Consider the following 55784-nt stretch of genomic DNA (forward strand, 5'->3'; position numbering starts at 1 on the left):
TAACCGGGCTGACCCAACGCGGACCAGGAGCTTCTCACCCGCGGGCCGGTCCGGCCCGCTCGGGCGATCCCGCTCCGGAACCGGGGGAGGAGCCCCGGCCGCCCGCTCGGCCTGACCGGGACTCCAGGGGCCGGCCGCGTCCGTCCGCCGCCGGCCCCCGGGCGGATGTCAGCCCCGCGCGCGCAGCGCGGCGGCGAACCACTCGAAGGCGGGGACGCTCGGCGGGAAGGGCGGCCTGCCGTTCAGTACGCCGATGAGCTGCCAGTACCGCTCCACCCGGCGGTCGGTGAACGTCTCCACGTCGTCGGCCAGCCGGGCGCGCTCCGCGGCGGGCAGTGCGGGACCGACGATCCGGTCCAGGACCACGCCGCCCTCCGGCGATCCCGGGTCCACGCCGTCGGCCACCGCCGTCCGGCCGGGTACGGCGTAGCCTGGCCGCAGCGGATCGGGACCGGCACGGTGGACGGTGATGCGACGGTGGGACGCGGGATGGGCGACTCCATGGCGGCGGAGTTGCTGGCCGCGGCGCGCGCCGGCGACGCCGAGGCGTTCGGCCGCCTGGTCGGGCCGTACCGGGACGAGCTGCGCGCGCACTGCTACCGGATGCTGGGCTCCCTCCACGACGCGGAGGACGCCGTGCAGGAGACCCTGGACCGGGCCTGGCGCGGCGTGGCGCGCTTCGAGGACCGGGGGACGATACGCCCCTGGCTCTACAAGATCGCCACAAATCGGTCGCTGACGCTCGCCGAGCGACGGGGGAGGCGGGAGCTGCCCCCCGACCTGGGCCGGGATGGCGCGCCGAGCGCGGAGGCGACCTGGCTCGAACCGTACCCGGACCGGCTGATGGGCTGGACGGAGGAGCTGGGACCGGAGGCCCGCGCGGTGGCCAGGGAGAGCGTGGAGCTCGCCTTCGTCGCCGCGCTCCAGCACCTCTCGCCGCACCAGCGGGCCGCACTGCTCCTGCGCGACGTCCTCGGCTACAGCGCCGCCGAGACCGCCGGCCTGCTGGAGACCAGCGTCGCGGCGGCCAACAGCGCGCTCCAGCGGGCCAGGGCGTCGGTCGTCCGCCTGGCCCCGCCGGTCTCCCAGCGCCGGACGCTGGACGCGCTCGGCGACAAGGACCTGCGCGAGCTGGCCCGGCGGTACACGGCCGCCTGGGAGGCCAGGGATGTGGACGCCATCGTCGCGATGCTGACGGAGGACGCGAGGTACGCGATGCCGCCGCTGACGGCCTGGTTCATGGGCCGCGACGGCATCCGCGACTTCCTCACCGAGGGGGCGCTGCGACAGCGCTGGCGCTTCGTGCCCGCGCCGGCGAACGGGCAGCTCGCGTTCGGCACGTACATGTGGGATGACGGCAGGGGCGCGTACGTCGCGGCGGGCCTCGACCTGCTCGCCTTGCGCGGCACGCTCGTCGCCGAGGTTGTCTCGTTCCTGGACACGGACTTCGCGGCGTTCGGCCTGCCCCCGGAACTGCGAGTTTGAAGAGATTCGCCGCGATCCGATGATTTCGCGGAGCCACGCAGGTTGTCCTCCTGACACGACACATCGATCCAGGAAGGACACCGACAGATGCGGACGGACGAGCGGGCGATCCGCGCCCTGATCGAGCGCTGGGCCGAGGCGGTCCACGACGGCGACATGAACGGCGTGCTCGCCGACCACGCCGAGGACATCGTGATGTTCGACGTGCCGCCGCCGCACGAGGGCGTGCGCGGCCTCGACGCCTACCGCGAGACGTGGCCGCCGTTCTTCCGATGGCAGGCCGAGGGCGCGTCGTTCGCGATCGAGTCGCTGGAGGTGACGGCGGGTGACGACGTCGCGTACGCGTACGCTCTGCTGCGGTGCGGCACCGCGAAGGAGCTCGCCGACGCCCCGGAGAACCGGCTGCGCGTGACGCTCGGCCTGCGCAAGGAGGGCGGCCGGTGGGTCGTCGCCCACGAGCACCACTCGTTCCCGCTCACCGCGACCGGCGACGCCTCCGAAGCGCGGGACGACGCGGCCGCCGAGCGGGAGGTGCGACTGCTCCACGAGCGGTGGTTCGCCGGCACCGCGGCGCGGGACCTCGACGGCTTGACGGCCGCCATCGCTCAGGACGTCGTTTCGTACGAGCACGACGCGCCGCTGCGGCACCTCGGTGTGGAGGCCGTGCGGGAGGTCTGCCGGCAGGGCCTCGACGCGGCCGGCGACGCCGCGGTGAGCTGGGACGTCCCCGATCTGGAGATCGTGGTCCGGGACGACCTCGCGGTCGCGTGGGGGCTCAACCGGGTCCGGGGCGCGGAGCCCGGCGGCCGGATCGCCGAGAGCTGGTCGCGCGGGACGCGGGTGTTCGCGCGGAGGGACGGCACCTGGCTGATGATCCACCAGCACCTCTCCTTCCCCTACGACCCGGCGACCGGCGAGGCACGGACCGACCTGCGGCTCTGACCCCCGTCTACGACTTCCGTTCCGCGGGCGTACGCCGAACGGTGAGGCACCGGATCCCTCCGCGGGACGACGTGCGGCCCGCGGCCCCGCCAATAGCGTCGTGACCATGAAGATCACGAGAACGGCGCTGCCGGTGGCGGTGGCGCTGCTGGCCGCCGCGACCTTCGCGGCGCCCGCCCACGCGGTGTCGCCGCCGAGTCTGAACGGCGTGTGGCGGACCGACGGGTACGGCACCGTCCTGTCGATCGAGGGCACGCGCCTGCGGATGTACGAGATCACGGAGATCAGCTGCCTGCCGTCCGGTGAGCCCTTCACCCGGATCGGCCGGGGCCGCGACGGCGCGGTGACGTACGGCGTCGGGAGCACGGTGATGATCAGCGTGCGGCCCGAAGGCCGCGATCGGGCGCGGGTCGACTACATGGGCGACGTGGCGGACAAGGGGCTGCGGCGGCTGTCCACGCTGCCCGCGCGGTGTTCGCGTCCCATGCCGAAGGACCCGGTGACCTCGTTCGACGTCTTCTGGCAGACCTACGAGGAGAACTACCTGGACTTCGCGGCCAAGGGAGTCGACTGGCGGGCCACGCGGGAGCGCTACCGGCCCAAGGTGAACTCCCGGACCGACGACGAGCGCCTGTTCCGGATCCTCACCCAGATGATCGGGCCGCTCGGGGACGCGCACACCGGCATCCAGCGGGACGAACGGCACCGCTTCATCGGCAGGCGGCCCGGCACGCGACTGCCGCTGGGCGGCGACCTCAAACCGAGGATCGACCGCGCCCTCGCCGCGTACCTGCGCGTCCCGGCCCGCACCTGGGGAGCCGGGGAGCTCGCCTACGCCGACCTGCCCGGCGGCCTGGGCTATCTGCGGGTGACCGGGTTCGGCGACTACGCGGGCGCCGACGCCACCCTCGACGAGGAGCGCGCCGAACTGGACCGGGCGCTCGACGCGGTCTTCACCTCGTCGCGGGTACGCGACCTGCGCGGGCTCGTCATCGACGTGCGCTACAACACCGGTGGGTACGACGACCTCGGGCTGCGAATCGCCTCCCGGCTGACCCGCGCGCCCTATGTCGCGTACACCAAACGGGCCCGCAACGACCCCCGGGACCCGGCCGGCCGCACCCCGTGGCAGACGGTCACCGTCCAGCCGGGCCGCGGTCCCGTCTACGAGGGGCCTGTCGCGGTGCTGACCGGCGACATGACGGTCAGCGCCGGTGAGACCTTCACCATGGCGCTCATGGGACGCACGCCGGAGCCACGCAGGTTCGGCGGCGCGACCCAGGGCGCCTTCTCCGACATCCTGGGCCGCACCCTGCCCAACGGCTGGCGGTTCGGCCTGTCGAACGAGGACTACCGCACCCGTTCCGGGCGGACCTTCGAGGGGACCGGCATCCCGCCGCACACCCGTACGCCGGTCTTCACCGACGCCGAGCTGAACGGCGGCCGCGACTCGGCGATGGACGCGGCCCGCGCCTGGCTGTCGGGGACGGGCCCGGTGACCGTCTCGCCGTGACGGGGGACCACCGGAAAGCGGAGGGGCCCGCCCGGCGTGACCGGACGGGCCCCTCTGGACCAGGTGTCGTCAGCCGGCCTGGCCGTCCGACGGGGGCGCGGCGGTGACCGGCGAGGTGGGCTGCGAGGTCGCCTCGCCGTCCTCGTAGCCCTTCGCCGACGCCGTCACGCGCACGGAGATGTGCGCGCCGCGGTCGTGTCCTGTGACGTGGTAGGTCCGGGCGGTGGCCCCGGCGATCGGGGCGCCGTCGCGGAGCCACTGGTAGGCCACCTGCTCCGCCTTCGGGCTCCAGGTGCCGGGCGACGCCTTGAGCGACCATCCGATCTTCGCGACGCCGGTCACGGTCGGGGCCTCGACGGACTCGAAGGCGCCGGGCGCGACAGGAGCCGTGGCCGCCGACCGCGCCGACGCGGCGGCGAAGTACGGGTCGTCCACGGTCACCTCGACCGTCACCGCCTTGCCGAGGTCGGCGACAACCGGCCGATACGTGTCACCGGTCGCACCGGGGACCGCGACGCCGTCCACGTACCACTGGTAGGTGAAGCCCGCCACCTGGCGCGACCACGAGCCGGCGGACGCGGTCAGCTCGGCCCCCACCTTGGCGACGCCGCCGACGGCGGGAGGCGCGGTGTTGGTCACCGCCGACCCGTGCGCGTCGTTCAGGTCCACCTCGGCCGCCCGGACGAACACCTGCCGGTGGGCGTACCAGAGCTGGTAGTACCTGTCCTGGCCCTTGAGGTCGGTGCGGTCGCCGGGGGCCGACCCGTCGAACGTCGTCGCCCGGTAGTAGTCCGTGACCACGTCGTCGTCGCTGACGGCGTACGTCTGCCCGACCGGGATCTTGTACTCCAGCGCCGAGAGCGCCTGGACGGGGATGCCGGTGCCGGCGTACGCGGCGGTCTCGGGATAGGCCCGGCCGTAGATCGAGGCGGGCTGGGTCGCGGCCGGCTTAACAGTGACCGTCTTGGCGAGCGTACGGACGACCACGGGCTTGTCGGCCGGGTTGCGCAGCCAGGCGAGCGAGCCCGCCCACCACACGCCCAGCCAGTCGCCGCGCACCTCGGCGACGACGAGCTTGTGGCCGGAGACGACGCGCGCGCTGATGTCGCTCGCGTGGGTCGTGCCGTTGGCGCCGTCCGGCTTCCACCCCGGGTCCTTGGCGAGCGGCGCGCTGTCGGACGGCGACTGGCGGAGCGGGACGAAGTTCGTGCCCGCGCCGGGGACGCAGTCCGGCGAGGGCGGCGACGCGGTCGCGCAGCCGGTCACGGTTTGCGGGTTGTCGCGGTAGCCGGTCCGCACCTCCACGACGTCTCCCGGCGCGACGTCCGCGGTGGCCTTCCGGGTGCCGCCGATCGGGGCGCCGAGCAGCTCGAAGTAGTGGTCCCAGTCCCAGTACGGCCCCGGGTCCCAGTGGACGCTCTTGGTGTTGCCGAACACGGTGCCCGGCACCTGGTCGTGGCCGATGATGTGCGCCCGGTCCAGCGGGATGCCGTACTTTCCGGAGAGGTGCTTCACCAGCGCTGCGGAGGTCTGGTACATCGCCTCGGTGAACCAGCCCGCCATCCCGGCGAAGCCCTCGTGCTCGATGCCGATCGCGTGCATGTTCACGTACCAGTTGCCGGCGTGCCAGCCGACGTCCTTGGCGTCGAGGTGCTGGGCGATGTGGCCGTCGGAGGACCGGATCGTGTAGTTCCACGCCAGGTACGTGGGGTCCTGGGCGAGCCGCACCGAGGGACCGAAGTACCCCTCGGTGTCGTGGATGACGATGTACTTGAGCTTCGGTCCTCCCGGCCCGGTCCGGTCGGCGAGGTCGTGGTTGCCGTAGTCGGTCGTGCCGTTCGGCGCCGTCGGGGAGCCCTTGGCGTACGGCGCCTCCAGCCACTCGCAGTCGAGTCCGGCCGGGCAGTCCACCGCGGGGGCGGCGGCCGCCTGCGCGCGGGGGAGCGCGACCGAGGGGTCGGCGGCGAGCGTCACCTTCTGGCCGTCGTCGGTGACGCGGCTCTCGCCCTTCTGGAGGGTCTGGTAGACCTGCCGGGCGAAGTCGCTCCGGGCGCCGAAGCGCGCCACCGCGTCCTGCCAGGAGGCGAGGTCGTCGCCCGCCCGCTGGGTGGACGCGTGGCCGGAGGCGGCGGACGCGCGGTAGGACGCCAGCAACGCCGCGCCACCGCAGATGTTGGCGTTCGGCTCGCCGGTCAGGGCGGCGGCCGTCAGGCCGGTCAGCTCGGCCGCCGCCGCGACCTGGCTCTTCGCCTCGGTCGCGCGGCCCTTGCCCGCGCCGTCCCATGCCTCGGGCGTCCGGGTGTTCAGGTCGAACACGCCGTAGCCGCCGTCACTGCTGGGCCCGCCCTGGTGGTGGTCCCAGCGCGACAGCATGTACGCCACCGCCTTCAGCAGGGACTCCGGCACGTCCGCGGCGCGGGCCGCCTCGGAAAACGCTTCCTCTCTGCTGGGCGCGGACAGCGTCTCCGCGCAGGACACCGGCGCCTCGGGCGCCCGCGCTGATGTGGCGCCCAGCGCGGCGGGCGCGACGGACAGCGACACCGTCGCCGCCGCCATGCCCATGATCGCGACACTCCGGAGTGAAGATCTCACGTGATGCGACCCCTTCTCGTACTGCCTGTGGGGGTTCAGGCCGGGGTAATCACACCGCTGTGATCGCCCCTAACGCCAGGGCTGTCCGCAAATCTCGGCAAGATTGTAATTTTTCGCCAGGCATTGCCGGTCGGATGAAAATCACCGTCTCGGCGGGGTGGAGCTTCCGAAGCCGCCGCTACGCCCGCTGGGAGCCGCGGCCCAGGGGCACACCCTCGACACAGGAAGGCCGTCGCCATAGTACACATCGCGTAGTACGCGGCATGTACTATTCCTGACGCGTGCCCGGCGTCCGGCCCACGTGATCGACACAGCCTCTACGGCGGGCCGCGCCTGCTCGTGGTCGCTCACGCGCAGGGGCACCACGGAACCACCCGCGAAGGGATGAATGATCAGTGACCGAACCCGATGCGCGGACGCTCCCCCAGGAACATCGCGCACTGCCGGCCACGGCGACGGCGCTGCGCATCGCCGCCGTGGCCGGGGCGGCGGCGATGCCCGCGTCGGTGGTGTTTCGTGACGGAATCTGGGCCTGGCTGGGATCCGGTGGCCAACCCGACACGACCACCCAACTCGCCACGCTCACCGTTACCGGGGCCGTCGCCACCGCCGTACTGGCCTTCGGCGTGTGCCTGCTCCTCACCCGGTCCGCCGGCCGAGGAGGGGCGACGCGTCCACGGCGATGGCGCTCATGGGCACGGCGGGCCGTGAACACCATCACGGTGGCCGCGTTCAGCCTCGTGGTGTTCAGCGGCGCGTACGTCGCACTGGTGGCCGCACGGCATGGCGAACCGGTCACCCTGCCCACCCCCACCGGCCCCCATCGCATCGGCCGGGCGACGTTCGACTGGACCGACAACGCCCGCGTCGACCCCCTGGCCCCACGCCCCGGCGGCGCGCGGCGACTGTCGGTGTGGCTGTGGTACCCGGCCGCCCCCGGCGCGAAAGGACGGCCCGCACCCTACGCCCCTGGCGCCTGGGGCGGGCTCCACTTTCCCGGTGTGCTCGGATTGGGAGAGAGCGACTTCGCCGCCCTCCGCACCCACGCCCTGCAGGACGTGCCGGTGGCCGAGGGCCGGTTCCCGGTGGTGGTCCTCGAGCCCGGTCTGGGCCTGGCCGCGCCGCAGTACAGCACGCTGGCGGAGAATTTGGCCAGCCACGGCTACCTGGTCGCCGGGGTCACCCCCACCTACAGTGCCAACCTGACCGTCCTCGACGGCCGCGCGGTACCCGCCACCACCGCGGGCAACCCGCCGGAACTCGAGGCCGCCGACCTGCACACCGGTCGTGCCGCCGAGGTCGGCGACCGCCTGGTCGGCGTATGGGCCGCCGACGCCCGCTTCGCCGCCGCCCAGGTCACCGAGCTTGGCCGGAGCGGACGGTTCGCCGGACACGTGGACGCGGCACACACCGCGTATCTGGGTCACTCGTTCGGCGGCGCGGCCTCGCTGGAGGCCTGCCGTACCGACCGGCACTGCATCGGCGCGGCCGACCTGGACGGCACTCAGTTCGGACCCGTCGTCCGTACCGGCCTCGCCGCACCGTTGATGATCCTCGGCAGCCAGAACTCCTGCGTCACCGGCACGTGTCGCCCCGCCACCCCCGGCGGGCAGGCAGATCGCGCCACCGCCCGCACCCTGCTGTCGGCCGGCACCGGGTCCGCCTCGTCCGCCCAGATCGACGGCGCCGGTCACTTCAACTTCAGCGACTACCCCGTCTACTTCCTGGCCGCGCCCCTCCGGGGCCTGCTCGCCCTCGGCCCCATCGACGGCCGCGAAGGGCTCGACGTCATCGACGCCCGCCTCGTCGCGTTCCTCGACCATGCCGCGGCGGCCGGCACCTGAACCTCATCCAGGGCCCACCGGAGTGGTCATTCGGGTGCGAGCTCTTCGTCCGGGGCTACTTGAGATCGGCGAGGAGGTCGTCGAGGGCCTTGTTGAGGGCTTCGGAGTTGGCCGGGGTGAACCATGTGGTGCGGATGCGTTCGTTGCTTCCGTTCGGGGTCTCATGGTCGGCCGCGAGTTGGTGCAGGGAGCGGGTCTCGTCGCTCAGGGCGCGACCGACGCCCTGGAAGAGGTCTCGGACGTAGCGGTCGGCGTCGTCGGAGGCGATGCCCTGGGCGGCGGCCCACGAGGTGAGCGTGGCCAGATACGTGTAGTGGGTGGTCAGCGTCCCCGTCAGCGCGGAGAAGACGTTGAAGGCGGCCTCGTCCGCGACGGGGAGCGCTCCACCCATCTGCTCGAAGAGCGAGTTCACCTCCGGGTGCGACGGGTACACCACCGTGACGGAGCGGCGTTCGCGTATGGCGGGCAGGGGGATGGCCCGTACCAGCGGGGCGTCGGTGGCCAGTGTCCGTCGCAGGTCGTCGTTGCCGACGCCCGCCATCACGTTGACCACGATCTTGTCGTCGTCCACCCTCAGGCGGGCGAGTGCTTCGTGCCGGTCTTGGCGGCGTACGGCGATGATCACCATCTCGGAGCGGTCCACCACCTCCTGGTTGCCGGCGCATACCTGTACGCCCTCGTAGCGCTCGGCCAGCTCGGCGGCCGTGCGGGCTCCCCGGGGGGAGAGGAAGACCTCTGGCGACGCGCCGCCCCCGTGACACAGGCCCATCACGATGGCCCGGCCGATCTCGCCCACTCCGATGATGCCGATGCGTTTCACAGTGTCTTCCTCCATGGTGCGCGGTGGTCGTGACCCATGTTGGGCCGGGTCTGCGGTGGTGAGTCTGTGTCAGTGGAGTCCATGCCGCGGGCGGGCGACCGTCGCGATGACGGTGAGCCCAACTACATCGCTGCGGCGGCCCGTCGCTCGAGAGGCGTCTTGGTCAGCGGAGTACTGCGCCTTCGGCGCAGGTGGTGAGGGAGGCGCGGAGGAAGTCGAGGATCTCCGTCCGCGCGGCCTCGGCCTGCGGCGCCACGCCGGGCAGGGTGAGGAACGCGTGCGGCGCTTCGGGGTATTCGGTGAGCCGCGCGGGCGTTCCGGCTGCCTTGAGTGCTTCGGCGTAGCGGCGGCCGTGATCGGCCACCGGGTCGTGGGTCGGCACCACCACCAGCGCGGAGGCGAGTCCGCTCAGGTCATCGGCATACAGCGGCGACAGCACGCGAGGATCGGTTCCGGGGGGAACGGCCAACCGGTGGAACAGCTGCAGCTGTGGCACGGAGGCGGTCGGGGTGGTGGCGTGCTGGGTGATCGAGGGGTAGTCGAACATCGACTCGGTCACATCGACGGCGGGGTTGACCAGCACCTGCGCCCGCAGGTCCAGGCCGGCCTTCTTGGCCCGGATCGCCGTCAGCGCGCTGATCAACGCGCCGCATGGAAGAGCTGCTGCAGGCCCTGCGAGCGTCGGGTCTGCCCGACGAGGAGATCCCGGCGCGCTACCACCGGATCGTGATCCTCATCGCCGCGTTGATCGCCTCCGAGGCCGGGGTCAGCATCATCACCCCCGAAGAGTACGAACAGGGCATGGAGCTGTTCCGTGTCGCGGTACTGGGCGCCGACCCCGAACGCTTCCCCGCCCTGGCCCACTTCGCCCGCGACGTCCGCCCTCTCGGGGCGGACCGCCACGCCGCATTCGAAGAGATCCTCGCCGTCCAGCTCGCCCACATCGAGGCCGGAATCCGCTGACCCGCCCTCTCGGCCGGCTGACGATGCGGGCCCGGCGCTTGCCGGTGGTGACCACCCGGATCATCGGCAGCCACAGGGGCATCCCCGAGGCGCCCGCGACGACGAAATAGATCACGATCCGCGCTGCGATCGGCCGCCACTGTGTAGTCGCCGCTTGCGTGCATCCGATACCGAGCGGCGGGCCTCCAGCGCCGCCCGCTGCACCCCGCACGCGGGCGGAATCGTGCTCGACCTCGCGGGCCGGCAGGACCTACGCCGAGCCGCTCAGAACTGGACCGACCGGATGAACGTCGTCACCGTCGCCCCATCGCAAGACCGGTCTCGGCGTCCACGCCCTGCTCATGCACCCGGACGCCTGCGACGCCGCGCGCATTCCGTCCCGACACCGGGACGTACCTGCGCGCCGCGCCCGCCCGTTGACTCGCATCGAGTCGCCACGCCGACAGGATTGTCTGTCCGCATACTTCCCTATCTTTATCTAATAGCCGCACGCTTAGGTAGTTTAGGGAGTGATAGGGTATAAATCGTCTTAGAGCGGGCCTCGGAGGGGGATGCGGTGGCGCAGCAGTACTACTCGATCGACCAGGTGGCGGAGCTGCTGGATCTCCACGTGAGGACCGTGCGCGGCTACGTGCGGGACGGTCGGTTGAAGGCGACCCGCATCGGCAAGCAGTACCGGATCACGCGTGAGGATCTGGAGGCGTTCACCGGCGGCTCGGCACCCGCCCCGTCCCCGGCAGCGCCGAGGGCCGAGATGTCCGGCATCGTGCAGATCGACGGGATCGACCGCGACGCCGCGTCCCGCCTGGCCAACACCCTCATCGCGGGCGTCAACATCCCGCGCGCGGACGCTCGCCTGCACGTCCAGACCGTCTACGACGAACAGCGGGCCGCGCTCAAGGTCGTCATCCTCGGCGACCTGGAGGATACCGCGGAGCTGCTCAAAGTCATCAAAGCCTTGATCGGACCATCGACATGAGTGACATCTACAAATCCGCCGAGGGAGAGCGCATCCTGCGGGAGCGCTACCTCGCTTACCTGGACCGATGGCCGGTGCCCGCCGACCGGCTGCGCGTGCCGACCCGCCACGGGGAGACGTTCGTCATGGCGAGCGGCCCCGAGGACGCGCCGCCGCTCGTCCTGCTGCACGGCTCCGGCGCGAACACAGCGATGTGGATGGCCGACGTGCCGGCCTGGGCGGAGCACTTCCGCGTCCTCGCCGTCGACATGATCGGTGAGCCGGGGCTGAGCGCGCCCTCGCGCCCGCCCCTGGAATCCGACGCCCACGCGCTGTGGCTGGACGAGGTGCTGGACGCGCTGGGCGTCCGGCGTGCGGCGTTCGCCGGGACCTCCCTCGGCGGCTGGCTGGCCCTCGACTATGCCATCCGCCGTCCGGAGCGGGTCGAGCGGCTGGCGCTGCAGTGCCCGGGCGGGATCGGCCGACAGAAGTACGGCCTCCTGCTGGCGTCGGTGCTGCTGCTGCCGTTCGGCCGGTGGGGCACGCGACTGACGATGAACCGGGCTCTGGGGTCCGCGTCAACCGGGGCGACGCGGGAGGATCGGGAGCGCGGTGAGTACGTGATGCTCGTCCACCGGAACTTCCGGCCGCGGATGGAGAAGCTGCCGATCTTCGGCGACGACGCCCTGCGCGGCCTGACGATGCCGATGCTGGTCGTTCTCGGCGGCCGGGACGCGCTGATCGACTCCCACGGCACCCGCCGCCATCTCCAGCAGGCCGCGCCGCACGCGAGAATCTCCTCCTTTCCCGAGGTCGGCCACCTGATCATGGAGCAGACGCGACCGATCCTGGAGTTCCTGCTCGAGCGGGAAGCAGCGGCGTCCAGTGGCTGACACCCTGCGGGACTTGGCCCTCGGTACTGGTGGGCTCGCGTATTCAACTGTCGTCGGTTCTCGGGTGAAGCGAGGGCGGCGCTGACCGTATGTAGCGAGAGCAGCTCGGTGGCCCATCACCTTGCCCAGGCCGGCTTGGGCGGTGCCGCCGAGTGTGTTCGGTGGCTTCCCCGTTTCAATGCTCAGTCGTAAGTCTCCGCGGAGGTGCTGAACGAGATCCAGACGTCAGGAGGCAAGTCCGGCCGACCTGGTACCTGTCTGCGTTCCTCAGTCCATGCGTCGCCGGCGATCTCCGTGGCGACGCCAGAAGTGCACCGCGGCCATGTTGGCGTCCTGAAACGCGACTTCCCACGAACCCGGGTGCCTGGACACGATCTCCTGAACAGCGTGCAGCCCGATCCCCGTCCGCCGTGCGCCGCGCACCACAAAAAAGCTGTTCAGCACGCGCGTCGGGTCGGCCAGACTGCGGACGAACACGAAACCAGCAGGGCTGTCACCGCTCGTCAGGAGATATGGCGCCCAGTCGGGCTCAGAGAAGGCCATGTGGAGCCGAGAAGGTTCCGTCAGCGTTGGGCAGCAGAGCATGGAACTCCGACATGTCATGGCGGAACATCAGCCACTGCCGCTCCACTATGGGACGGTCGGCAATGCCTGCGAGGCGAATGGATACGTCCGGCACGAGAGACTCCTTTGCAGAGGTGGTCAACCAGCGAGCGCCGCATGCCCGGATCGGCAATACCAGGTCTCGGGAGGGCGCCCGCATGGTCAGCGCAGGTCCCCGGGTAAGCGGCCCCAGAGCATGAAAAAAGCCTCCCCGGCGGATGTTGTATCCGGGTCGGTCGCAGCCGGTACGCGGCCTCGGGGGTCAATGGAACCGTGGTTATCGGTGAGATTGATCATGGAGGCGGAGGCAACCACGCCGCCGACGGGGCTTAGCTCGGCCAGGGCCGGGCCGAGTTTCGCGGGCGCGGGTGCGGCGGATCAGTCACGTGGAGCGGTGAGCCGGGCTGCGGAGGTGCCCAGCCCGGTCGGGCCGGTCGGAAATGCAGTGGCCACGGGTGGGGTGCGGGAGATTCGCTGCGCTTGGAAGCGCTGTTCGACGAAAGGGTCCACGGGCTCGTCGCCGAAGATGTTGCTCAGGTGCGCGGTGAGGGCCGGCCGCAGGGGGATGCGGTGGCCGATCCGACGCTCGTGGTAACGCTCCTGGGTCTGCACGAACAGGAAGCCCGCGTGCGCGTAGTGCACCAGGGCATCGGGGGCGCCGCTGGCCACGAGGTCATCGATGAGGTCGAGATAGACCGACTGGTAGGCCGTCTGCCGCTGTTGTGCGCGGTGCTCGTCGGCAGTGGGCTGGTAGAGGTCCAGCTGGTAGATGCCCATGGCGGACTTGCACAGGTCCATGGAGATCCCATCGCAGATGGCCGCGTCCATGAGCCAGGTATTCGAGCAGGGACCGGCGTCCCATAGGCGGGCGACCCCGAGCAAGCAGCCGTAGGGGTTGCCAGAGTACGTGTGGTAGATGACCGCGTCCCAGACTCCGGCCGAGTCGTTGAGGCGCGAGTGCATGCTGGAGCGCTCACGGCCGGACATGAAGTCGAGCTTCTCTGCGTACTGGAACAGGTACTGGCGGACGAGTGCGAGCAGAACGTGCACGGCATCGTGCCCCCACCCCTGGTCGTCCAGCGCGGAGATGATGTCGCCGACCGTGCGGCCGTACATCCTGAACCGGCCCTGGACCAGGTCCAGCGGCGGGACGCACAGGTCGTCGCAGACCGTTGACACTCCGACATAGTGAAGGAATGCCGGCTGATCCGCATACCGCTCGCCACACCAGTTGGCCGCCCACTGGAGGGTATCCCGGCAGGTGTACATCGCGATGTCGGCGGCCGTCGTGTCGTTCTTGCGCCCCCAGTCCGTGTAGTCGATACGGGCGCCTTCGCCAGCGTCCGCCTGGGCGGCGGCCTCCCGCAGGACGGGCCACAGGTCCCTCTCGTGGGTCTTCGCCGTACCGGCCGCATAGCCCTCGCCACCCATCAGGAAGAACAGGTCGGCGGTGTCCTTGTTGTACGGGGACCGCCTCGACCGGGGAATTCCCGGCCTGGGTGCGCGTCTGGGGTAGTGCAGGTAGCCGCACCCGCTGGTGCTTGCGCACGCCGGGCCGCACCACATCGCGTGCGACAGCTCCAGCAGCTCCGTCACCGTACGGGCCTCGGCCAGCTCGTGTAGTGCCTCGGTCGCCGAGCGGCGGTAGTGGAGAGCATCCCGGGCCACTGGGACGGGCCGAAGCCCGGAATGGAGGTCAGCGGGCGTGAGCACCAAGACAGTCTGTCAGAGTGAGAGGGGTCGCCGTAGAACTCGCCGAAAATCGGGCGGATATGGCCCGATAGGCTCCTGATCTGAGGATCTTCGTGCTGCGGACGGGGTATGCTGCGCGACGAGCGCGACGCGGTCGACGCCATCGGCGAGGCCATGTACCTGGGCGCGACCTGGGTGGCGGTGCCGGTCGAGCGGCTGCAGGACGACTTCTTCCGGCTGCGCACCCGCGTCGCCGGCGACTTCCTCCAGAAGTTCGTCAACTACCGCCTCGGTGTGGCCGTCGTCGGCGACGTCTCCCCGTACACCGAGGCCAGTACCGTCCGCGAGAGCAACCGCGGCACGCACGTCTGGTTCGTCCCCGACGCCCAGGCGCTGCGCCTGCGTCTCACCGGGGCGTGACGCGCGCGTCTTCGGTTCGCGGCGGGTGATACCGAGGTATGCCATTCGGGTCTCGGCCGTCGCGTCCCGGGCTGACTCCCTCACGGATCCAGCGGACGATGGACGGCGACCTGCCGGAAAACATGATTTCCGGCATGAGATCACGCACCATCACGCTCGGGTGCGGCCTGCTGGCCGCGCTCACGCTCACGCCCGTCGCGGCGCACGCCGACATGACGGGGAGCACAGCGGGGGGACCGGCGGCCACCGTCCGCTACACCGCCTACGGCATTCCGCACATCACCGCCGACACCGTCGAGGGGTCGCGTTCGGCCAGGGCTACGCGCAGGCGCGGGACAACGCCTGCGCGATGGCCGGGGCGTACGTCACCGCCCGCGGCGAGCGGTCCCGATACTTCGGCCTGGAGCAACGCGATCGCGCTCCGGCGGCGGCCGCCGACTCCCGCGGCCAGGCGCTGCACACCGACATCCACGATGTCCTTAACGCGGCCGACCGCTGCGAGGTCACCATGCTGGACGCCGACGGCGACCGGGCGAGCCGTTCGCTTCATGGGTTCCCCAGGGGACTGATCGCCCGTGTGAGGACGCGGACCATATCGCCGGATATGCCGGAGGAGTCCCAGGTCGAGGTGCACTCCGCGGGCATCGCGTTCGTCCTGGACCGGATCATCGAGATCGACCGCGGCAGCGCCCGGGGGGGCGACCGCGGCTTGTGCACGGTCGGAGACTCGGCCCCGGTCCGCCATCGAGAGATGGACGGTCCACAAAGAGTCGCTCCTGCCGCCTCTGGCGCCGTTCCGCGACACTTCTAGATCTCAACAGCTCATGCCGCGTGGGCTTCGAACCACATCGAGCCGAGATCGTGCCCAGCGGTGAGACGCACGTCGGCGTCGAGGGCCGCGGCGAGGTGACGGAGCAGTGGAATCGTCGGCGTGGTTCCGCCTTCCTCGATGCACTCGATCTCATCCTCGGTCATCCCCGCCCGCTCGGCCAACGCGGCCACGCTCAGCCCCAACGCCATCCGCCGGTCGTACAGAGCCTTTCCGAAGGCCAGCGCCTCACGAATGGCGATCCGCTCCGGGTCCTCGGCCTCGAATTCCGAACGCATCCAGCGGGTGTGGTAGCCAGCCATCACACGTGCCTTTCGAACGTCACGGCCACCGGGCTCCGGTGATCACGCTCGCAGACCTTCTGCGCCCGTACCGCCCGGTCAATCTGCCTCTGATCATGCTGTCTGGTCTTGTGAAAGACAGTGAGCAACACGATTGTCCTCTCCGGAGTACACCAGTACGTAACCCGGGCTGCAATATCGCGCAAGCGGACCCGTAGCTCCCACACGGATCCCTCCAAATGGTCGGCCCAGGGGCCGCCCAATTCTGTGCCCTTCTCGGCCAGCAGCCCCGCCACCTCGTCGACTCGCTTGAAGTCGCTGTCGCTGAGCTTCTCCAGCCACTCGCGGACCTCGGGCTCAAGTTCGAACGAATACAGTCTGCGCACGTACCAGGCCCTCTCTTCGGCGAACCGGGCCACACTAACGACGCGAGCCCGACACCGGCGGCCGGATGGCGAAATCAAGCGGTCGCGTTGAGTGATGCTCGTTCTCGCCGCGATGGCGTGCTGATCGTGGATGACACCGGCTTCCTGAAGAAGGGCGACAAGCCGGGCGGGGTGCAGCGCCATTACTCCGGCACGGCGGGCCGGATCGAGAACTCCCAGCTTGGCGTGTTCCTCGCCTACGCCTCCCCGCTGGGCCGGACGCTGATCGACGCCGAGCTGTATCCGCCGAAGTTCTGGACTGATGACCGGGAGCGTTGCGTCCGGGCAGGCATCGGCGAGGAGGTGGCGTTCACCACCAAGCCGGTGCCGGCCCGAACGATGCCGGCCCGCGCAGGCCGGCCTATAGGCGTGGGCTGGTGATGAATCGGCCGTGACAGACCCTTTATGATGACGAATCGGTAGTATGGAACGGGGTTCGCAAATGAATCAAGCGTGGGAGCTGCCGCGTCCTGCCGTCACGGCTTCCGAAGCAAACGCGATCGCGAGAGACCTGTTCGGCGTTGAAGGGGACGCAGCCGAGCTCGCAGCCAACAGGAGCCGACAGGACCAGAACTTCCCACGGGCGCGAGAAGAAAGCGTGCTTGACCAGTTCGTCACCCGACCCGGCGATGCCGCCCAGACCCCTGGGCAGAGCGTCCCGCCATTTCGTCAACCTTGACCCGAATGGAATAGAACATGATCGACACCATCGTCGTAGGTGCCGGTATCGCAGGCATCGCCACGGCACGACTGCTGCACGGCGCAGGTCGGCGTGTGGTCGTCCTCGAGGGGCGTGATCGCATCGGCGGGCGGATGTGGACCGACCGGACTGCGGGCTTCTCGGTGGATCGCGGCGCGTCTTGGATCCACGGCCTGGTCGGAAATCCCCTGACGGAGCTCGTCGCCGGGGTTGGCATGCGGACGGTCGAGTCCACCGTCGGAAGCTTCCAAGCAGGCGGGCGTCCGATCGCGAACTACGACGAGCAGTACGGCTTGCTTGACGAGCAGGCCGCGAGCCGCTGGGTAGCCGATGTTGAAGCGGCTGACCGGCAGCTTCAGGCAGCTGTTGCGGCATCGGAGCCTGGCGCGAACTACGCGCAGGCCACTGAGCGCGCACTCTCGGCACTCGAATGGGACCCGGAGCGGAAGGCGCGTGTCCAGGAGTTCTACCGGCATCGCATTGAGGAGCAGTGCGGAGCATTCATCGAGGATGTCGCCGCCCACGGCCTCGACGAGGACACCATCGATGGGGACGAAGTCCTCTTCCCGGGCGGGTACGACGCGCTCCCGCGTGCCCTTGCTGAGGGCCTGGACATACGCCTCGGGCGTACCGTGAAGGCCATCAGCTGGTCGACCTCAGGGGTGCACGTCGAGACGGAAACCGAGTCGTTCGAAGCGGCGAACGCCGTGGTCACAGTGCCGCTGGGTGTGCTCAAGGCGGAAGCGATCACCTTTTCGCCCGAGCTGCCCGAACCCGTGTCCTCCTCCATTGACCGTATCGGGATGGGAGTGTTCAACAAGGTCTTCCTGCAGTTCCGCGAGCGGTTCTGGCCGGACGGTGTCTACGCGATTCGCCAGCTCGGTGCGGCGAGCGTTCCCTGGCACTCTTGGTACGACGTGTCCGCCGTCAGCGGCAAGCCCATGCTGTTGACGTTCGCCGGCGGCCGGTGGGGCCGGCAGATCGAGACGATGAGCGACGAGGAGATCGTCACCTCAGTCCTTGCGTCTCTTCGGCGGATCTACGGAGATGCGGTCCCCGAACCGGTCGGCCACTGGATCACTCGTTGGGGATCGGATGAGTTCGCTCGCGGCTCCTACTCCTACATCGCGGCGGGCGCCTCACACGCGGATCATGATGCGATGGCGACCCCGGTCGGGGGAGTCCTGCACCTGGCGGGGGAAGCGACCTGGAGCGTCGATCCGGCAACGGTGCACGGGGCGCTTCTTTCTGGTCACCGCGCAGCTGAGCGCGTACTCGGCAGGCCCGTGGCCCTCGGGAGCCTGCTCGACGTCGTTGCCCCGAGCGCAACGCCGGAATGAGTGCTCAGTCGGGCACGACGCCCCACGCGAAGCGGTGGGTGTGAATGCGGTAGTACATGAACGTCTCGACGGTCCGCACTCCGGGGACCGTCCGGAGCCGGCGGTTGATGATCTCGTAGAGCTCGTCCGAGCTGGTGGCGATCACTTCGACGAGCAGATCCACCGACCCTGCCGCCAGGATGACGTAGATGACACCGTCGACCTTGCCGATCGCGTCGGCTGTCTCGTCGATATCACCATCGACGTTGATCGCAAGCATCGCCATGTTCCGGTAGCCGAGCCGGAGCGGGTCGGTCACGCCGACGACCTGGAGGATGCCGTCTTCCTGCAACCTCAACACGCGTGCTCTCACAGCGCCGGCCGACAGCCCGGTCGCGTTCCCGAGCTCTGAGTACGCAAGGCGTCCGTCCTTCTGCAACAGGGTCAGCAGTTGCCGATCGATCTCGTCGAGGACGTATTCGTGATGGCGGGTGCCCGCGGGCTCAGCACTCATGTTGACCAGTATGAACCCATGAGCACGGGTGGGTGATGAATCAGCTGTAACAGATCCCTTATGATGCTGAATCAGCAGTATGAAACGGGGTTTGCGAATGAATCAAGCGTGGGAGCTGCCGCGTCCTGCCGTCACGGCTTCCGAAGCGAACATGATCGCGAGAGACCTGTTCGGCGTCGAAGGGCACGTAATCGAGCTCGGCAGCCAACAGGACCGGAACTTCCTCATCGATGACGACCATGGCGGACGCTGGCTGCTCAAAGTCAGCAACTCGGCGTTCAGCGAGGCGGTGGTCGACGCGCAGAACGCGATCATGCGACGCCTCCACGAACATGGACTGAACGTTCCTCAGCCCGTGCAGACCGTTGATGGCGGATACAAGGCACCGGTGGAGCTTCGAGACGGGCGGCATTTCGCACGGCTTCTCACCTGGGTCGAAGGAAGGCCGTTGATCGAGCGGTCGCACCTGTCGGAGCGGACCCTCCAGAGCATCGGTGAGCTCGTCGGTGACGTCAGCCTCGCACTCGTGGGGTTCGCTCACCCGGGGTTGAACCGGTCCATCCAGTGGGACCTGCGCCGAGCCGGTGAAGTGATCTTCGGGCTGCTCGGCTTCGTGCGCGACCACTCTCGGCGAACGACAGTCGAGAAGGCGACGCTGCGCTCGCTTCAAGCGGTCAACCCAGTCGCTGACAAGCTTCCGGTGCAGACCGTGCATGGAGACTTGACGGACGACAACATCGTGATCGATGACGAGGGCCGAGTGAGCGGCATCATCGACTTCGGCGATGCCGCCGACAGCTGGCGCATCGGTGAATTGGTGATCGCATGCAGTTTCGTCCTGCATCACGACCCGTCTCGACCGCTCGCCATCCTGCCGCTCATCGCCGCATTCGATCGGAAGATCGGGCTCACCGAAGAGGAGATCGGAGTCATCTGGCCGCTGCTCGTGCTCCGGGGGGCGGCACTTGTCGTGAACGGGCTGCAGCAGGTGAGTATCGACCCTGAGAACGACTACGCCCGCAACGCACTGGAGCGCGAGTGGGTCGTGTTCGCGACAGCCTCCCATCACGACGCCGACGTGATGACGGCGGCCATCCGTGCCGCAATCCGCACCGACTCCGCACCACTTGAGGGATGGCGCGACGCCGTCCCGTTCATCCAGGATGTCCGCGAAATCCAGGAAGTGGTGCTCGGTTACGACAGTCGAACGCTTGAGAACGGCGAATGGCTAGGCGACGCCGAACTTGTCGAGACCGCGCAACTCGAGGCTGCAAGCCAGAAGGGGCTTGCTGTCACTCGATTCGCCGAGCCTCGCCTTACTCGTGCCGGCGTTCCCGGCCCGGAAGAACCGGTCAACGTGCCACTGTTCGTTGATGTCGCCTCGTCTTCACCAATCGACCTCATTGCTCCCGTATCGGGGCGCGTCGCCGCAGACGGATGGGCCATCACACTCACAGCAGGCGACCTTGCACTCGTCATCGAAGGGGAGCCGCGGGGGATGATCCACCACGGCGAAGTCGAGGCCGGCCAGCGAATCGCGACCTTCGATGGACGGATCAAGGTCTGGTACGTCACCGCTGACCGAGCCGAAGCGCCGCAGCAGCTTCCACGGTTCGTACGCTCGAGCGAAGCACCAGGATGGCGTAGCGTCTTCCTCGACCCGGCAGAGCTCCTCACCCCAAGCGGCGAGCATCGGGAAGTCGACCCGAACGCCGAACTCGAGCGACGCGGCCGCGCGTACGCGCCGCTCCAGGGGCACTACTACCTGCGGCCGCCGCAGATCGAGCGGGGCTGGCGCGAGTACCTGATCGACACCAACGGCCGCCACTACCTCGACATGGTCAACAACGTGACCGCGCTCGGCCACGGTCACCCCCGGCTCGCGGCAGCGGTCGCGGACCAATGGCGCATGCTGAACACGAATTCGCGGTTCCACTATCGCTCCGTCGCCGAGTTCAGCGAGCGGCTCCTCGAGACGGTGCCGGCCCCGCTCGACACGGTGCTCCTGGTCAATAGCGGCACGGAGGCTGTCGACCTCGCCCTTCGCCTTGCCCGCGCGCACACGGGCCGGGAGGACGTGGCCTGCGTGAGCGAGTCCTACCACGGTTGGTCCGTCGCCGCCGACGCCGTCTCAGCGAGCGTGTCGGACAATCCGCTCGCCGAACAGACAAGGCCCTCATGGGTACACGTGCTCGAGGCGCCGAACGCCTACCGCGGGCGGTACCGTGGCGCCGGCGCGGGGATGCACTACGCCCGCGACGCCGTTCGCCAGATCGAGGCGTGGTCGGCGGAGGGAACGCCCATCGGGGCGTTCATCGCGGAGCCCCGACACGGCAACGCGGGAGCCATCGAGGTGCCCGACGGCTATCTCCTCAAGGTTTACGCGGCGATTCGAGCCGACGGTGGTTTGTGCATCGCCGACGAAGTGCAGGTCGGGTACGGCCGCCAGGGCGACGTCTTCTGGGGATTCGAGCAGCATCCCGGAGTGGTCCCCGACATCATCACCGTGGCGAAGGCGATGGGCAACGGCCACCCGCTCGGTGCGGTGATCACACGCTCCGAGATCGCCCAGTCGCTCGCGGCGCAGGGAACCTTCTTTTCCTCCGCAGGCGGGAGCACCCTGAGCGCGAAGCTCGGCACCACTGTTCTGGACATCATCAGGGACGAAGGGCTCCAAGAAAACGCCGGCGCCATGGGGCAGCGACTCCTCGAAGGATTCGCCCGCCTTTCTGAACGCCACAGTCTCATCGGCGCAGCACACGGGCGCGGCCTCTATCTCGGGCTGGAACTCGTGCGCGACCGCATCACGCTGGAACCTGCCACAGCAGAGACCCGGGCACTGTGCGATCGGCTGCTTCAACTCGGCGTCATCGTGCAACCCACCGGTGACCGGCAGAACGTGCTGAAGATCAAACCGCCCCTGTGTGTGAGCACTGCCAGCATCGACCACTTCCTCGATGCGCTCGACACGGCGCTTTCCGACGCGATCTAGGCGCTCAGCACCTTGCGGAGCAGGTCGCCGAACTCGGCGGGGTGCGTGCTGAGGCCCGTGTGCCCGCCGGGGAAGTGGATGAGCTCCGTGCCGAGCCGCTCGGCCAGGAAGGCGGCGGGACGGTAGGGCAGTTCACCGTTCGAGTCCGTTCCGCCCGCGAGCACGAGCCGGTCCGACAGGGCCTTCAGACGATCCACGTCCGGGACGTAGGCCATGAAGCTCGGCACGATACGCCCGACGAAGTAGGGCATGTTCGCCATCGTCCGCTCGGCTCGCGCCGCCGCCTGGGGCGGTAGCCGGGTGGCGGCCCGAGCGGTGACGGGTGGGGCGCCGGGCCGTCGGAGGCCCGCCGCGAACTCGGCCACCGCGGGCATCAGCCCGTCCCGGCGGAACGTGTCCCGGACGCGGGCGAGCATCGCGCGATGCTCGGCGGCGTCCGGCAGCACCTCCACCATCGGCGGCTCGTGCGCGACGACGCGTTCGACCCGTTCGGGATGGGTGGTGAGCAGGTGCAGCGCGACGATCGCCCCCGAACTGCAGCCGACCACGCGGGCGGGCGCGTCCGGAGACAGCAGCTCCAGGAGCCGGAACGCGTCGTCGGCGTGCTGCGCGACCCGCTGCCGGTCCTCCGGGTCGTCCAGCGGGCTGCGGGACAGGCCGCGTGGATCGTAGGACACGACGGTGTAATCGGCGGCCAGGTCGTCGGCGATGCCGTCGAAGGACGCCGCGTCGCCCGCGCCGCCGGGGATCAGCAGCAGGAGCGGGCCCCGTCCGCGTACCTCGTAGTGCAGGGTGGCGCCGTCCACGCGCAGGCGGCCGACGGTCGGGCTGGTCATGCGGGGTCTCCTTCATCGTGTGCGGGCCAGTGCTCCAGGAGGGTGTGCAGGCCGTCGACGCAGCGGAGCCAGGAGTCCTCCACCGGGCGCGCGTGCGCGAACCCGCCGGCGGCCTCGAGGCTGACGAAGCCGTGGAGCATGCTGCGCATGATCCGGACCGCGTCGGTCAGGTCGGGCTCCCGCAGTGCGTAGGCGCGCAGCATGCTGTAGGTCAGCTCGACCGCGCGCCGCGGCCCGGGCGCCCCGGCCAGGAGCTCGGGATCGATCTGTATCGGGATCTGCGTCGCCGTGTACCGTCCCGGGTGGTCGTGGGCGTACTGCCGGTAGGCGTTCGCGTACGCGACCAGCGCGTCCTTTCCGGCACGCCCGGCGATGGCCTCCGCGATGCGGATGGTCTTCTCGTCCGCCGCCAGCAGTGCGATCCGACCGCGCAGGTCCTCAAGGTTGCGGACGTGCGCATAAAGGCTGGCGTCCTTCACCCCGAGTCGTCGCGCCACCGCCGACATGGTCACGTGGTCGAGCCCGACCTCGTCCGCCAGCTCGGCGCCGGCGAGCGTCACCCGATCCGCCGTCAACCCGGCCCGGACCATGCGCATACCGCCCTTCTCCTAGAAGCCTTCGGCTCTTCCTAGTAGCCCTAGTTTAAGCCTTGGGCCCCAAGGATAGCGAGAAAAGCCGCATGTTGAGCAAGGGAATATGCGTCATCGCGACGTTCCGGAGCCATGACCACGAGTGACGGCCTCCGGCGCAGACCGACACGCCAAGATCGGCACTGCCGCATCGATCGCGGGATCACGCGGCCGGCCGGCCCCGGCACGACTCACCGCACGGCGTCCTGGGGATACCAGCGCAGCTCGACGATGTTGCCGTCCGGGTCCTGCACGTACACCGACTGCGCGTCGCCACGCGCGCCGAACCGGCCGACCGGCCCCTCCAGCACGGTGAGGACGCCGGAATCGATCACCTCCTGCCAGTCCACGGGATCCACGACAAGGCAGAAGTGGTCCACGTTGGACTCGCCACGCGGGCGCTCGACCAGGTCGATGATGGTGGACTCGTTGACCCGCACCGACGGGAAGGGCGCCTTACCCGCCCGCCATTCAGCGACCCGCTCCTCTTCGAGTCCGAGGGTTCCCGAGTAGAACTCCAGCGCCCGCTCAACATCCCGTACGTTGAGCACCAGGTGATCGAAGGCTTTCACGCGCACCGAAATCTCCTTCATGAGGATTGGAGGGCCGGCCTATTTACTGGCCGGTGCCAACGCATCGCCGGGGGCGGTGCGTGAGGTCTTCTGGCGGGTGCCGAGTGTGAGGAGCAGCGAAGCCGCGGTCAGGGCCACGCCGAACCAGACGACACTTGTGACACCCAGATGATCGGCGAACAGTCCACCGAAAAGCGCCCCGAGCGCAATGGACGTGTTATACGCCATGGTGTTGAGTGACATCGCGGCTTCGAAGGTGTCGGGCGCGGCGGCCTGCGTCATGTTGACCTGGCACAGCTGCACGACACCGAAGGAAACTCCCCAGAGGATCAGCGCGATAACCGAACCGGCCTGCCCGTGGCCGATCGTGAGCAGCAACAACAGGGACACCACGAGTCCGGCGCAGCCGACGATGAAACTGCCTCGCAAACTCTTGTTCACCGTGTATCCGGCGATGAAGTTCCCGGCCGCGCCTCCTGCGCCGTAAAGCACCAGCAGCACGGTGATGAAGAAGGGCGTGGCGGATGCGCTGTCCTCCAGGTAGGGGCGCACGAACGTGTACGCGCCGAAATGGCCGAGCACGAAGAGTACGACGGTGAACAGCACCAGACGTAGCGGCACGTTCTTCAGGGGGAGCCCGAAGACCTCCCGCACCGAGACCGCGTTCGTCGACGACAGCGATGGAATGGTGGCGACGACGGCGACGAGCACCAGCGCGCCGAGGCCGGACCAGATGAGAAGCGTGGTTCGCCAGTCGGTGAGGCTTTCCAGGATCGTTCCCAGCGGCATGCCCGCGACCGCGGCGATCGAGATGCCGGACATCACGACCGCGGCCGCTCTGCTCGCGTGACGTTCCGGAACAAGGCGTATCGCCATGCTCACGCCTATGGCCCAGAACACGCCGTTGGCGAATCCCATGATGAGCCGCGTTGTCAGGACCAGCGCATAGTTCGGCGAGGTGGCGGTGATGAGGTTGCCCAGGGTCAGTATCACCAGGAGCGTGGACAGCAGCACGCGTCGGTTGACGCGCCTGGACCAGGCCACGATGAACGGTACGCCCAGCCCGGCTGACACGCCGTACAGAGTAACCATCAGCCCGGCGATGCCCACTGATATGCCCAGGCTTGTGCTTATCGGAGTAAGGAGGCCAACGGGCATCAACTCCGTGGTGAGAAAGACGAACAGACTGGCTGTGATCGCGGAAACCCCCAGCCATGACCTCAAGGCCGAGTGAGGCTGTCTATCACGCGTGGTCATTCTCTTCTCTCTGATCGTTCGTGTTATGGACCGTGGATGAAACGGATGACCCGCGGTTCGCGATGCAGCCGCGCGGCCGCGATGATGAGCGCGCGCTTCAGGGGTCCGTCATGGCTCAAGGGTGCGCGACCATCGATCAATGAGTCCAACACATACTTTTCATCGTGATCGATCGTGATGCACGATGGTTGCATGGAGCTGCAGCAACTGAGGTACGTCCTCGCGGTCGCGGAGACCAGCAACTTCACCCGGGCCGCCGAACGCTGCCGGGTCGTGCAGTCGGCGCTCAGCCATCAGATCGCCAGCCTGGAACGGGAGCTGGGCACCCGGCTGTTCGAGCGCACCAGCCGGCGCGTACGGCTGACGCCGGCCGGAGAGGCCTTCCTGCCCGCGGCCCGGGATTGTCTGGAGGCCGCGGATCGCGCGCGGGCCGAAGTCACGGCCGCCAGCGGGGAGGTCCGCGGCCGGCTCGCCATCGGCGCCATCCCCACAGTCGCGGCCGTCAACCTGCCGGTCGCCCTGAGGGACTACCGCCGACGCCATCCGCGGGTGCACATCACGCTCGCCTCGGCGGGGAGCGATGATCTGATCGAGCGGGTCCGGCGAGGCGGTGTCGACGTCGCGTTCCTTGGCCTGCCGCCCCGTGTGGAACCGAAGGGCGTCCAGAGTCGCCGGCTCGGCGGAGGCGAACTGGTCGCCGTGGTCGCGCCGGATTACCACCTGACGGAGAACGAGGTGGACCTGAGGGGCCTGGCGGACGAACCGTTCATCGACTTCCGCTCCGGCTCGACCGGGCGGGCACAGTCGGACGAGGCCTTCGCGGCCGCGGGGGTCCAGCGTGAGGTGCCCTTCGAGGTGTCGGCCGCCGACTTCATGGTCGATCTGGTACGGCAGGGCCTCGGAGTGGGCATGCTGCCGGCCGCGTACGCGCCGCGCTTCTCCGACCTGCGCGTCATCCGCCTTCGCGATGCCCCTACGCGGGTGGAGCACCTGATCTGGCACACCCGGCCGTCCCCGGCGGCCGCGGCCTTCCTTGAGCTGATTCGCGCTGATCAGCCGGAGAGCGTCTCCCGTCCGGGCAGCGCCGGACGGGAGACCTTCTCCGCGTGATCACCCACGTGAGAACCGGAGCTCCGTCGCGCCCCGAGATGCCGCACGCCACGACACGCTCCCCGGGAAGATGAGCCCCGCGCGGCCGCCAACGCAGCCGACGACCTGGGTGAGCCCCTCGTCTGGGCACGTCTCCCGGCGGCATCCCAGTCGGGAGGCGCTCGTTCTGTCGCCGTCAGCCGAGGTCGGCGGTGCCGTACACGATCTTTCCGCCGACCATGGTGAGCAGGACCTTGGTCTGGGCGATCTGCTCGGCGGGGACCTTCATGACGTTGCGGTCCAGCACGATCAGGTCGGCGAACTTGCCCGCCTCCAGCGAGCCGGTGTACGCCTCCTGCCTGAGCTGGTAGGCGCCGTTGTAGGTGACGGCGCGGATGGCGGCTGCGCGGGTGAGTCGCTGGTGGGGCGTCATGGCGCCCTCCTTGGCGTAGGTGCTGTCCGGGGCGGCGGTGCGGGTGAGGACGGTCTTGATCGCGGTCCACTCGTCCAGCGGGTCCACCGGCCAGTCGCTGCCGAGGGAGACCCGGCCGCCGGCACGGACGATGTCACCTTCCGGCTCGTAGTTCGCCCAGCGTCGCGCGCCCAGGTACGGCTTGACCGACTCGACCGAGTCGGGGGCGGGCTTGGCCCAGTGGAAACCCATCGCCGCGGTGACGTTCAGCTTGGCGAACCGGGGGACGTCGGCGGGATCGACCAGCTCGGCGTGCGCGATCGCGGGGCGGACGGCGGAGTGCCCGGCGGTCAGCACGGTACGGCGGGGGAGGATATTCTCCACGGGATTCTCCTTCTGAATGCGATGGGCGGATGACTGACCGGACCAGGACGCAGGAGCGTGGCCGTCAGGCGCGCCGCACGGTGTTGGAGGCCGCGCTGGCCGAGATCGCGGAGCGGCCGGTGGCCGAGATCCAGGTCCAGCAGATCGCCGACCGCGCAGGGATGAGCCCGGCGCGGGTTCTGTACTACTTCCAGTCGAGGGACCGGATCCTCGCCGAGACCTTCCGCTGGAGCGAGCGGATGCTGGCCGAGCGGCGGGCGCTCGAGCTGGACGGGGTCACCGATCCCGAGGAGCGGCTGGATCGCTTCGTCCGGCTCTACCTGCCGGAGGACAGTCACGACGTCTCCTGGAAGCTCTGGCTGGAGGCCTGGCTGCGCTCGGTGACCAATGACGAGATGAGCCGTACGGCGGACGAGATAGACACCGGCTGGATGCGGGATCTCACCGCGATCATCGATGACGGCGTGGCGAGCGGGGTCTTCCGCCCGGTCGCCGTCGAGGAGTTCCTGCCGTGGTTCAACGCGCTGCTGGACGGCCTGGCGGTCCACGTGCTCATCGGGCGTCTCGGCCGGGACCGGGCCGTGCGGACCGCGCTGGGACATGCCGCCGATGAGCTGCGCATCGCGCCCACCTCTTGAACTTGAATCAAATTTAACTTGGATCCGGAGTATCACGAGTGGCGGGCGCGCGCGTCAATAGCGGGACATGTCACGAATGCGAACGGCCGCCCGCCCCGGCGCCCATGAGGCGAGGGGACGGGCGGCCGCCGGTGCCTCAGGGGGCGGGGATCCACTCCGTCGCGGTGGTGAGCGCCTCCAGGTCGGACGGCTCGGGCGTGACACCGATGCCGGGCCCGGCCGGTACCGCCAGCTCGCCGTTCACCAGCGTGAACGGCGCGGTGACGTCCCGCTCGTAGTACCGCGCGGTGGCGGAGATGTCACCCGGCAGGGTGAACCCGGGCAGCGCGGCGAGCGCCAGGTTGGCGGCCCGGCCGAGCCCGGTCTCCAGCATCCCGCCGCACCACACGGGCAGGCCGTGGGCGGCGGCGACGTCGTGGATGCGGCGCGCCTCCAGATAGCCCCCGACCCGGCCCGGCTTGATGTTGATGATCGAGCATGCCCCCTGCCGGATCGCGGTGACGGCGTCGCGGGCCGAGGTGATGCTCTCGTCGAGGCAGATCGGGGTGCCGATCATCGCCGCGAGCCGGGCGTGCGCGTGCAGGTCGTCGGGGGCGAAGGGCTGCTCGATCATGGCCAGGCCGTACGCGTCCAGCTCGGCCAGGTGGCGGGCGTCGGCGGGCCGGTAGGCGGTGTTGGCGTCGACGGTGAGCATCACGTCCGCGCCGAAGGTCTCCCGCACCCGGGCGACGGGTTCCAGGTCCCAGCCGGGCTCGATCTTCAGCTTCACCCGGGCGTACCCCGCCGCGAGGTGGCGGTCCACGGTGTCGAGCAGCTCGTCGATGGTGTCGGTGATGCCCACCGAGACGCCGACCGGGAGGCTGCGCCGTACGGCGCCCAGGTAGGCGGCGAGGGACACGCCCCGGGCGCGCAGCCAGGCGTCGAGCACGGCCGTCTCGACCGCTGACTTGGCCATGACGTGGCCGCGCAGATGGCGCAGGGCCGGCGCGACGGCGGCCGGGTCCAGGTCGATCGGGAAGAGCGCGGGGACGAGGAAGCGGCGGATCACGTCGGCCGCCCCCTCCAGGTACTCGGGGGAGTAGGTGGGATCGTCCTCCGCGGCGCACTCCGCCCACCCCTCACCCTCGTCGGTCGCCACGCGTACGAGCAGGGCGTCGCGCACGGTCTGGGTGCCGAGCGAGGTGCGGAACGGAGTGACGAGCGGGAGCGCGACGCGACGCAGTTCGACGCCTTCGAGCTTCACGCGGCACCTCCCCGGGTGAGCAGGTACCACCCGGAGCGGGTGAACCCGGCGATCCGGTAGCCGTCGGCGAGCGCACCGCCCAGCGCGTCGCCGAGCGCGGTCCGCCACCGCCTGGCCGCGCCGGGGTCGTCCACGCGCAGCCGCTCGACGTCCGGCGGGGTCGCGCAGCGCAGCCACGGCGCGCCCCTGCCCGCACGTACGGCCCCGGCCTCGTCGAGGATCGCCACGGCGGCGGGCGCGGTGACGGGGGGCGCTGCGGCGGACGCGGTGCCCGACGCGGGGACGGGCCAGGTGACGAAGAGGCGGTCGGAGACGTCGCCGTCGTTGATGCCGTCGCTCAGCGGGCCGTAGAAGTCGGGCAGGTACTCGACGGCCGTCGCCCCGAGCCGGGTCAGGTTGAAGTAGGCGTTGCGGCGGACCAGCGGGTCGAAGGTCCAGGTGATGGCGGTCAGGTCGTGCTCGGCCGCCCAGGCGCGCTGGTGTCGCTTGAGCGCCAGGCCGACGCCGCGCCCCTGCGCCTCCCGGGCGACTCCGGCGATGTGGGAGTGCAGGGTGCCCCCGGCGGCGAGGAACCCGGCGGCGACCCCCACCAGCTCGTCGTCCAGGAAGGCGCCGCCGACGTAGCCGCCGGTGTGGGCAAGCGCGCACATCATGTCCAGGGCGAGGGGCGCGTCGTCGCCGGGCCCGGTGCCCCAGATCCGGCGCAGCAGCCGGTCGGCCCGCTGGAGGTCGGAGGTGGCGTGCAGGGACAGGAGGCGTACCCCGGCCGGAGCCGGGGCGAGGAGTTCGACCATGCTCCACAGCATCCCGCCGGGGGCGTGCACACCGCGTTGGCGCGGACGCCGAACTTCACCCGGGCGGATTTGTGGCGCCGCTCAGCCGTAGCTGGAGTGCCAGGACCAGGCGGATGTCCGGATCGTCCAGGTCGATCAGCTCGCCGATCCGGCGCAGCCGGTAGCGCAGCGTGTTCGGGTGCAAGGAGAGCAGCTCCGCGGCCCGGGGCACGTCGTAGTGGGCGGCCAGCCAGACCCGCAGGCTGCGCACGTAGTCGGTGCCGTACCGGCCGTCGTGCTCGGCGACCGGCCGCAGCGGCTCGCCGTACAGCGAGGGCCGGGAGCGCATGGAGGTGTCGGCGTCCATCAGGAACAGCGCGGCCGACAGCTCCTCGTGGTGGCCGACCTCGGCGTCCGCGAAGGGCCCGCACAGCGCGCGCAGCGCCTCCTCGGCCTGGCGGGCGCTCGTGGGGGCCGAGGAGACCGAGGGGACGGTCCGGCCGATGCCCGCGCGCCAGCGTCCGCCGAGCCGGTCGGCGACCCTGGCCAGGGTGTCGGCGGTGATCCGGCGCAGCAGCGGGGCCGCCGAGTCCGCGGCGACGATCGCGTAGGCGCGGCCGTCGACCGCTCCGGCCGCTGCCCGCATCCGGTACGCGGCGTAGGCGGTGCGCAGCAGGTCGCCGGCGTGGGTCGCGGCGAAGGCGTCGGCCGGGCGGGCGTGCGGGCCGACCGTCACCACGGTCACCGGCTCGTCGGGGAGCAGGCCGAAGGAGGTGGCCAGTTCCCTGACCGGGCCGATGCCGCGCAGCAGCCGGTCCAGGCACTCGTCCCGGCGGCGGCGCGCCTCGTCGGCGGCCAGGTTGATCCTGGCCAGGTGGGGCGCGGCGGCGCGGGCCGCTTCCGCGAGCACGTCCCCGGCGTCGGGCGCGAGCGGGTCCTCCGCCCGGACCACCCAGATCGTGCCGAGCGCCTCGCCGCGCGCGCGGATCGCGATGGCCAGCCGAGGATAGAACTCGCGCGGCTCGTAGCTCCACACCGCGTCCTCGGCGCGCAGCACCGCGGCGTACTCCTCGGTGTTGGTCGGGTGTTCGGGCACCCTGCGGCCGAGGATGCCCTCCCTGCGCAGGTCGTCGATCGGCTGGCCCTCGACCGTGGAGTACGCGAGGACCCGCATGGCGAGGTCCTCGATCGCCACGGCGCCGCCCACCCGGATCGCCACCTGGTTGGCCAGCGCGAACAGATCGGCCGCCCAGGCGTCGCCCAGGTTCTCGGCGGGGGCCACCACCGCGAGCAGCGCGTCGATGAGCGTGTAGAGCTGCCCCCAGGAAAGGTCGGGAGCGGCGGCCAGCAGCGCCGTACGGGCGGCGCGGGCCGCCTCGGCCAGCGGCTCCGGGTCGCAGGTGCCCGGCTTGACGATCACGACCGCGACCCCCGCCTCGCCCGCGCGGGCCAGCACCTCGGCGGACGGCCGCCCGGTCACCAGCAGGACCGCGCCGTCGAGGCCGGTCATCGGCTCCTCGGGGTCGTAGATGACCGGCGTACCGACCAGCAGTTCCCGCCCGCGCGGCAGGGCGAGCGCCCGCACCACCTCGGCGCCCAGGCTGTCCAGCAGCACCCCGAGGGTGACCCGCCCGCGCGCCGTCACGGGGCGCCCCGCCGCAGCACCGTGCCGTGCCTGCCCCCGGTGAACTCGCCGTCGGCGATCACCTCGTGCCCGGCGAGGAGGACGTGCCGTACGCCGGTGGGGCGCGCGTCGGGCGTCTCGTACGTGCCGGGGTGGCCGACGGCGGCCGGGTCGAAGGCGCAGACGTCGGCCACGGCGCCGGGACCGAGCCAGCCGCGGTCGGTGAGCCCGAACTGGGCCGCCACCGCCGAGCTGACCTTCCGGATCGCCTCGGCCATCGGCACGACCTTCCGCTCCCGGACGTACGTCCCGAGGAAGGTGGGGAACGTGCCGAACGTGCGGGGGTGGTTGGGCCCGACCGGAGGGCCGCTGTCGGAGCCGATGGAGACCAGCGGGTCCGCCATGATCGCGGTCACGTCGTCGTCGTGCATGGTGTGGAAGACCCCGGCCGCGTGCGGGTCGGCGCGCAGCAGGTCGCACAGGGCGTCCCACGGGTCGCCGGGCAGGTCGGCCAGCCGCTTCCCGGCGACGGCGGGGTCGGTGTGGGTGAGGATCTGCACGTCCGCCGGGTGCAGCTCCCGCCAGAGGCCGACCCCGACGGCGGTCGCCGGGTCCTCCGCCAGCGCGCGGAGCGCGGCCCGCTCGGCCGGGTCGGCGAGCCGGGCCCGCAGCGCGTCCTCGCCGCCCTCGCAGGCGCGCGGGGGCAGCACGGCGACCAGGCCGGTGCCGAAGGCCCGGTACGGATAGACGTCGGCGCGCACGTCCAGGCCCGCCCGGCGGGCGGCGGCGAGCTTGGCCAGCAGCATGGCGGAGGAACCGTGGACGGCCCGGCCCGACGCCTTGCAGTGCGAGACCTGCAACCGCACGCCGGCCCGGGTGGCGACCGCGATCGCCTCGTCCAGCGCGTCGGCCAGGCCCTCGCTCTCGCTGCGCATGTGCGTGGCGTACGGCAGGTTCCACCGGCGGGCGACCAGCGCGAGCGCGACCAGCTCGTCCGTGTCGGCGTACGCGCCGGGGACGTACTCCAGGCCACTGGACAGGCCGACCGCGCCGGCCGCGAACGACTCGGCGGCGAGGGCGCACATGCGCTCCAGCGCCTCCGGGCCCAGCGCGGCCTCCATCCCGCCCGCGGCCAGCCGCAGCGTGTTGTGCCCGACCAGCACGGCCAGGTTGTTGCTGGGCCCGGCCGCCTGGGCCGCGTCGAGGTACGCGCCGAAGGTGGCGAACGCCTCCCCGGCCAGTACGGCGGGCATGAAGCCGGCGGTGTCGGGGTTGGCCGGGCCGCAGGAGAAGCCGCAGTTGCCGATGATCTCGGTGGTGACGCCCTGGTACAGCTTGAACGGCTGGGGTTCGGTGAGGAAGGGCACGGTGTCGGAGTGGCTGTGCGGATCGACGAACCCCGGCGCGACCACCAGCCCGGAGACGTCGATCACGCGGCGGGCGGCCCCGAGCTCACGCCCGATGGCAGTGACCCGGCCGTCGTCGATCGCGACGTCGGCCTCGCGGGCGGGACCGCCGAACCCGTCGTGGACGGTTCCGTGGCGGAGAAGCAGGTCGTGCATGAGACAAGGCTTCCTTCCAGGGCACTCCGGCCACTATCGACCAAAGTATGGAAATAGGTGGACAAAAGCAGGTCATTCGGGTCGGCCGGAACGGCGGCCGTCACGGGGTCGGCGGGACCGAGGCGAGGAGCCTGCGGGTGTAGTCGTGCACCGGGGCGTCCAGGACCCGGGAGGTCTCGCCCGACTCGACGACCGCGCCCCGGAACAGCACCACCGTCCGATCGGAGATCTGCCGGACGACGGCCAGATCGTGGGTGATGAACAGCAGGGCGGTGCCCAGCTCCCGGCGGATCGTGCGCAGCAGCTCCAGCACGTGCGCCTGGACGGACACGTCCAGCGAGGCCGTCGGCTCGTCGCAGATGAGCAGGGCGGGCCGGACGGCCAGCGCCCTGGCGATGGCGACCCGCTGCCGCTCGCCGCCCGACAGCGCCCGGGGACGGCGGTCCGCGTACGCGGCGGGCAGCCCGACCAGGTCGAGCAGCTCGGCCACCGACGGCCGCCCCTCCGCCCGGCCCTGTGCGGCCGCCTCGGCGAGCGTCGCGCCCACCGTCAGCGCGGGGTTGAGCGAGGTCGAGGGGTCCTGGAACACGCACTGCACCAGCCGGTGCGCCCCCTCTCGGCGCGCCGCCCGCGCGCCCGGGGTCACGTCCAGCCCGGCCAGCTCGATGCGGCCCCCGTCAGGGGTGGCCAGGCCGAGGACGCAGCGGGCCAGCGTCGTCTTGCCCGAGCCGGACTCGCCGACGACGCCGACGCTCTCACCCGCGCCGACATCGAGGGAGACCCCGCCGAGGGCGACGTGCCCGCCGTACTCCTTGCGCAGCTCCTCGACCCGCAGCAGCGTCCCGCCCGCCGGGGCCGCGTCCGGCGCGAGGGCGGGCGGCGCCGTACGGGGGCGGGGGCGGACGTCGTACAGGCAGGCGGTGCGCCGGCCGGGGGAGACCTCGCGGAGCGGCGGGCGGGCCCGCCCGCAGTCGGGCTCGGCCTGGCCGCACCTGGCCGCGAACGCGCACACGTCGGTCACGTCCTCGGCGTGGGGAACGGAGCCGGGGACGGCCTCCAGCCGCGGCAGCGTCGCGGTGACCGAGGGGAGCGCGGCCAGCAACCCGGCCGTGTACGGGTGGGCGGGCGCCCCGGCCACGCCGGAGCCGGGGCCGCTCTCGACGATCCGCCCCGCGTACATGACGGAGACCCGGTCGCACAGCTCGAACGCGACGCGCAGGTCGTGGGTGATCAGCAGCACGCCCATGCCACGCGTCCGCTGCACGCCGCGCAGCAGCATGAGGATCTCGTGCTGGGTGGTCGCGTCCAGCGCGGTGGTCGGCTCGTCGGCGATGAGCAACTCGGGGTCGCGGGCGAGCGCCGCCGCCAGCGCGACCCGCTGCCGCATCCCGCCGGAGAGCTGGAAGGGGTGGCGGGTCGCCACCGAGGGGTCGGCGATGCCCACCTCGGCGAGCCGCCTGAGCACCTCCGCGCGCCGGGCCGCGCGGGGCAGCCGCGGCAGGGACTCGGCGATGTGCGCGCCCGCGGTGCGCAGGGGGTTGAGCATCGCGAAGGGGTCCTGCATGAGGAGCGCCACCCGCGAGCCGCGCACCGACCGCAGCACCCGTTCGCGGGCGCCGAGCAGTTCACGGCCGGACAGGGCGACGGATCCGGTCGCGGTCAGCCCCTTCGGCAGCAGGCCCGCGACGGCGCGGGCGGTCAGGGATTTGCCGCTGCCCGACTCGCCGACCAGGCCGACGGTCTCACCTCGGGAGACGCTCAGATCGACGCCGTCCACGATCAGGTGGCGGCCGGTGACGGTCAGGCCGCCGACGTCCAGCAGGGTCACCGCGCGCCTCCCTCGGACAGGGTCTCGAACAGCCGGTCGCCCAGCAGGGTGGCGGCGGTCGCGACCAGCGTGATCAGGATGACCGGGGCGAGCGCCGCCCACGGGTTGAGGTCGAGCAGGCCGCGGTTCTCCTCGACCATCAGCCCCCAGTCGGGGGTGCCCGCGGGGAGCCCGATGCCGAGGAAGGACAGCCCGGCCAGGGAGACCAGCGCGGCGACGAAGCTGAGCAGGGCGTTCGCGACGACCGTCGGGGCGAGGTTGGGCAGCAGGTGGCGGAACATGATCCGCGCCGGGCGCAGCCCCAGCGTCCTGGCCGCCTCGGCGTAGGCCAGCCCGCGCTGCGCCAGCGTCAGGCTGCGGATCACCCGGATGTCGCCGGGGGTGAACAGCACGGCCATCGCCAGGACGGCCCAGCCGTACCCGCCGCCGAGCACGCCGACCACCACGATCAGCACCAGCATCCCGGGCATCGCGATGGCCAGGTCGATGATCCGCATCATGAGCGCGTCCACCCAGCCGAGCCGGTAGCCGGCGAGCAGGCCGAGCGAGGTGCTGAGCGCGGTCGTGCCCAGCGCGACGAGGACGGGCCAGAACAGCGCCGAGCCGGCGCCGGCCAGCAGCCGCGAGAGCACGTCCCGGCCCAGGTCGTCGGTGCCCAGCCAGTGTGCGGCGCTCGGACCGGCCGCGCCGAGCGCGAGGTCCTGCGCCGCCGGGTCGTACGGCGCCAGCCAGGAGCCGGCGACGGCGGCGACGGCCGCCAGCGCGAGCACGGTGACCAGGACGCCCCTCACGACGTCACCGCGCCGTGCCGCACCCGGGGGTCCACCGCGAGGTAGGCCAGGTCGATGAGCAGGTTCACCGCGACCACGATCGCGCCGCCCAGCAGGACCAGCGCCTGCACGACCGGGATGTCCTTCTGTCCGATGGCGCCGATGAGCAGCGCGCCGAGCCCGTGCAGGCCGAACGCCTGCTCCACGAACAGCGACCCGGTCAGGTTGGCGGCCAGCAGCAGCCCGCCGACGGTCAGCACGGGCAGGGCGGCGTTGCGCAGCGCGTACCCGAGCCAGATCCGGCGGCGGGGGAGGCCGCGCGCCCGCGCGAACGTCAGGAAGTCCTGCCCGGCGAGGTCCAGCGCCGCCGCCCGCATCTGCCGTACCACCATCGCCGTCTGCGCCGCGGCCAGCGCGACGGCGGGCAGGGTGAGGTGGACGATCCGGTCCAGCGGCGTCTCGCCCGCGCCGAAGACGGGGAACCAGCCGAGCGCGACCGCGAAGCCGTACAGCAGGAGGATGCTCAGCGCGAACGGCGGGACGGCGAGCGTGACCAGCGCGGCCAGCGTGATGCCCTGGTCCAGGGCGCCGCCGCGCCGCATCGCGGCGACCAGGCCGAGCGGGACGCCGACGGCGATGGTGAGCAGCAGGGCGTAGCCGGCCAGACTCGCGGTGACCGGCATCCGGTCGGCGATGACGTCCGCGACCGGCTCCCGGGAGTAGATGGAGACGCCGAAGTCGCCGCGCACGGCGTCGCCGAGCCAGCGGGCGTAGCGCACCGGGAACGGGTCGTCGAGGTGGTACTCGGCCCGGATCGCGGCGCGGGTCTCGGCCGTCGAGGGACGGCTGCCGAGCAGCACCTGCTCCGGACCGCCGGGCGAGGCGGCGAGCAGCCCGAAGGTGAGCGCCGAGAGCACGCCGAGCAGGACCAGGGCGGCCGCCAGGCGGCGGCCGAGGAGGGTCAGGACCGCCATGTCAGCTCCCCGACGCCGGGCGGATGACGGTGAAGAAGCTGAACGTCCAGGTGCCGAAGGTCGCGGTGAACCGGTCGCTCAGCGCCACCGCGTTGTCGGTGTAGAACAGCGGGATGTACGGCACCTGGTCGGCGATCTCGGTGAGCAGCCCGGTCAGTTGGGTCTTTCTGGCCTCCCCGGTGGCCGAGGCGAGCGCGTCCAGCCGCGCGTCCACGTCGGCCGAGCCGTATCCCGAGAAGTTGAAGCCCTGCGGTTCGGCCGCGCCCCGGCTGATCATGTCGGGCAGGACCTCGATCGGGTCCGGCGTGCCGTAGGCGAGGTTCACGTACTGGATGCCGAGCCGGTCGTGGGCCATCACCCTGGCCATGTACTTGTCACCGGGGTTCGGCTCCAGGACGATCTTGATGCCGATCTTCGCGAGGTCGGCGGCGACGGCCTGCATGACGGTCGCGCTGTCCCCGCCCGTCGCGTACGGCACGCTCAGCGTGAACCCGTCGGGATAGGCGGACTTGGCGAGCTCGGCCTTGGCGGCGGCCAGGTCCAGCGGATGGTCGGGGAAGGCGGGGACGGCGTCGCCGTAGACGGCGGTGAGCTGGGGGCGCGGCAGCATCGCCGTCGCGGGGCTGCCGTGGCCCGCGGTCATCAGACGGGTGAGGGCCGCCCGGTCCACCGCGTGCGCGATCGCCCGCCGTACGTGCACGTCCTTGAGCGGCCCGGAGCCGACGGCCATGGACAGGTAGGCGATGTTGTTGCTCGGATAGAAGAACGTGGTGACGCCGGGCAGGCCCGTCCATTTGCGGGCGTCGCGGGCGTTCAGGCCGTCGGTCCCGTCCACCTCGCCCGACCTGACGGCCATCCGGAGCGTCTCGGCGTCGGTGATGTTCTTGATCTCCACCCGGCGCAGCGCGGGCTTCGGACCCCAGTAGCCGTCGTTGCGCTCCAGCACGGTGCCCGAGGTGAGGGAGAACTTCACGACCTTGAAGGGGCCGGTGCCGATCGTGCCGACCTCGGGGCTGCCCAGGTCCTTGGGGTGGGCCTCGGCGAGCTTGCGCGGCACGACCTGCCAGGCGACGGCCGCGACGGCGAGGAACGCCGGGTTGGGCCGGCTGAGGGTGACCCTGACCTTGTCGGCGCCGACGGCCTCGACCTTCTTCACGGTGGTGAAGTAGCTGGCGGCCTGGGAGGCGACGGCCGGGTCCAGGTGGCGGCGCAGGGAGTAGGCGGCGTCGTCCGCGGTGAGCGCGCTGCCGTCGGTGAACTTCACCCCTTGGCGAAGGGTGAACTCGTAGCTGGCGGGATCGGGCTGGGTCCACGATGCGGCGAGGCCGGGGGCCGGCGTGCCCCGGTCGTCGAGGGTGACCATGGTGTCCAGCACCGCGGTCTGGATGGTCGTCGACGCGCTGTTGAAGCCGTGCGCGATGTCCAGGCTGTTCGGCGCGGCGCCGGTCGCCCAGACCAGGGCGTCACGGCCTGCGCCGCCGCCTTTCTGGGCGGAGCCGGCGCAGGCCGTGACGGAAAGCAGGAGCAGGGCGGCCGCGGCGGCCCTGATGCTCGGCGATGTCATGTGACCACCTCGGGGGGAGAGCGGGATAGTCGGACGCTAGAAGCCGTTCGCCCCGCGTTCACTGACGCCGCAGCCAAAACCGGCCGTCCCCCGCTCGTCCTCCAGGCCAATCGCCGAGTGCCGATCCTCAGCGTGGGAAGCCCACCGGGCGGGTGCCCTCCGGCTGGCCGGTGAAGCGCATCCGGCGCAGTCCGACGCCGCTGACCAGCAGGTCCTCCTGATCCGGGCGGAGCGTGAACGGCCCCGCCCGCCACGCCCCCGCGGGCGCGGGCTCGACCGGCAGCCGCAGCTCGGTCCCGATGCTCAGTTCACCGTCCCGCACCGTGGCGAGGACGCCCAGCTCCTCGCTGAGGTACACGCCGTCCGGAAGCGGCTCCGTGCCCGGCGGGTCGCACGGCACGTACGCCACCGGACGCCGGGCCGCCGACGTGCTGCCCAGCAGCAGCCGGTCGTCCTCCCTGGCCAGCCAGGCTCCGTCGGCGTCGCCCGTGCCGTGCCAGCGGCCGTCCGCGCGGGGGGTGAACGTGACGGGCACGCCGCCGACGACCAGCTCGATCGCGCCGTCCGCCCCCTCGGTGAGGGTGAGGGTGTCGTCGCCCGCCCGGTCGTGCCAGTGCCCGGCGGGGACCGGCATGGGCTCGTCGGCGGGCGGCGGTTCGGCGACCGGCGGCTCGCCGAGCAGGATGCGGGCGAGGCGGTCGGTCAGCCCGACCGGGTCGGTCGCGGTCTGGTTGGACAGCACGGCGACGCCGAAGCCGGGGTCCGGCAGGTAGAGCAGGTTGGACAGGTACCCGTGCATGCCTCCGGCGTGCGCGTACGCGGGACGGCCCGCCACCTCGGTGTGGTAGATCCCGAAGGCGTACGGCAGGACGGTGCCGTCGGCGAGCACGGCCCGTTCGAGCAGCGCGTCGCGCAGGTCCGCGCCGAGCACCCGTCCGTCGGCCAGGAAACCGAACCAGGCGGCGAGGTCGCTCACGCTGGTCGCCAGGCCGCCGTCGCCGACGGCGCTCTCCTGGGTGTCGGCCCGCCGGGGCTCGCCGTCGGCGTTGGCGTAGCCGTAGGCCAGCCGCGGCAGCGCCGCCGCCGCGTCGTCCCGGAACACGCTGTCGTCCATGCCGAGGGGGGAGAAGATCCGCTCGCGGGCGAACGCGGCGAGGGACTTTCCGGTGACCCGGGAGACCACGACGGCGGCCAGGACGTAGCCGGTGTTGGAGTAGCTGAAGTCGGTGCCCGGGGCGAAGGTCGTCGCGCGGATGCCGGCGAGCATCCTGAGCAGCCGCTCCTCGGTCATCTCGGCCAGTGGCACGCCGGTGATCGCCTGCAGCGCGTACCACTCCGGCAGGCCACCGGTGTGCTGCAGGCACTGTCGCAGCGTGACGGGGACGTCGAGGGCCAGCTCGGGCACGTGCGTCCTGACGTCGTCGTCCAGGCTCAGCGCGCCGTCCCGCGCCAGCAGCAGGACGCAGGCGGCGGTGAACTGCTTGCTGGCCGAGGCGATGTCGAAGCGCGTGCGGGCGTCGATCGGGACGCCGAACTCCACGCACGCCATGCCCGTGGCCGTGGTGCGCAGCGCGGAGCCGTCGGCGTATATCCCCACCGCGAGCCCGGGGTCGCCCGGCTTGACCAGGGCGGAAATCTCGTTCTCTACCAGCTCAAGATCCATGTTTTCCAGTATCACGACGTGAGACGGTCCGCCTTTTGGCCGCCGATGCAAAGTTGCGGAGCCCGTTTTGGCGTCGGCGACGACGGACGGCCGGAAATCTTTGGCGTACGACCACAAACCCGGCGGCGCAGGCCGGGTCTAGGTTCACCGCATGATCAAGCTACTGCTCAGCGGGGTGGTCGCCGCCTCCGTCGCGTTCGGGCCCCTGGCGGCCCCCGCGCACGCCTCCACGCCCGCCCCGTCGGCGCCGGTCCTCCCCGCGCCGACGGGCCCGCACCCGATCGGGACCGCGACCCTGCACCTGGTCGACTCCTCCCGCGCCGATCCGTGGACGCCCGCCCGGCGGCGCGAGCTGATGGTCACGCTGTGGTACCCGGCGCGCACGAAGACGGGCACCCGGGCGCGGTACGTGACGCCCGCCGAGTCCGCGCAGCTGCTCGCCGGGCTGCAGGTCGAAGGAGTGCCCACCGACCTGCTCAGCCGGATCAGGACGCACGCGGTCACCGGGGCGGCGCCGTCGCGGACCGGGCTGCCGCTGGTCGTCCTCTCCCCGGGCTTCGGCCTGCCCCGCTCGTCGCTCACCTCGCTCGGCGAGGACCTCGCCAGCCGCGGCTACGCGGTCGCCGGGATCGACCACACCTACGAGTCGATGGCGACCACCTTCCCCGACGGCCGCACCACCACGTGTACGGCGTGCGACATCGAGGATTCCCCCGGCCTCGTCCCGGCGATCCGCTCGGCCGACGTCTCGTTCGTGATCGACCGACTGACCGGCCCACGTCCCGCGTGGGGGCCGCCCGGGCTGATCGACGCGTCCAAGATCGGCATGGCCGGCCACTCCATCGGCGGCAACAGCGCGGCCCAGGCCATGCTTGACGACCCCAGGATCGACGCCGGCGTGAACATGGACGGCGCGTTCATCACCCCGATCGCGGCCCCCGGGCTGGCCCGGCCGTTCATGCTGTTCGGCGCCGCGGACACCTTCACTCCGGGAAGCCCGGACGAGGAGCGGTCCTGGCGGGACAACTGGCCCCGGCTGACCGGGTGGAAGCGATGGGCGGCCGTCACCGGGGCCGGGCACGAGTCCTTCACCGACTATCCGGTGCTGAGCGAGCAGCTCGGCATGCCCGCCGGAGCGCTGAAGGGCGCCCGCGCCGTGGACGTCACCCGCGCGTACGTCTCGGCGTTCTTCGACCGGCACCTGCGCGGCCGCGTGCAGCCGCTGCTGGACGGCCGCTCACCGAAGTACCCCGAGGTCAAGTTCCAGACGGTCGGCTAGATCAAGCCCCGCGGCGCGCGGCCCAGACGGCGCCTCGCTGCGTTGACGCCCCGCCCGCGTTGTCGCGGCGCGAACACGCTGGCCGGGAACAGGTCCCGGCCAGCGGGTCATGCGGCAGAAGGCGGCCGCCCTTGTCCAAGGTGGTGCGCGACGACCTGCAGGGCGTTGCCTGAATGTCCGGTTCGTACGATCGGGTGGCCGAGCGCGTCAAGGCGTTCCGCTTCCAAGGAAGTGGAACAGGCATCCTGGGAGCGCCACGTTCTGTCCGGCCCGCTCGATAGGCTGAGAGGGCACACTGCCACCGGACAGGAGGTAAGGCGTCGTCATGACCGTCCCGCGGCACGACAATCCTTATCCGCAAGTTGAGCGGACCTTCACCGCCGTGCGCGCGGCCCTGCCTTCGGCCAACGTCGCCGCGTTCGACGCCGAACTCGAAGAGATCACTCACGCGCCTGTCGTCAACCTGGCGGCGCTGGACGACTTCCTGTCCGCGTGGTGGCGCATCGCCACCCGCGCCGCCGCTGATCCGGCCGGCTGGCAGCGGATGCACCGAGAGGCCGAGCAACTGCAGTCCGGTGCGCGTACGGCAGGGCCCACAATGGCCGAGGTGCTGGCCCGCCGCGGAGTCCGGCGGTAGGTGTACACCATCCGAATGGGCAGCGACGTCGCCGAAGCCCAAATCGACGATCTGTCCGACGCCGAGATCAATGTCCTGCTGGAGATCTACGAAGTCCTCCGACTGACTCCCGGCAACGGCCGCAAGCTCAGCCCAGCCAGCAACATGTACGTCTGGGACTATAAAGGCATCTCGGTGACCTACGTCGTGCTCGACCCACAGCGCGAGGTCGCGGCGCTCCGGGTGGACCGCTTCCCCATCTGAACCGCGGGTCACAACTCACCCCCGATCCCCGTTCGGTACGGGCAGCATTTGTCAGACACTTCTTGTCGGCCTCGGCTATCCGCGTGACCGGTCGAGGAAGCGGCGCAGTCCCGAGGCCACGCCGTCCGTGGGCACCGTGACCGCGAACCAGGACGCCTCGACGGCGAGGCCCTCGTCGATCGGCACGTTGACGCCCCGCGTCACCGCGGCCAGGCACGCGCTCACCGCCGAGGGGGCGTGGCGGAGAATCCGCTCCGCCAGCTCCCGGGCCGCGCCGAGCAGGTCGTCGGCCGGGACGACGCGGTTGACCAGCCCCAGCTCGTACGCGCGCCGCGCGTCGATGGGATCGCCGGTGAGGATCATCTCCAGGGCGCGCTTGCGCCCGACGAGGCGGGGCAGCCGCTGCGAACCGCCGAACGGCGGCGGGAAGCCCAGCGTGATCTCCGGCTTGGCGAAGGTGGCGTGCTCGGCGGCGACGGCGAGCGGCGCCGCCTCGGTGATCTCACATCCGCCGCCGTAGGCGAGGCCGTTGACCGCGACGATGATCGGCTTGGGGAAGGTCTCGATCCTGCGGGTCAGCCCCTGCCCCCTGCGTACGACCTCGCGGAGAGCCTGGTCGACGCCTCCGGCGATGCTGGCGGCGAGATCGCCGATGTCGGCGCCCGCGCTGAAGGCGCGCCGTCCCGATCCCGTGAGGATCACGGCCCGGGTCTCCTCGTCGGCCTCGACCCGGTCGAGGACGTTCATCAGCGCGTCGATGGTCGCGTAGTTCAACGCGTTGAGCTTCTCCGGGCGGTCGATCGTGATCGTGGTCACGCCGCCCTCGCGGGAGGCCAGGACGGTGGTCGGCGTCGTCGTTGTCGGCGGTGTCATGGGCGGGGCGCTCCGATCGGGTTGGGCACGGGGATGACGCGGGTGTCGACGAGGTGCCGGCTGATCGGCGTGGCCAGCCGGATGGCCTCCTCGACACCGGTCTCCCCGAGCGTGGTGACGGGTCCGGCGGCCAGCCTGTCGGTGGCGCTCTCGATCTCGCGCCGCAGGGCGCCGCCGGTCTTGGTGAGCCGGGAGTCGCGATCCAGCAGCCCGCGGGCCACCAGCCGGCGCCGGGCCTCGTCCCACTCGGTGTCGGTCCAGCCCCGGCTCTTCTGGATCAGCTCCCTGGAGACGTTCCCGGTCGCCACGTGGGTGAGGCCGGCCTCGATGCCGGTGAACCCGGCGTGGACGACGGCGACGACGTGGCCGTCGCCGCGGTGCTCGCGCAGGATCGTGGCGGCGAGCCAGAGCCGTCCGACCAGGTCGGCGGGGCGTGGCACCCGTGACCAGGCGGCGGCCAGGGCCCGCCCCTCGAAGCCGCATCCGGCGACGGCGCGTTCGAGCAGCTCGACCAGGAGTCCGAGCTCCTCGCGGCCGACGGGCGGCAGGACGCGCGCGACGGCGGCGCGCACCGCCTCGAGGCGGGTGGCGAGCACCGTGCCCGGGTCGGCCAGGGCCCACGCGTCCGGCAGGGCACGCGCCACCTTCGCCGGTGAGAAGGCGAAGGACAGTGCCGCCCCGGTGGCCGCGTCCACCGCTCCGACCGGCGCGAGCCGCCCGGCGAAGTAGCCCATCCACCAGCCGCGCAGGCCGACGGCCGCGGCGGCCTCGGCCGGCTCCGGGGTGAAGTAGGCGACGGCGTGGATCGGCTCGATCGCCTCCCAGAACCGGCGGGCGAGCGTGGGGCTCGGACCCATGGACGTCTCCTTCCAGCCGCGCGCGTACGCGGCGACGACCAGCCTGTACGTTGCCGAACTCGGATAACAGTGCCAATTTTGGACAATGGACCAGGATTTGGGGTGGTGGGTACGGATCGCTCTCGACGGGTGGCGGGAGCGGAGCGGCTCCCGCTACCGGCGGATCGCCGAGGCCCTCGCCGACGCGATGGAGCGGCGGCTGGTCGGCGCCCGGACCCGCCTGCCGGCCGAGCGGCCCCTCGCGGACGCCCTCGGCGTCAGCCGCGGCACGCTCGTCCGCGCCTACGACGAGCTGGCCGACGCCGGTCTCGTGGAGCGCCGCCAGGGGGCGGGCACCTACGTCCGGCCGCGACCCGCGTGGACCCAGGCCCCGGTCGAGAACGCCGCCTCCGCGCTCCTGCGGCGCAGGCTCGCCCACGACGGCCCGGCCGGGCATGACGACGTCATCGACCTGTCCCTGTCGGTGCCCGCCGGGGTGGACCACCTGCCGCACGTCGAGGGCGGCCTCCTCCCGCACGACCTCGGTTCGTACGGGCACGGCCTGCACCCGGCGGGGCTGCCCGAGCTGCGCGCCGCGCTCGCCGACCACCTCACCCGGCTCGGCCTGCCGACCACGGCCGAGCAGCTCATCGTCACCTCCGGCGCCCGGCACGCCCTGTCCCTGGTGGCCGCCGCGCTCGTCGCCCCGGGGCGTACGGTGATCGCGGGCTGTCCGGCGTACCCGGGCTTCTCGGCGGTCGTGGCGGCGCGCGGCGGCCGCCTCGTCGGGGTGCCGGTGGACCCGCTCGGCGTGGACGCGCACGCGGTGGAGCGGGCGGCCGCGCAGGCGCGCGAACCGCTGGTCTATGTGGACTCGGCCGGGCACGACCCGACCGGCGCGCTCCTCAGCGCCGCCCGCCGCGACTCGCTCCTCGGCACGGCGCGGCGGCACGGCGCACTCATCGTGGAGGACCTCTCCCAAGCAGGGCTGGACCTCGACCCGGACGGACGTCCTGCGGCGCCCCTGGCGGCGGACGACTCGGTGATCGCCGTCGGGTCCCTGTCCAAGATGTTCTGGGCGGGCCTGCGCGTCGGCTGGGTCCGCGCGCCGGCCCCGCTGCGCGACCACCTGCTGCGGCTGCGGTCCGCGAGCGATCTCGCCCCGGGCGTCCCCACCCAGATCATCGCGGGCCGCCTGCTCCGGGCCGCCGACGCCGGCTGGAGGGAGGGGCTGCGCGCGACGCTGCGCGACCGCCGCGATCTGCTGCTGGAGCTGCTGGCACGCCACCTCCCCGCCTGGCGAGTCGGTGACCCGCAGGCCGGGCTGTCGGCGTGGGCCGTCCTGCCGGTCACCGAGAGCGAGACGTTCACGCACCTGGCCGCGCGCTACGGCGTGATCGTGGCCTCCGGGGCCACCGCCTGCGTCGACGGCGGCCACCACGACGGCGTCCGGCTGTCCTTCGCCGAGTCGCCGCGGACGCTGGAGTCGGCGGTGGACCGGCTCGTCGCGGCCTGGGAGGAGCACACCCGGCGGCTCGCGGCGAGCCGGTGAAACTTCTTCGGAGTGGTCAGCGCGCCCAGACGGACTCGCCGTCGACCAGCGTCAGGTCCACCCGGGTCCGGCTGATCTCGTCGAGCGCGGTCTCGTCGAGACGGCGGTCCAGGATCACCACGTCCGCGCGGGCGCCCGGCTCCAGCGTGCCCACCTCGTGCTCGCGGCGCAGCGCGTACGCGGAGCCCGCCGTGGCGGCACGCAGCGCCGAGCGCAGGCTCATCGCCTCCTCCGGCGCGAACAGCGGGGCGTCCGGCTCGCCCGGGTGGCTCCGGTTGACCGCGACGTGGATCCAGTCCATCGGGTTCGGCGTGCTCACCGGCCAGTCGCTGCCGAAGGCCACCCGCACGCCCGCCTTCTCCATCGTGCCGAAGCGGTACTGCAGGGCCGCCAGCTCACCCGGCAGGTACGGGATCGTCATGTCGAGCATCTGCGGGTCGGCCTGGGCCCAGTACGGCTGGACGTTCGCGATGACGTCGAGCGCGGCCATGCGCGCCACGCTGCGGTCGTCCGCGATCTGCAGGTGCGCGAGCTGGTGCCGCCGGTCGCGCGGGCCGTTGGCGCGGTGCGCCGCCTCCACCACGTCGAGGCACTCGCTGACCGCGCGGTCGCCGATGGCGTGGAAGTGCAGGTCGAACCCGGCGGCGTCCATCTCCGGCACCGCCCGGCCCAGGTCGGCGTGGTCGAAGAAGGTCAGCCCGGTTCCCGCGCCCGCCACGCCGACGTACGGGCGCGAGAGCGCGGCCGTGTGGGTCTCGCACACCCCGTCGTACATGATCTTGATGGCGGTGCAGGCGAACCGGGAGTCCGGCGGGCAGCCGCGCCGCTGCTCGACCAGTTCGGCGAGCGTGCCCTCCGAGGCGTCGCGCGGCCACCACAGCGCGCCGGTGACCCGGGCGCGCAGGCTGCCGTCGGCGGCGGCCCGCCGGTAGACGTCGTAGATGTCGGTCGTGGGGACGAACGGCCCGACGATGGCGTCCTGCCACGACGTCACACCGTAGGAGAACATCCGCCGTTGTGCCTCCAGCAGGCCCCGCCGCAGGTCCTCCGCGCCCACCGGCGGGACCAGGTCGGAGACGAGCTGCATGGCCGACTCGTGCAGCAGCCCGGTCGGCGCGCCGTCGGCGTCGCGGTCCACCCGGCCGCCCGGCGGCGGGTTCCGCAGCAGCGCGGGCGCCACCCGGTCGAGCGCCGCCGTGCTGACCCAGGCGCTGTGGCCGTCGCGGTTCGCCAGGTAGACGGGACGCCCGCCGCAGATGGCGTCGAGCTCCTGCCGGGTCGGGGGACGCTCGGCGAAGTGGGGCAGCGCCCAGCCGCGGCCGAGGATCCACTCCTCACCTGGATGGGTGCGGGCGTAGTCGGCGACCGCGCGCAGCACCTCGTCCCGGCTCTCACAGGAGGTGAGGTCGCAACGCAGCAGCTCGACACCGGACTCGGGCACGTGGACGTGGGAGTCGGCGAAGGCGGGCAGGACGGAGCGTCCCTCCGCGTCCACCGTCTCCGTGCCGGCCGGGACCTCGGGAACTCCGGCGTCCGCCGGGACGACCTCGGCGATCCGGCCGCCGGAGACACGGATCGACCAGGACGCGGCCTCCCGGTCGGCCAGCGGCAGGTGGGCGTTGCGGATCAACAGGTTTCCCGCCATCGGGGTGCACATCGCTTTCTGCGGAGGATAGGGCTGGGAAGGGATCAGCGGACGCCGGACAGGGCGTCGACCGCCTCCTTGGAGCCGCCGGCGCGCCGCAGCACCAGCGCCACGGCGGCGAGCGCGGCCAGGGTCAGCAGCAGCATCACCGCCGACATCGCCGCCAGCTCGGGGCGCAGTCCCGCGCGCACCGCGCTGAACACGTACACCGGCCACGGCGTCGAGCCGGAGACCTGCACGAACGCCGAGATGATCGTGTTGTCGAGGCTCAGCGTGAACGCCATCAGCGCCCCGGCCAGCACGGACGGCAGCAGCAGCGGCAGGGTGACCAGGCGGAAGCGGCGCAGGGGAGGGGTGTACAGGTCGGCCGCCGCCTCCTCCAGGGAGGAGTCCATGCCCTGCATCCGGGCGCGGACGAGGAAGGTCACCACCGCCGTCGCGAACAGCGAGTGGGCGACCACGAGGCGGACCCAGCCGCTGTTGAACAGGGTCAGGTCGTGGTCCACCCCCAGCGAGACGAACCACGGGAGCAGCGCCACACCGGAGACGATCTCCGGCGTCACCAGGACCAGCGCCAGCAGCACGGTGACCAGCCGCCCGATCCGCCCGCCCGGATGACGGGCCAGCGCGTACCCGCACAGGGTGCCGAGCACGACGGCGATCAGGGCCGCACCCGCCGCCGCGCGCACCGACACGGACACGGCGGAGAGGATGTCGTCGTTGGACAGCGCCGCGACGTACGCGTCGAAGCCGAACCCCTCCCAGGACGCCAGCAGCCGCCCTCGGTTGAAGGAGTAGACGACGATGACGGCGATCGGCGTGAAGAGGAACGCGATCACGAGCAGGCCCCACAGGCTCAGGACCCGGTCCACGATCGGCCGCGCTCTCATGCGGGGCTCCCTTCCGCGATCCCGGCGAGCTCGCGCCGCCGCCGGTGGGTGAGCAGCCAGGTGCAGGCCGCGCCGACCGCGGCCGTGGCGAGGATCGTCAGGGCGATGACGACGATCAGCACGACCGCCATCGCCGAGCCGAGCGCCCAGTTCTGCGCCTGCTGGAACTGGCTGGCGACGAGCTGGCCGACCATGTTGCCGCGCGCGCCGCCGAGGACGGCCGCCGTGACGTAGTCGCCCATCAGCGGGATGAACACGAGCAGCAGCCCGGCGGCGATGCCCGGCCGGGCCAGCGGCAGCGTGACCTGCAGCGCCGTACGCCACCGGTTGGCGCCGAGGTCCTTGCTCGCCTCGCGCAGCGAGCCGTCGACCCGGTCCAGGGCGACGTACAGCGGGAGGATCATCATGGGCAGGTAGTTGTAGACGACGCCCAGCAGCACCGCGCCCCGGGTGAACAGCATCGAGAACGGCGTGTCGATCAGCCCGAGGCTCTGCATCGCCCGCGAGGCGAACCCCTCGGGCGACAGCACGACCTGCCATCCGATCGTGCGGATCAGGAAGTTGGTCCAGAACGGCACGAGCACCAGGGCCAGCACGACGAAGCGCCGGTGCGGCCGCACCTTGACCGCCAGCCAGTACGCGAAGGGCAGGCCGATCGCCAGGCAGAGCGCGGTGCCGGCCAGGCCGATGCGCAGCGTCCCGGCGAAGCTGGTCAGGAACGTGTCGCCGAGCGCCTCCCGGTAGCGGTCCAGCGTCAGCACGTCGTTCGCGTGGGTCTGGTACAGCCCCGGCTTGCGGCCGAGGGAGTACCAGAACACCAGCCCGACCGGGGCCACGAAGAACAGGGCGATCCACGCCAGGGCGGGCGTGGCGAGCAGCCCCGACGGGACCGCTCGCCACGCCGCTCGCGGACCGCGGCGGTCGGAACTCATGCGCCGGCCTTGGCCTTCATCTTGTTGACGATGGCCATCCGCCGCTCCTGGCCCTCGTTGATGACGCCGGTGTACATCGTGGTGAGCTGCTCGGCGGACGGGAAGATCATGTCGATCAGGCCGAGCTTGAGCTTCTTCGCCTCCTCCTCGCTGCCGGTGACGCCGCTGCCGTAGCCGACGAAGTCCACCTGCTTGACCGCCACGGCCGGGTCGAGCACGTAGTTGATGAGCTCGTGCGCGGCGTCGGCGTTCGCGCTGCCCTTCACGATCGCCCAGTTGTCCATCCAGAGGTTGGTCTTCGGGCCGGGCAGGACCCACTTCCAGCGGTCCTGGTCGCCGCTCGCGAGGATGCCGCGCCGGGCGTCGCCGTTCCAGCAGTGCATGAGGGCGTGCGTGCCCTGCGGGATCGCGCTGCTGCCGGGCGAGGAGTCGAACGCGGCGATGTGCCGGGCGAGGGTGTCGACGAGGAACGTCTCGATCTGGTCGAGCTGGGCCTTGTCGGTCGTGCTCTGGTGCCACCCCCGGGCGAAGCACAGCATGGCGCAGATCTCGCCCGGGTCGTCGACCAGCGAGGTCTTGCCGCTGGCCTCCTTCTGGGCGGCGTCGAAGAAGTCGTCCCAGGTCTTCAGGTCGCGCTTGACGACCCTGGTGTCGTAGACGAAGCCGGTGGTTCCCCAGTACTTCGTCACGGTGTACTTGTTGCCCTGGTCCCATTCCTGGTTCTGGAACGCCTTGTCCAGGTTGGCGAGATTGGGCAGCTTGGCGTGGTCGAGCTCCTGGAGCAGGCCGTTCGCCGCCATCTGCGGGACGAAGACGCCGGTCGGGATGACGATGTCGTAGCCGCTCGTGCCCTTGGCCGCCGCCAGCTTCGCGATCATCTCCTCATTGGAGCTGTAGGAGTCGACGAGCACCTTGGGGCCGTACTTCGCGGCGAAGTCCGCCAGCACCTTCGGGTCGTCGTACGCGCTCCAGGAGTAGGCACGCAGTTCCGCGGCGGCCGAGCCGGAGCCGCCCGAACCCTTCGAGCCGCCGCAGGCGGCGAGCAGGGGAACACTGGCCGCGGCGGCGAGCCCGGCGAGGAAGGTGCGGCGGGGGAGACCGGCGACCCGCGCCGCGGGTGCGAGAAGGCGGGGAGTGTGGTCGTGGTGGTTCACTTGGCGCTTCCAATCGGGGCACGGGGTGTGGCTTCGGCGGGGAAGACGTGGACGTCGGAGGGGGCCCAGGAGCACCGGACCCGGGCGCCCTCGGCGAGGCGGCCGGCCTGGCGGCGCGGCACGCGGGCCAGCAGTTCGTGGCCCGCGTCGGCGTGGACGACGTACTGGAGGACGTCACCGAGCAGGGAGACCGCGGCGACCGTGCCGGGCAGGGCGTTGGCCGAGCCGTCAGACTCGTCCGGCGCCGCCTCGGCCACGGCGACGGCCTCGGGCCGTACGGCGACACGCACCGCGGCGGCTCCTGAGCCCGGCGTCGTCACCGGTTCGGCAAGAAGGACCGTTCCACCGTCGATCTCGATCGTGCGGCCTCCGTCGGCGACGGTGCCGTCGAAAAAGTTCTGCTGGCCGATGAACCCGGCGACGAACGCGGTGGCCGGCCGCTCGTACACGGTGTAGGGGTCGGCGATCTGCTCGATCCGGCCGTTCAGCATCACCGCGACCCGGTCGCTCATCGACAGGGCCTCCTCCTGGTCATGGGTGACGAAGACGAACGTCGTGCCGAGGCGGCTCTGCAGGAGCTTGAGCTCGACCTGCATGTCCTCGCGGAGCTTGCGGTCCAGGGCGGCGAGCGGCTCGTCGAGGAGCAGCACGCTGGGCCGGTTGACCAGGGCGCGGGCGAGCGCGACGCGCTGCTGCTGGCCCCCGGACAGCCGGTTGGGCTTGCGGTCGGCGAAACGCGTCATCTGCACCATGTCGAGCGCCTCGGACACCCGGGACCGGATCTCCGCCCGGTCGATCCCGCGCCGCTGGCGCAGCCCGTACGCGATGTTCGCCGCGACGGTCATGTGCGGAAAGAGGGCGTAGGACTGGAACACGGTGTTGACGTCGCGCTTGTGCGGCGGCAGGTGCTGCACGGCGGCGCCCGAGATGAGGACCTCGCCGCTGTCGGGCTGCTCGAAGCCGGCGAGCATGCGCAGCGTGGTCGTCTTCCCGCACCCCGAGGGGCCGAGCAGGGAGAGGAACTCCCCGGGGTTCACCGACAGGTCAAGGTCCTGGACGACGGTCACGCCGCCGAAGGACTTGCGGACCGAACGGAGCTCGACGGAGCCGGTCCCGTCACCGGCGCCCGCCCGGCGCGCGGATGTGACGGCGTGCCGGGTGGCGGAGCTGCTCATACGACCTCCTTGGAGGATTCGGCCGGGAATTCGGCGAGGGCGCGCAGCGCCCGCTCGACGATCTGCTCCGGAGGCAGGACGAACTCGACGGTGATTCCGGGCTCGTCGTCCGCGAGCGGTTCGAGCGCGGCGTACTGCGCGGTGACCAGGGAGACCGGCATGAAGTGCCCCTCGCGCCCGCCGACCCGGGCGGCCGCGACGTCCGGCGGACCGGCCAGGTGGAGGAACCACACGCCCGGGCGGTGCTCGCGCAGGGCGTCGCGGTAGGTCCGCTTGAGCGCCGAGCAGGACACCACGCCGCCGGCCGAGCCGCGCGCGGCGAGCCAGTCGCCGACCGCCCGCAGCCAGGGCTCGCGGTCGGCGTCGTCGAGCGGCTCGCCGGCGCTCATCTTGGCGACGTTGTCCTCGCTGTGGAACGCGTCGGCGTCGGCGTAGTCGGCGCCGAGCGCCTCGGCGAGGGCACGCCCCACGGTCGTCTTGCCGGCACCTGTCACGCCCATGACGACAATCAAAGGTGCTACGAAAAATGAAGAACTCACGCGATCTGGTCCCCGATGAGATGATGTCTGAGCATCTTGAAGTAAAAGTATGATCCAAGGCAAGACATCAGCGAAAAAAGCATACTTATGAGAGGCGGACGCATGCCCGGCGTGCCGGACAGACAGCAGCCGAGCGACCGCTCCGGAGGGCTGCACGATCGCGTGCTCGACCAGCTCGGGCCGGCGATCGTCTCCGGAGAGACCCCCGAGGGCGAGGTGTTGCGGATCGAGCGGCTCGAGGAGAGCCTCGGGGTGTCGCGCACGGTCATGCGCGAGGCCGTGCGCGTGCTGGAGTCGATGCAGCTTGTGGCGAGCCGGCGGCGCATCGGCGTCACCGTGCTGCCGCGCTCGCAGTGGAACCTGTTCGACCCGCGGATCATCCGCTGGCGGCTGGCCGGCCCCGACCGCATGGCCCAGCTCGAATCCCTGAGCCAGCTTCGCTGCGGCATCGAGCCGGTCGCCGCCTCACTCGCGGCGACCCGCTGCACCCCGGAGCAGTGCGGCACGCTCACGTCCGCCGTGATCGGCATGTCGGTGACGGCGAAACGCGGCGACCTGGACGCCTACCTGGAGCACGACATCACCTTCCATCGCACGATCCTGGAGGCGTCCGGCAACGAGATGTTCTCCGGTCTGGCCCAGGTCGTGGCCGAGGTCCTGGCCGGCCGCACCCATCACAACCTGATGCCCGCCGAGCCGGAGACCGCCGCGATCCGGCTGCACGGCGACGTGGCCGAGGCCGTACAGCTGGGGCACTCCCGCGAGGCCGAGACGGCGATGCGGGCGATCGTCCTGGAGTCGATCGAGGCCATGTCACTGAACACGGGCCTCGGCATGGTCTAGGTGTACTGACCACGGACATCGGTGACTGCGGTCACGATCAGCGACACGCTGTCGATGGTCGTGAAATGGGTGAGGGCTTTCTGGCGTGGTGTGAGTCGACCGTGCGGGGTGAGCACGATGAGATCTCCTGGGCCTGATGCTGAACGGGGCGGACGGCAAGGCCGGACACGGCGCACACGGTCCCAGGCATGAGGGGGCCGGGGGCCTGCAAGTCAAGGAATGCCGTCCCCCGGAGGTCTCGGGCGCGTCAGCCGACGGGGCTGTCCTGGGTGTCGGGGACCTGGGGCAGCCAGTGCACAGCGTTGTCGCGGAAGGACTGGTTGACCGGGACGAGGTCGAGGCCGCTGGTGTCGTCCAGGGCCGTGACGACGATGCCGAGATCCGGGACGTCGCTGTCGATCGCCGCGAGGCGGCTGCCGCAGTGGGGGCAGAAGCCGCGCTTGGCCTCGCCCTCGAACGTCTCGAACCAGGTCGGCTCGCTCTCGCCGGTCCAGGTGACATCTTTCGGGGCGAAGCCGGCCCACCACATCATCGGCCCGCCGCCGAGCTTCTGGCAGTGGGGGCAGCTGCACGTGTGAGGGTAGGCAGCCTTGCCCTTGACGGTGAAGCGGATCCGTCCGCACAGGCATCCGCCGGAGCGTTCCTGGGCTGAGGCGACGATGTCGGCGGTGCGATTCATCAGTTCATCTCCCGGGCACGGTGCGTGAGTTGAGCCCACCAGTGTGTCATCCCCTCGGCGATCGTCAGGAACTGGTGGGCGCGGGCCGCGGTGGAGTGTTGCCGCAGCCGCTCGGGGTACGGGCCGACCCCGCCGATTGGCAGGTAAGGCTCGATGAACTCCCACTCTTCGTCTGTCAGTTGGACTCGCGTCACCCAACACGGGGTCCCGGTAGTCCTGTAGGAATTTCTGTCGGATATGCGCCTGAGCTGGGGTTACGTGTCCTTGGTGAGGTGTCGGTAGATGGTGGGGCGGGTGACGCCGAACTCGTCGGCGATCTGCTGGACGGTGTAGCGGCGTTTGCCGTCCTCGTCTTTCTCGTCGTACATCTGGCGCGCAAGCTTCACCTGGCGGGGGCCGAGCTTGGGCTTCTGACCGCCGGTCCGGCCCCGGGCGCGGGCGGCTTCCAGGCCGTCGAGGGTGCGTTCGGACATGAGGGTGTGCTCGAACTCGGCGATCGCGCCAAGGATCTGGAAGAACATCCGGCCGACCGACCGCGCCACCAGGGAGCCGACTCCGAACGCCACCGCTGCGGCGAGCACCAGTGCGCCCAGTCCGTTGTCGATCACCGAAACAAGCGCGGTACGCCTTCCGTATGAAAGGGCTCAGCCCACCACGAACAGCACGCTCGGGCCGGGATCACGATAATGACGAATGCGGTGACCATGAACGTCACCAGCCGATCCAAGGCGATCACAAATGAGACGATAGATGCACCTGCGTTCAGGGCGACAGGGATCACACGTGCCGGCGATGGAGGACCGCGGTTTGGACGGGGATGTCAGCCGGAGGGCAGAAGCTCGAGTGGCAGAGCGTTCGGAGGAGCGACCGCCGACGCGGATCGCGACCGGCGCCGAGCCGGCGGGCGGGGTCCGGTGGGCGGTACGCCTCACAGAAGTGCGCAAGACCCATGGTCGAGGGCGAGGCGGAGTGATTGCGCTGGACAACGTGTCGACGGCATTGCCGTACGGCACGTTCACCGCGATCATGGGCCCGTCCGGGTCGGGAAAGAGCACGCTGCTGCACTGCGCGTCCGGCCTGGAGCGACCGGATCAGGGCATGGTCGAGGTCGGTGGTCGTGAACTCGGCGCTCTCAGTGAGACGGCTTTGACGAGGCTGCGCCGTGAACGCATCGGGTTCGTCTTCCAGGGGTTCAACCTCCTTCCCGCCCTGACCGCCGAGCAGAACATCGTCCTGCCGGTCCGTCTCGCGGGCCGGCGAGCGACGCTGGACCGCGACTGGCTGGAGCGGCTGATCGACTACACCGGGCTCGGTGAACGTCGGCACCACCGGCCGGGGGAACTGTCGGGAGGCCAGCAGCAGCGTGTGGCCATCGCCCGGGCCTTGATCACCCGGCCTGACGTGGTCTTCGCCGACGAGCCCACCGGAGCGCTGGACACCTCCTCCGGCCGCAAGGTCCTTGAGCTGCTGCGCGGGCTGGTCGAGGAGGTCGGTCAGACGGTCCTGATGGTGACCCACGATCCAGCGGCCGCCTCGTACGCCGATTCCGTGCTGCTGCTCGCGGACGGGCGCATCATCGACGTGCTGCGCCGACCGTCTGCGGCGACGGTCGCCGAGCGGCTCGCCGGACTGGGGGTGTGACGTGCTCGTCTCGCTGGCCTGGTCCACCGTGCGGTTCCGGAAAACGTCTTTCACCGGATCGTTCGTGGCGATGACGTGCGCGCAGCTTCTAGTGATGGCCTGCGCCGCGCTGTTGGAATCGGGGGCGAGGGCGGCACCGGCCCAGGGCGGGGGAGACGTCATCTCCTTCGCCGTCCCCTTTGGCTTCACCTGCCTGCTCGTCTCCGCCTTCGCGGTGGCCGGCACCTTCTCCCTCTCGGTTCAGCAGCGCACGCGGGAGATCGCCCTGCTCAGGGCCGTCGCCGCGACGCCCGGCCAGGTCCGCCGGCTCATCGCCTACGAGGCCCTCGTGGTCACCGCCGTCGCCGCCGTCCCCGGCTGTGGTCTCGGCGTTCTGCTGGCGGCCGCGCTGCGGGCCTGGATCGTCGGGCAGGGCTGGGTGCCGGAATCCTTCTCGTTGAGCTTCGGGCCGCCCAGCGTGCTCGGCGCGGTGTCGCTGTGCGGGGTGACGGCCCAACTCGCCGTCTGGAGCAGCGGTCGGCGAGCCGCCAAGGTCCGAGTCCTGCAAGCCCTGGGGGAAGCGTCGGTGCCCGCCCGGCGTGTGGGCGTGGCACGCACGGTGCTGGGACTCGCGGTGCTGGCCGGCGGCGTCTGGGGGCTGGCGGCACTCTCCCGGTCTTCGATCTCGGACGCCGCCAGCGCGGCAGGCGGCATGGTCATGGTGCTCATGGTCGCGGTGGGACTGCTCGCCCCCTGGGTCGGAAGGGGCGCGGGTGCCGTCTTCGGGCTCCTGTGCCTTCTGCTGCTGCCGGTGATCGGCCCGCTGGTCCGGGCGAACCTCGGCGTCGGCCACCGCCGGCTGGGCGCGGCCGCCACGCCGCTCGCGCTCACCGTCGCGTTCGCGGCTGTCGCCCTGTTCGTCCCCCAAATGAAGTGGCACGAGCTGCAAAAGCAGGACCACGGTCGGCTGGTCGCCGACCGTCTGGTGCAGGCTACGGAGAAAGGACTGCCCGACTCCGCCGACCGGACAGTGCGCGGACTGCCGGGAGTGGCCGCGGCGGTCGGCACCAGGCAGGCATGGGCCCAGGTGCTCACCCGCAACGATCCGGCGGGGCAGGGCCCGGATGCCATCGCCCAGGCGGTCACCGACGGCCCGCTGAACCAGGTGCTGGACCTGGGCGTCGCCCAAGGCGACGTCGACCGGCTCGGCTCGCACGACATCGCGATGAGCCAGGCGCTCGCCCGCAAGGTCCACGCCGCGGTGGGCGATCGGCTGTGGCTCTC

The 55784-nt window shown here is 71.2% G+C and carries 54 protein-coding genes and 1 pseudogene (1 of these 55 running past the window's edge); 21 read left to right on the forward strand and 34 right to left on the reverse strand.

The features are described 5' to 3' along the window. Positions 1-168: 168 nt before the first annotated feature. Positions 169-393 carry a hypothetical protein gene (locus tag AWQ68_RS42650; RefSeq protein ID WP_218006978.1) on the reverse strand — a complete coding sequence of 75 codons (225 nt, stop codon included), beginning with the start codon at positions 391-393 and terminating at the stop codon, positions 169-171. A gap of 96 nt (positions 394-489) precedes the next feature. On the opposite strand from AWQ68_RS42650, the gene AWQ68_RS22530 reads away from it, so the two are divergent. The 3 genes from AWQ68_RS22530 (at position 490) to AWQ68_RS22540 (ending at position 3940) form a co-directional block, all read left to right on the forward strand. Beyond that, entirely contained in the window at positions 490-1485 is a 996-nt protein-coding gene (locus tag AWQ68_RS22530; protein WP_066943343.1) for a sigma-70 family RNA polymerase sigma factor, read from the forward strand. 87 nt (positions 1486-1572) lie between these two features. After that, complete coding sequence (locus AWQ68_RS22535; protein ID WP_066943345.1) at positions 1573-2427, forward strand: SgcJ/EcaC family oxidoreductase; 855 nt, start codon at positions 1573-1575, stop codon at positions 2425-2427. 106 nt (positions 2428-2533) lie between these two features. Further along, positions 2534-3940 (forward strand): S41 family peptidase, encoded by a 1407-nt coding sequence (locus AWQ68_RS22540; RefSeq protein ID WP_066943619.1) that lies wholly within the window; start codon positions 2534-2536, stop codon positions 3938-3940. Positions 3941-4009: 69 nt separating this feature from the next. Here the strand turns inward: AWQ68_RS22540 and AWQ68_RS22545 are convergent, their stop codons facing one another. Continuing rightward, positions 4010-6532: an N-acetylmuramoyl-L-alanine amidase gene (locus tag AWQ68_RS22545; protein WP_157545593.1), complete on the reverse strand. Its 2523-nt coding sequence runs from the start codon at positions 6530-6532 to the stop codon at positions 4010-4012. A 395-nt stretch (positions 6533-6927) separates the two neighbouring features. Here AWQ68_RS22545 and AWQ68_RS22550 point away from each other — a divergent pair, with 395 nt between their 5' ends. Further along, positions 6928-8376: an alpha/beta hydrolase gene (locus AWQ68_RS22550; protein WP_218006979.1), complete on the forward strand. Its 1449-nt coding sequence runs from the start codon at positions 6928-6930 to the stop codon at positions 8374-8376. A gap of 55 nt (positions 8377-8431) precedes the next feature. On the opposite strand, the gene AWQ68_RS22555 is transcribed toward AWQ68_RS22550, so the two are convergent. Then, entirely contained in the window at positions 8432-9196 is a 765-nt protein-coding gene (locus tag AWQ68_RS22555) for an NAD(P)-binding domain-containing protein (RefSeq protein WP_245656038.1), read from the reverse strand. 163 nt (positions 9197-9359) lie between these two features. Further along, positions 9360-9839 carry an alpha/beta hydrolase fold domain-containing protein gene (locus AWQ68_RS22560; RefSeq protein ID WP_218006980.1) on the reverse strand — a complete coding sequence of 160 codons (480 nt, stop codon included), beginning with the start codon at positions 9837-9839 and terminating at the stop codon, positions 9360-9362. Positions 9840-9847: 8 nt separating this feature from the next. On the opposite strand from AWQ68_RS22560, the gene AWQ68_RS22565 reads away from it, so the two are divergent. The 3 genes from AWQ68_RS22565 (at position 9848) to AWQ68_RS22575 (ending at position 12010) form a co-directional block, all read left to right on the forward strand. Beyond that, positions 9848-10159, forward strand: coding sequence for a hypothetical protein (locus AWQ68_RS22565; protein WP_218006981.1), 312 nt, complete (start codon positions 9848-9850; stop codon positions 10157-10159). Between the two features lie 556 nt (positions 10160-10715). Next, a complete protein-coding gene (locus AWQ68_RS22570) occupies positions 10716-11138 on the forward strand; it encodes a helix-turn-helix domain-containing protein (RefSeq protein ID WP_066943351.1) in 423 nt (140 codons plus the stop codon). After that, positions 11135-12010 (forward strand): alpha/beta fold hydrolase, encoded by an 876-nt coding sequence (locus AWQ68_RS22575; RefSeq protein WP_066943353.1) that lies wholly within the window; start codon positions 11135-11137, stop codon positions 12008-12010. Before AWQ68_RS22570 ends, AWQ68_RS22575 begins: the two co-directional genes overlap by 4 nt. A 267-nt stretch (positions 12011-12277) precedes the next feature. On the opposite strand, the gene AWQ68_RS44305 is transcribed toward AWQ68_RS22575, so the two are convergent. The 3 genes from AWQ68_RS44305 to AWQ68_RS22585 form a co-directional block, all read right to left on the reverse strand. Further along, a complete protein-coding gene (locus AWQ68_RS44305; protein WP_218006982.1) occupies positions 12278-12553 on the reverse strand; it encodes a GNAT family N-acetyltransferase in 276 nt (91 codons plus the stop codon). Next, positions 12540-12689: a hypothetical protein gene (locus AWQ68_RS44310; protein ID WP_218006983.1), complete on the reverse strand. Its 150-nt coding sequence runs from the start codon at positions 12687-12689 to the stop codon at positions 12540-12542. Before AWQ68_RS44310 ends, AWQ68_RS44305 begins: the two co-directional genes overlap by 14 nt. A gap of 302 nt (positions 12690-12991) precedes the next feature. Beyond that, positions 12992-14281 (reverse strand): hypothetical protein, encoded by a 1290-nt coding sequence (locus AWQ68_RS22585; protein ID WP_066943355.1) that lies wholly within the window; start codon positions 14279-14281, stop codon positions 12992-12994. Between the two features lie 153 nt (positions 14282-14434). On the opposite strand from AWQ68_RS22585, the gene AWQ68_RS22590 reads away from it, so the two are divergent. Both AWQ68_RS22590 and AWQ68_RS22595 read left to right on the forward strand, forming a co-directional pair. Next, positions 14435-14725 carry a DUF4180 domain-containing protein gene (locus tag AWQ68_RS22590; RefSeq protein WP_066943357.1) on the forward strand — a complete coding sequence of 97 codons (291 nt, stop codon included), beginning with the start codon at positions 14435-14437 and terminating at the stop codon, positions 14723-14725. 160 nt (positions 14726-14885) lie between these two features. Beyond that, complete coding sequence (locus tag AWQ68_RS22595) at positions 14886-15536, forward strand: penicillin acylase family protein (protein WP_174554133.1); 651 nt, start codon at positions 14886-14888, stop codon at positions 15534-15536. Positions 15537-15547: 11 nt separating this feature from the next. On the opposite strand, the gene AWQ68_RS22600 is transcribed toward AWQ68_RS22595, so the two are convergent. Both AWQ68_RS22600 and AWQ68_RS22605 read right to left on the reverse strand, forming a co-directional pair. Further along, entirely contained in the window at positions 15548-15832 is a 285-nt protein-coding gene (locus AWQ68_RS22600) for a helix-turn-helix domain-containing protein (RefSeq protein WP_245656039.1), read from the reverse strand. Positions 15833-15855: 23 nt separating this feature from the next. Further along, a complete protein-coding gene (locus AWQ68_RS22605) occupies positions 15856-16254 on the reverse strand; it encodes a type II toxin-antitoxin system RelE/ParE family toxin (protein WP_245656040.1) in 399 nt (132 codons plus the stop codon). A gap of 78 nt (positions 16255-16332) precedes the next feature. Here AWQ68_RS22605 and AWQ68_RS22610 point away from each other — a divergent pair. Then, positions 16333-16629 (forward strand): annotated as a pseudogene (locus AWQ68_RS22610) (transposase); the annotation flags it as partial. Positions 16630-16956: 327 nt separating this feature from the next. After that, complete coding sequence (locus tag AWQ68_RS22615; protein WP_066943361.1) at positions 16957-18300, forward strand: flavin monoamine oxidase family protein; 1344 nt, start codon at positions 16957-16959, stop codon at positions 18298-18300. A gap of 4 nt (positions 18301-18304) precedes the next feature. Here AWQ68_RS22615 and AWQ68_RS22620 read toward each other — a convergent pair whose 3' ends face one another. After that, positions 18305-18793 carry an Lrp/AsnC family transcriptional regulator gene (locus AWQ68_RS22620; RefSeq protein WP_066943363.1) on the reverse strand — a complete coding sequence of 163 codons (489 nt, stop codon included), beginning with the start codon at positions 18791-18793 and terminating at the stop codon, positions 18305-18307. A 97-nt stretch (positions 18794-18890) separates the two neighbouring features. On the opposite strand from AWQ68_RS22620, the gene AWQ68_RS22625 reads away from it, so the two are divergent. After that, positions 18891-21785, forward strand: a complete 2895-nt coding sequence (locus AWQ68_RS22625; protein ID WP_169808972.1) for an aminotransferase — start codon at positions 18891-18893, stop codon at positions 21783-21785. Here AWQ68_RS22625 and AWQ68_RS22630 read toward each other — a convergent pair. The 4 genes from AWQ68_RS22630 to AWQ68_RS22645 form a co-directional block, all read right to left on the reverse strand. Continuing rightward, a complete protein-coding gene (locus tag AWQ68_RS22630) occupies positions 21782-22621 on the reverse strand; it encodes an alpha/beta fold hydrolase (RefSeq protein WP_066943367.1) in 840 nt (279 codons plus the stop codon). The two genes, AWQ68_RS22625 and AWQ68_RS22630, sit on opposite strands and share 4 nt — an antisense overlap. After that, complete coding sequence (locus tag AWQ68_RS22635) at positions 22618-23211, reverse strand: TetR/AcrR family transcriptional regulator (RefSeq protein ID WP_066943628.1); 594 nt, start codon at positions 23209-23211, stop codon at positions 22618-22620. The genes AWQ68_RS22630 and AWQ68_RS22635 overlap by 4 nt, the downstream gene beginning before the upstream one ends. A gap of 230 nt (positions 23212-23441) precedes the next feature. After that, positions 23442-23828: a VOC family protein gene (locus tag AWQ68_RS22640; protein ID WP_066943369.1), complete on the reverse strand. Its 387-nt coding sequence runs from the start codon at positions 23826-23828 to the stop codon at positions 23442-23444. 33 nt (positions 23829-23861) lie between these two features. Next, entirely contained in the window at positions 23862-25079 is a 1218-nt protein-coding gene (locus AWQ68_RS22645; RefSeq protein ID WP_084464299.1) for an MFS transporter, read from the reverse strand. 192 nt (positions 25080-25271) lie between these two features. On the opposite strand from AWQ68_RS22645, the gene AWQ68_RS22650 reads away from it, so the two are divergent. After that, a complete protein-coding gene (locus tag AWQ68_RS22650; protein WP_066943371.1) occupies positions 25272-26189 on the forward strand; it encodes a LysR family transcriptional regulator in 918 nt (305 codons plus the stop codon). 175 nt (positions 26190-26364) lie between these two features. On the opposite strand, the gene AWQ68_RS22655 is transcribed toward AWQ68_RS22650, so the two are convergent. Further along, the gene (locus AWQ68_RS22655) at positions 26365-26964 is read right to left on the reverse strand and encodes an amidohydrolase family protein (protein ID WP_169808973.1); all 600 of its coding nucleotides are present in this window, start codon (positions 26962-26964) and stop codon (positions 26365-26367) included. 29 nt (positions 26965-26993) lie between these two features. Between AWQ68_RS22655 and AWQ68_RS22660 the strand changes: the two genes are divergently transcribed. Further along, entirely contained in the window at positions 26994-27602 is a 609-nt protein-coding gene (locus AWQ68_RS22660) for a TetR/AcrR family transcriptional regulator (protein ID WP_066943375.1), read from the forward strand. A gap of 136 nt (positions 27603-27738) precedes the next feature. Here the strand turns inward: AWQ68_RS22660 and menC are convergent, their stop codons facing one another. From menC to AWQ68_RS22705, 9 genes are all read right to left on the reverse strand, one after another. Beyond that, positions 27739-28845, reverse strand: a complete 1107-nt coding sequence (gene menC / locus AWQ68_RS22665) for an o-succinylbenzoate synthase (protein WP_066943377.1) — start codon at positions 28843-28845, stop codon at positions 27739-27741. Further along, positions 28842-29639, reverse strand: a complete 798-nt coding sequence (locus AWQ68_RS22670; protein WP_245656042.1) for a GNAT family N-acetyltransferase — start codon at positions 29637-29639, stop codon at positions 28842-28844. Before AWQ68_RS22670 ends, menC begins: the two co-directional genes overlap by 4 nt. Positions 29640-29694: 55 nt before the next feature. Next, positions 29695-31263: a PucR family transcriptional regulator gene (locus AWQ68_RS22675; RefSeq protein WP_066943379.1), complete on the reverse strand. Its 1569-nt coding sequence runs from the start codon at positions 31261-31263 to the stop codon at positions 29695-29697. Continuing rightward, positions 31260-32804 (reverse strand): N-acyl-D-amino-acid deacylase family protein, encoded by a 1545-nt coding sequence (locus AWQ68_RS22680; protein WP_066943381.1) that lies wholly within the window; start codon positions 32802-32804, stop codon positions 31260-31262. The genes AWQ68_RS22675 and AWQ68_RS22680 overlap by 4 nt, the downstream gene beginning before the upstream one ends. 100 nt (positions 32805-32904) lie before the next feature. After that, positions 32905-34632, reverse strand: a complete 1728-nt coding sequence (locus tag AWQ68_RS22685) for a dipeptide ABC transporter ATP-binding protein (RefSeq protein ID WP_066943383.1) — start codon at positions 34630-34632, stop codon at positions 32905-32907. After that, positions 34629-35423, reverse strand: a complete 795-nt coding sequence (locus AWQ68_RS22690) for an ABC transporter permease (protein ID WP_066943385.1) — start codon at positions 35421-35423, stop codon at positions 34629-34631. Before AWQ68_RS22690 ends, AWQ68_RS22685 begins: the two co-directional genes overlap by 4 nt. Continuing rightward, the gene (locus AWQ68_RS22695; protein ID WP_066943386.1) at positions 35420-36376 is read right to left on the reverse strand and encodes an ABC transporter permease; all 957 of its coding nucleotides are present in this window, start codon (positions 36374-36376) and stop codon (positions 35420-35422) included. The genes AWQ68_RS22690 and AWQ68_RS22695 overlap by 4 nt, the downstream gene beginning before the upstream one ends. 1 nt (position 36377) lies before the next feature. Further along, a complete protein-coding gene (locus AWQ68_RS22700; RefSeq protein WP_066943388.1) occupies positions 36378-37940 on the reverse strand; it encodes an ABC transporter substrate-binding protein in 1563 nt (520 codons plus the stop codon). A 127-nt stretch (positions 37941-38067) separates the two neighbouring features. After that, positions 38068-39603, reverse strand: coding sequence for a serine hydrolase domain-containing protein (locus tag AWQ68_RS22705; protein ID WP_066943390.1), 1536 nt, complete (start codon positions 39601-39603; stop codon positions 38068-38070). Positions 39604-39754: 151 nt separating this feature from the next. Here AWQ68_RS22705 and AWQ68_RS22710 point away from each other — a divergent pair, with 151 nt between their 5' ends. From AWQ68_RS22710 to AWQ68_RS22720, 3 genes are all read left to right on the forward strand, one after another. After that, positions 39755-40882 (forward strand): alpha/beta hydrolase family protein, encoded by a 1128-nt coding sequence (locus AWQ68_RS22710; protein WP_066943392.1) that lies wholly within the window; start codon positions 39755-39757, stop codon positions 40880-40882. A 325-nt stretch (positions 40883-41207) separates the two neighbouring features. Further along, complete coding sequence (locus tag AWQ68_RS22715) at positions 41208-41519, forward strand: DUF6247 family protein (protein ID WP_066943394.1); 312 nt, start codon at positions 41208-41210, stop codon at positions 41517-41519. A 15-nt stretch (positions 41520-41534) separates the two neighbouring features. Further along, positions 41535-41762 (forward strand): hypothetical protein, encoded by a 228-nt coding sequence (locus tag AWQ68_RS22720; RefSeq protein WP_157545595.1) that lies wholly within the window; start codon positions 41535-41537, stop codon positions 41760-41762. A gap of 75 nt (positions 41763-41837) precedes the next feature. Here the strand turns inward: AWQ68_RS22720 and AWQ68_RS22725 are convergent, their stop codons facing one another. After that, complete coding sequence (locus tag AWQ68_RS22725; RefSeq protein WP_066943398.1) at positions 41838-42635, reverse strand: crotonase/enoyl-CoA hydratase family protein; 798 nt, start codon at positions 42633-42635, stop codon at positions 41838-41840. Then, positions 42632-43492, reverse strand: coding sequence for an SCO6745 family protein (locus tag AWQ68_RS22730; RefSeq protein WP_066943401.1), 861 nt, complete (start codon positions 43490-43492; stop codon positions 42632-42634). The genes AWQ68_RS22725 and AWQ68_RS22730 overlap by 4 nt, the downstream gene beginning before the upstream one ends. Positions 43493-43577: 85 nt before the next feature. Here AWQ68_RS22730 and AWQ68_RS22735 point away from each other — a divergent pair, with 85 nt between their 5' ends. Beyond that, positions 43578-45023 (forward strand): aminotransferase-like domain-containing protein, encoded by a 1446-nt coding sequence (locus AWQ68_RS22735; RefSeq protein ID WP_066943403.1) that lies wholly within the window; start codon positions 43578-43580, stop codon positions 45021-45023. A 16-nt stretch (positions 45024-45039) separates the two neighbouring features. Here AWQ68_RS22735 and AWQ68_RS22740 read toward each other — a convergent pair whose 3' ends face one another. From AWQ68_RS22740 to AWQ68_RS22765, 6 genes are read right to left on the reverse strand one after another with little or no spacing between them, the layout of a single operon-like run. After that, positions 45040-46668 carry an amidohydrolase gene (locus tag AWQ68_RS22740; protein WP_066943405.1) on the reverse strand — a complete coding sequence of 543 codons (1629 nt, stop codon included), beginning with the start codon at positions 46666-46668 and terminating at the stop codon, positions 45040-45042. Between the two features lie 44 nt (positions 46669-46712). Continuing rightward, positions 46713-47558, reverse strand: a complete 846-nt coding sequence (locus tag AWQ68_RS22745) for an ABC transporter permease (RefSeq protein WP_066943407.1) — start codon at positions 47556-47558, stop codon at positions 46713-46715. Further along, positions 47555-48490, reverse strand: coding sequence for an ABC transporter permease (locus tag AWQ68_RS22750; RefSeq protein WP_066943409.1), 936 nt, complete (start codon positions 48488-48490; stop codon positions 47555-47557). Before AWQ68_RS22750 ends, AWQ68_RS22745 begins: the two co-directional genes overlap by 4 nt. Beyond that, positions 48487-49644: a polyamine ABC transporter substrate-binding protein gene (locus AWQ68_RS22755; RefSeq protein WP_066943411.1), complete on the reverse strand. Its 1158-nt coding sequence runs from the start codon at positions 49642-49644 to the stop codon at positions 48487-48489. The genes AWQ68_RS22750 and AWQ68_RS22755 overlap by 4 nt, the downstream gene beginning before the upstream one ends. Beyond that, positions 49641-50819: an ABC transporter ATP-binding protein gene (locus AWQ68_RS22760; protein WP_066943413.1), complete on the reverse strand. Its 1179-nt coding sequence runs from the start codon at positions 50817-50819 to the stop codon at positions 49641-49643. Before AWQ68_RS22760 ends, AWQ68_RS22755 begins: the two co-directional genes overlap by 4 nt. Next, positions 50816-51319, reverse strand: coding sequence for a gluconokinase (locus AWQ68_RS22765; RefSeq protein WP_066943415.1), 504 nt, complete (start codon positions 51317-51319; stop codon positions 50816-50818). Before AWQ68_RS22765 ends, AWQ68_RS22760 begins: the two co-directional genes overlap by 4 nt. A gap of 141 nt (positions 51320-51460) precedes the next feature. Between AWQ68_RS22765 and AWQ68_RS22770 the strand changes: the two genes are divergently transcribed. Next, positions 51461-52201, forward strand: coding sequence for a FadR/GntR family transcriptional regulator (locus tag AWQ68_RS22770; protein ID WP_066943417.1), 741 nt, complete (start codon positions 51461-51463; stop codon positions 52199-52201). A 247-nt stretch (positions 52202-52448) separates the two neighbouring features. On the opposite strand, the gene AWQ68_RS22775 is transcribed toward AWQ68_RS22770, so the two are convergent. Together AWQ68_RS22775 and AWQ68_RS22785 are read right to left on the reverse strand one after the other, a co-directional pair. After that, on the reverse strand, positions 52449-52880 hold the full coding sequence (locus AWQ68_RS22775; RefSeq protein ID WP_066943419.1) for a GFA family protein: 432 nt from the start codon (positions 52878-52880) through the stop codon (positions 52449-52451). A gap of 254 nt (positions 52881-53134) precedes the next feature. Further along, positions 53135-53488: a recombinase family protein gene (locus tag AWQ68_RS22785; protein WP_218006984.1), complete on the reverse strand. Its 354-nt coding sequence runs from the start codon at positions 53486-53488 to the stop codon at positions 53135-53137. Positions 53489-53672: 184 nt separating this feature from the next. On the opposite strand from AWQ68_RS22785, the gene AWQ68_RS22790 reads away from it, so the two are divergent. Continuing rightward, positions 53673-54521, forward strand: coding sequence for an ABC transporter ATP-binding protein (locus AWQ68_RS22790; RefSeq protein ID WP_084464317.1), 849 nt, complete (start codon positions 53673-53675; stop codon positions 54519-54521). A gap of 70 nt (positions 54522-54591) precedes the next feature. Beyond that, positions 54592-55784 carry the 5' portion of an FtsX-like permease family protein gene (locus AWQ68_RS22795; protein WP_218006985.1) on the forward strand. The gene runs 661 nt beyond the window's last position, so the window shows 1193 of its 1854 coding nt (coding positions 1-1193); its start codon is at positions 54592-54594; its stop codon lies off the right edge, out of view.

Source organism: Microtetraspora fusca, assembly GCF_001570365.1.
Classification (GTDB): domain Bacteria; phylum Actinomycetota; class Actinomycetes; order Streptosporangiales; family Streptosporangiaceae; genus Microtetraspora; species Microtetraspora fusca.

Bases quoted from the DNA above. Each gene is read 5' to 3' on its own strand.
- AWQ68_RS22530 (WP_066943343.1), top strand. From the start codon at position 490: ATGGGCGACTCCATGGCGGCGGAGTTGCTGGCCGCGGCGCGCGCCGGC.
- AWQ68_RS22535 (WP_066943345.1), top strand. From the start codon at position 1,573: ATGCGGACGGACGAGCGGGCGATCCGCGCCCTGATCGAGCGCTGGGCC.
- AWQ68_RS22540 (WP_066943619.1), top strand. From the start codon at position 2,534: ATGAAGATCACGAGAACGGCGCTGCCGGTGGCGGTGGCGCTGCTGGCC.
- AWQ68_RS22565 (WP_218006981.1), top strand. From the start codon at position 9,848: ATGGAAGAGCTGCTGCAGGCCCTGCGAGCGTCGGGTCTGCCCGACGAG.
- AWQ68_RS22575 (WP_066943353.1), top strand. From the start codon at position 11,135: ATGAGTGACATCTACAAATCCGCCGAGGGAGAGCGCATCCTGCGGGAG.
- AWQ68_RS44305 (WP_218006982.1), bottom strand. From the start codon at position 12,553: ATGGCCTTCTCTGAGCCCGACTGGGCGCCATATCTCCTGACGAGCGGT.
- AWQ68_RS22590 (WP_066943357.1), top strand. From the start codon at position 14,435: ATGCTGCGCGACGAGCGCGACGCGGTCGACGCCATCGGCGAGGCCATG.
- AWQ68_RS22600 (WP_245656039.1), bottom strand. From the start codon at position 15,832: ATGCGTTCGGAATTCGAGGCCGAGGACCCGGAGCGGATCGCCATTCGT.
- AWQ68_RS22615 (WP_066943361.1), top strand. From the start codon at position 16,957: ATGATCGACACCATCGTCGTAGGTGCCGGTATCGCAGGCATCGCCACG.
- AWQ68_RS22620 (WP_066943363.1), bottom strand. From the start codon at position 18,793: ATGAGTGCTGAGCCCGCGGGCACCCGCCATCACGAATACGTCCTCGAC.
- AWQ68_RS22625 (WP_169808972.1), top strand. From the start codon at position 18,891: ATGAATCAAGCGTGGGAGCTGCCGCGTCCTGCCGTCACGGCTTCCGAA.
- AWQ68_RS22630 (WP_066943367.1), bottom strand. From the start codon at position 22,621: ATGACCAGCCCGACCGTCGGCCGCCTGCGCGTGGACGGCGCCACCCTG.
- AWQ68_RS22635 (WP_066943628.1), bottom strand. From the start codon at position 23,211: ATGGTCCGGGCCGGGTTGACGGCGGATCGGGTGACGCTCGCCGGCGCC.
- AWQ68_RS22645 (WP_084464299.1), bottom strand. From the start codon at position 25,079: ATGACCACGCGTGATAGACAGCCTCACTCGGCCTTGAGGTCATGGCTG.
- AWQ68_RS22650 (WP_066943371.1), top strand. From the start codon at position 25,272: ATGGAGCTGCAGCAACTGAGGTACGTCCTCGCGGTCGCGGAGACCAGC.
- AWQ68_RS22660 (WP_066943375.1), top strand. From the start codon at position 26,994: ATGACTGACCGGACCAGGACGCAGGAGCGTGGCCGTCAGGCGCGCCGC.
- AWQ68_RS22670 (WP_245656042.1), bottom strand. From the start codon at position 29,639: ATGGTCGAACTCCTCGCCCCGGCTCCGGCCGGGGTACGCCTCCTGTCC.
- AWQ68_RS22680 (WP_066943381.1), bottom strand. From the start codon at position 32,804: ATGCACGACCTGCTTCTCCGCCACGGAACCGTCCACGACGGGTTCGGC.
- AWQ68_RS22695 (WP_066943386.1), bottom strand. From the start codon at position 36,376: ATGGCGGTCCTGACCCTCCTCGGCCGCCGCCTGGCGGCCGCCCTGGTC.
- AWQ68_RS22700 (WP_066943388.1), bottom strand. From the start codon at position 37,940: ATGACATCGCCGAGCATCAGGGCCGCCGCGGCCGCCCTGCTCCTGCTT.
- AWQ68_RS22705 (WP_066943390.1), bottom strand. From the start codon at position 39,603: ATGGATCTTGAGCTGGTAGAGAACGAGATTTCCGCCCTGGTCAAGCCG.
- AWQ68_RS22710 (WP_066943392.1), top strand. From the start codon at position 39,755: ATGATCAAGCTACTGCTCAGCGGGGTGGTCGCCGCCTCCGTCGCGTTC.
- AWQ68_RS22715 (WP_066943394.1), top strand. From the start codon at position 41,208: ATGACCGTCCCGCGGCACGACAATCCTTATCCGCAAGTTGAGCGGACC.
- AWQ68_RS22720 (WP_157545595.1), top strand. From the start codon at position 41,535: ATGGGCAGCGACGTCGCCGAAGCCCAAATCGACGATCTGTCCGACGCC.
- AWQ68_RS22725 (WP_066943398.1), bottom strand. From the start codon at position 42,635: ATGACACCGCCGACAACGACGACGCCGACCACCGTCCTGGCCTCCCGC.
- AWQ68_RS22730 (WP_066943401.1), bottom strand. From the start codon at position 43,492: ATGGGTCCGAGCCCCACGCTCGCCCGCCGGTTCTGGGAGGCGATCGAG.
- AWQ68_RS22735 (WP_066943403.1), top strand. From the start codon at position 43,578: ATGGACCAGGATTTGGGGTGGTGGGTACGGATCGCTCTCGACGGGTGG.
- AWQ68_RS22740 (WP_066943405.1), bottom strand. From the start codon at position 46,668: ATGGCGGGAAACCTGTTGATCCGCAACGCCCACCTGCCGCTGGCCGAC.
- AWQ68_RS22745 (WP_066943407.1), bottom strand. From the start codon at position 47,558: ATGAGAGCGCGGCCGATCGTGGACCGGGTCCTGAGCCTGTGGGGCCTG.
- AWQ68_RS22750 (WP_066943409.1), bottom strand. From the start codon at position 48,490: ATGAGTTCCGACCGCCGCGGTCCGCGAGCGGCGTGGCGAGCGGTCCCG.
- AWQ68_RS22760 (WP_066943413.1), bottom strand. From the start codon at position 50,819: ATGAGCAGCTCCGCCACCCGGCACGCCGTCACATCCGCGCGCCGGGCG.
- AWQ68_RS22765 (WP_066943415.1), bottom strand. From the start codon at position 51,319: ATGGGCGTGACAGGTGCCGGCAAGACGACCGTGGGGCGTGCCCTCGCC.
- AWQ68_RS22770 (WP_066943417.1), top strand. From the start codon at position 51,461: ATGCCCGGCGTGCCGGACAGACAGCAGCCGAGCGACCGCTCCGGAGGG.
- AWQ68_RS22775 (WP_066943419.1), bottom strand. From the start codon at position 52,880: ATGAATCGCACCGCCGACATCGTCGCCTCAGCCCAGGAACGCTCCGGC.
- AWQ68_RS22790 (WP_084464317.1), top strand. From the start codon at position 53,673: ATGGAGGACCGCGGTTTGGACGGGGATGTCAGCCGGAGGGCAGAAGCT.